This is a genomic window from Simplicispira piscis (assembly GCF_054783455.1).
The window spans coordinates 1-56,410 of sequence record NZ_BAAGQN010000022.1 but is presented as its reverse complement, the minus strand read 5'-3'; the positions used below and the strand labels follow the sequence as shown (position 1 = coordinate 56,410).

Below are 56,410 nucleotides of genomic sequence, written 5' to 3'. Positions count from 1 at the left end.
GCTGGCGCAAAAAGGTTTCATCATCCGCAACCGTGCGGACCTGAACACCTTGCTGGCCCGGGGCGTGCAACTGTATGTCGATACCGACGAGTCGGGGGAAAGCCACCGCGCCTACCTGGCGGGGCTGCAAAGAATGCTGATCGCCGACACCAACCTTGGCGAGATTGCCACCATGAAGATGAGCGCCGCCGAATCTGCGGCGCGCGAGCGGACGGACACCGGCCCGGCCGACTGGCCCGAACTCCAGGAGCGTGCCACGCAGCTGCTGCGCGCCCCCCAGGCGGGCGATTTCGGCACACGCTTTCAAGCGCTGCACGAGGAGCTGGCGCGCCACACCACCCAGTCGCCTGACGCCACCGTGCTGGCACTGGTCTATCTCTCGGCCCAGGAAACCCGCCTGTACAGCGCGACACACGCCATGCTGGTGTCCTGCGTGTGCATGGTGACGGCGCGCGAAGTGCTGCGCTGGCCCGAGGCCCACACCCTGACGCTGGGCCGCGCCGCCCTGAGCATGAACGTGGCCATGACCGAGCTGCAAGACCAGCTGACACAGCAGGCCCAGCCCCTGACCACCGCGCAGATCGCCGCAGTGGAAAGCCACGCCGCCCGGTCCGAGACGCTCTTGCGCCAGTTGGGCGTGGCCGACCCGCTATGGCTCGAAGCGGTGCGCAACCACCACCACCGCCTGCCCGGCCCCATGGCCGACAAGACCGAGGCGCAGCAGATGGCCCGCCTGATCCAGCGTGCCGATATTTTTGGGGCGCGCCTGGCGCCCCGCGTGGGCCGCTTGCCCATGCCCGTCACGGCCGCCATGCAGGCCAGCTATTACGACGAGCAGCAACAGGTCGACGAAGCAGGCGCCGCGCTGGTCAAAGCCCTGGGCATCTATCCCCCGGGGGCCTTCGTGCGCCTGGCCACACAAGAGATCGCCATCGTGCTCAAACGCGGGCCATCGGCCACGACACCGCGCGTGGCGGTGGTGATGAACCGCTCGGGAATGCCCACCGGAGAAATGATCCCGCGCAACACCGCGCAGCCGTCATGCAAGATCACCGGGCCGGTGGCGCACAAGGATGTGCGCGTACAGCTTCAAGTGGCCCGGCTGGTCGCCATGGTCTGACGGCGCCAACCGGCAACCTGCGCATGCACCGCTCCTAACGCAGGCAGCGCCAGCACCCCCGGCAGTCCCCGCATCTGTAGAAAAGGCGCCTGCCCCCCCGCCCACAAGGCCACCCGCGGCGGCAGCAACCCGCGCAATTCCCGCAGGCCTGCCTGCGCCACCGGCGCCGGCATGGACGCAGAAAAACTCAGCGCCACGATATCGGTCTGTGCGGCCTGCGCCGCCCGGGCAATCTCGGCCACCGGAGTCTGGGGGCCCAGCGAGAGGCATTGGCAACCCTCCAGCGCCAGCAGCGCCTCGGCCATGAGCAGGCCCAGACCATGCGCTTCCTGCACAAACGTGGTGAGGAGCACACGGGGTGACGCGCCACCCGCCGGAGGCGGCACCCCGGCGATGGCCTGGCGCAGCACACCGGTCAGGCACTCGGTGTACAGGTGTTCCTCGAACACCTGGAACCGCCCCTGCATCCAGGCCTCGCCCACCGCTGTGGTCAGGGGAGCCACCAGGCCCACAACAAAAGCTTCGAGCCCCATGCGCAGCAGGGCCTGGCCCAGTTGCCCACGCAGGCCTTGCACATCGTGCTGGCCCACCAGCACCAGATACGGCTCCAAGGCAGTGCCGCCACCCGCCACCTGCGCCACGCCCGCAGGCACCGGGGACGGCGCCACGGGCAGCAGCGCCTGCAGGGCATCGGGGGCCAACGCCACGATGCGCCCAGGCCGGTGGCCCGCATCCATCAGACGGCAGATGGTGCGCAAACGCTCGACCTGCTCGGCCGGGTAGCTGCGATCGCCCGCCGCGTCGCGCGCAGGTTGCGGGAAGCCATAGCGGCGCTCCCACACCCGCAGAGTGTCCTTGGACAAACCGGTATCGCGCTCGACCGCTGCTATGGAATAGCACTGCGCCGCGTCGCCCTGGCCCTCATTCATGCATTGCCCATTGGTTTACGTTTCTCCACCATGCCTGCCCAACACCCTGCGAGGTCACTCACGAGGCTCCAGCACACATAGACAAAATGTGCTTAAATTCTATCTTGTCCTAGACAAACAAGGAATTGTCTAATGAAATATTTCTACTCCACCGCTCTGACGACCCTCCTGGCCTGCGCGCTGCTGATGCCTGTGACGCCCGCCATGGCGCAGCAAACCCCCAGCAATGATGCCTGCCCGGTCCTGTTGCAGCACAGCTTTCTGCGGCTGCAGGACGAAAAACCGCAGTCGCTGTGCCAGTACCGCGGCAAGGTGCTGCTGGTGGTGAATACCGCCAGCTACTGCGGCTTTACGGGCCAGTACAAGGAGCTCGAAGCCCTGCATGCGCGCTACCAAAGCAAGGGCCTGGTGGTGCTGGGCTTCCCCTCCAATGATTTTTCGCAAGAGAGCGGCAGCAACCAAGAGATTGCCGCATTTTGCGAGAACACCTTTGGCGTGCGCTTTCCCATGTTTTCCAAAAGCAGCGTGAAGGGGCCGCAAGCCAACGCCTTGTACCAGCAACTGGCCCAGCAGACGGGGCAGGCGCCGCGCTGGAACTTCCACAAATACCTGATCGGCCGTGACGGCACGGTGGTGGACAACTACTCCAGCCTGACCAGCCCCGACAGCCGCAGCGTGGTCCGCGCCATTGAACAGCAGCTCGCGCGGCCTGCCCCAGGGGGCCAGCCATGAAACCTCACGATCTTCACAATCAATTGCACACCGGGGGCTGGAACTTTCTGAAACGCGCCCCACTCTATGAAGCACCAGGGTGTCAGACATGCCCTTTTGTTTCTGTGTTGCGAAGCCTTTTGGCCGTTTGTGTGCCGACTGAAACCCCGAGGCGCTTCTCCTCCCTCCCTCTCTTCTTCGTTTCGGGACGCTTCGCAACTTTTTTCTTCCCAACCCCTGCCCTCGGGGGGCGCCCATGAGGGTCGCCATCGTCGGCTCCGGCATCGCCGGTCTCGCGGCAGCGCATGCCCTGCGCGGCCAGGCGCACACCACGCTCTTTGAAGCAGGCCACTATTTTGGCGGCCACACGCACACGGTGGACGTGACCCTGCCCACAGCGCACGGGCCTGCCACCCACGGCGTGGACACGGGATTCCTCGTATTCAACGAGCGCACCTACCCCCATCTCATCCGCCTGCTCGCGGAACTGGGCGTGGAAACCTCGCGCTCCGACATGTCGTTCTCGGTGCAGGTGCCAGGTGCGCGGCGCCGCGGCCCGCTGGAGTGGAGCGGCACCAGCCTGTCCACCGTTTTTGCCCAGCGCAGCAACCTGGCCAGCCCCCGCTTTTGGGGCATGCTGACCGATCTGCTGCGCTTTAACGCCCTGGCCACCCGGCTGGCCCAGGAGCACAACGACGCCGCACTGATGCAGCCCCTGGGCGAGTTCCTGGAAACGCACCGTTTTGGCGCCGCCTTCCGCGACTGGTACCTGCTGCCCATGCTGGGCTGCATCTGGAGCTGCCCTACGGACCAGATGCTCCAGTTCCCGGTGGCCACCATGGTGCGTTTTTGCCATAACCACGGCCTGCTGCAAGTGAACGACCGGCCCCAGTGGTGGACGGTCACGGGCGGCGCCCGCCACTATGTGGACAAGATCGTCGCGGGGATCGACGACGCCCGGCTGAACACCCCCGTGCGCCGCATCGAACGCGACGCCGCCGGTGTGCGCGTGGTGACCGATGGCCGCACCGAGCATTTCGATCGCCTGGTGCTCGCTACCCATTCCGACCAGGCCCTGGCGCTGCTGGCCACCCCCACACTGCAGGAAAAGACCGTGCTGGGCGCCATCCGCTACCAGCCCAACCGCGCCGTGCTGCACACCGACACCTCGGTGCTGCCCACACGCCGTGCCGCCTGGGCCGCCTGGAACTACGAGCGTGCGCCGCAGGATGGCCAGGGTTCGGCCCAGGTGTGCCTGCACTACCTGCTCAACCAGCTGCAGCCGCTGCCGTTCAGCCAGCCGGTGGTGGTGTCGCTGAACCCGGTGCGCGCCATCGACCCAGCCCAGGTGCTGGGCAGCTACGACTATGCCCACCCGGTGTTCGACCTGGCCGCCATCCGGGCCCAGCCCCTGGTGGGCCTGCTCCAGGGGCGCCAGCACACCTGGTTTTGCGGCGCCTGGACAGGCTACGGCTTCCACGAAGACGGTCTCAAGTCAGGCCTGGCTGCGGCCCAGCAGCTGCGTGCCACGCTGCCCGGACCGCTGGCGGAGGCCGCATGAAGGCCGACCGCCCGTTGATCGGTTTTGGCGAGGTGCGCCACACCCGGCTGCGCCCCCGGCACCATGCCTTTGTCTACCCCACCTGCTTTCTCATGCTGCCCATGCGCAGCCTGCCCGAAGCAGCCCAGGCACTGGCCATCAACCGGCGCGGTGCCCTGAGCTTTTACGACACCGACCACGGCGATGGCCGCACGCCCGCGCAAGGCGGCGCCCTGGCCTGGCTCGATGGCCTGCTGCAGGCCGAGGGCATTGACGACGCGACGGGCCAGGTCTGGCTGCACTGCTACCCGCGCATGTGGGGCCACACCTTCAAGCCCGTGAGTTTCTGGTACTGCCACCGCACCGACGGCAGCCTGCGCACCATCGTCGTCGAGGTCAACAACACCTTTGGCGAGCGGCACTGCTACCTGCTGGACGCCCCGCGCTATGGCGTGGAGATGCAGGCGAACAAGGTCTTCCATGTATCGCCGTTTTGCGCGGTGCGCGGGAACTACCGTTTTCGCTTCCTGCGCACGCACAGCGCCGGCCAGGAGCGCACCGTGGTGCGCATCGACCACGGCGACGAAGACGGCCTGCTGCTGCAAACCAGCGTCAGCGGCGTGCTCGAACCCATCACGCCGCTCACCCTGCGCCGCGCCTTGTGGGGCTACCCCGCCATGACCCTGGCCATCGTCGCCCGCATCCACTGGCATGCGCTGCGGCTGTGGTTCAAGCGCGTGGGTTTTCACCGCAAGCCCGCGCCCCCCGCCGCCCCTGTGTCCCGCTGAATCTCTCCCGCTACCGAGGCCCCGCCATGAACAGCACCACCGCCGACCTCCGCAACCTGCCTGCGGGCATCCCCGCCGCCGCGCGCACCGTGCTGCAACTGCTGCAGCGCCTGCAGCAGGGCGCGCTGACCCTGCAGCTGCCCGACGGCACATTGCGCCACTTTGGCCCCGGCGGCAGCCCGGCGGCGGCCATCACGCTGCGCAACTGGAACGTCTGCAGCGCCGCGCTGCGCTCGGGCGACATCGGCTTTGCCGAGAGCTATATCGCAGGCGACTGGACCACGCCGCACCTGACCGACCTGCTCACGCTCTTCATCGCCAACCGCCACCAGGTCGACAGCATGGTCTACGGCAGCTGGGCCGGTCGCCTGCTGTACCGCGTGCGCCACCTGCTGCACCGCAACACCCGTGCGGGCAGCCAGAAAAACATCCATGCGCACTACGACCTGGGCAATGCGTTCTACCGGCTCTGGCTGGACGACACGATGAACTACTCGTCCGCCTGGTTCCAGGGCGATCCCACGGGCGACCTGCGCACCGCCCAGCACGCCAAAGTACGCCGCGCGCTGGAGCAGGCCGGCGTGCAGGCGGGCGACCGGGTACTGGAGATCGGCTGCGGCTGGGGCGCACTGGCCGAGATGGCAACGGCTGAAATGGGCGCATCGATCACGGGCGTCACGCTCTCGACCGAGCAACTGGCGTTTGCCCGTGCGCGCATGGAACGCCTGGGCACCAGCGCGCAGGCCGACCTGCGCCTGCAGGACTACCGCGACATCAACGATGGGCCCTACGACGCCGTGTGCTCCATCGAGATGGTCGAAGCCGTGGGCCGCGCCTACTGGCCCACCTACTTCCAGTCGGTGCACCGGCTGCTCAAGCCGGGCGGGCGGGCCTGTATCCAGAGCATCGTCATCGACGACCGCCTGTTCGAGCGCTACATCGGCTCGACCGACTTCATCCAGCAGTACATCTTTCCCGGCGGCTGCCTGCCCTGCCCGCGCGAGTTCCGCCGCGAGGCGCAAGCCGCAGGCCTGCGTGTGCAAGAAGAATTTACCTTTGGCACGGACTACGCCGAAACCCTGCGCCGCTGGCGCGAGCGCTTTCTGGCGCAGCGCGCACAAATCCTGCAGCAGGGCTTTGACGAACGCTTCATGCACATCTGGGAGTTCTACCTGGCGTACTGCGAGGCGGCGTTCACCATGGGTGACATTGATGTCGTGCAATACACCCTGGTCAAACCATGACTATCAAAAAAATAGCTGCTTACGCCCTATTGACGGGCGCTACAGCCATTTTTTTCATAAATTCTGCAACCGCCCAATCTGCGGATGCCGCCAGCCCGCTGCCCGGCACCCGGCTCGCGGGCCAGGGCCTGCTGCGCTTTTGGGGCCTGGAGATCTACCGTGCCCGGTTGTGGCTGCACCCTGCATTTCAGCCTGCGCAGTACGCGGCTCACCCGCTGGCCCTGGAACTGACCTACCTGCGCAGCTTCAGCGCGCAAGACATCGCCCAGCGTTCCCTCCAGGAAATGCGCCGCGTGGGCCCCTTCCCCCCTGCCCAGGGCGAGCGCTGGCAGCAGGCGCTGCAGGCTGCGCTGCCCGACGTGCAGGCTGGTGACCGGCTCACTGGCCTGTACCAGCCCGACCAGGGCGTGGTGTTCCAGAAAAACGGGCAGGCGGTCGGTGCCGTGCCCGATGCCGCCTTTGCCCGCCTGTTCTTCGGCATCTGGCTCTCGCCCCAGACCTCCGAGCCCGCACTGCGCCAAGCCCTGCTGGCGCTGCCCGCCACCGCCCCATGAGCACGCCCACCCCTCGCCTGACCACCCGCCAGGGCCTGGCCTACGGCCTGCTGGGGCTGCCGCTGGCCTTTGCCGCGCTACCGCTGTATGTGCTGCTGCCCAACCACTATGCGCGGGAATACGGCATGCCGCTGGCCACCGTGGGCGCCGTGCTGCTGGCCGCACGGCTGCTGGACGCCGCCACCGACCCCCTGCTCGGCCGCTGGAGCGACCACCTGTTTCAGCGATCGGCCCGCGCTGTGCTGGCCGCTGGGGCGGTGTCGGCGGTGGTGCTGTGGCTGGGGTTGGCGGGGCTTTTTTTCCCGTCCGTGCAGGGCGTGCCTGCGCTGACCGCCTGGGCGCTGTGCCTGCTGGTGCTCACCAGCCTGGCGTACAGCCAGATGGGCATCGCACACCAGGCCTGGGGCGCGCGGCTGGGCGGCGACGAAGTGCAGCGCAGCCGCATCGTGGCCTGGCGCGAAGGCGCTGCGCTGGTGGGGGTGGTGCTGGCCTCGTTGGTGCCCGCTCTGCTGGGCCTGCCGGTGATGCTCGGCGTGTTTGCCGCGGCCCTGCTGCTGGGCTGGTGGGCCTGGACCCGCGCACCTCGGCCGTCCAGCGCCGCACTGCAGGCCCCCGTGCCCCGCGCCGCGCTGTGGCATCCCTGGCGGCAAGCGCCGTTTCGCCGCCTGATGGCGGTCTTCCTAATCAATGGCATTGCCAGCGCCATCCCCGCCACACTGGTGCTGTTCTTCGTGCAGGACCGCTTGCAGGCACCGCCCGCGCAGGAGCCCTGGTTCCTGGGCAGCTACTTTGTCTGTGCCGCCCTGTCCATTCCGCTGTGGTTGCGCGCCGTGGCACGCTGGGGGCTGGCGCGCACCTGGCTGGCGGGCATGCTGCTGGCGGTGGCGGTGTTTCTGTGGGCCGCCGCCCTGGGTGCGGGCGATGGCCTGCCTTTTCTGGCGGTGTGCGCGCTCTCCGGCGTGGCGCTGGGCACCGACCTGGCCCTGCCCGGCGCCCTGCTGGCTGGCGTGGTGGCCCGGCAGGGCGACCGCGACCGCCACGAAGGCGTGTACTTTGGTTGGTGGAACCTGGCCTCCAAGCTCAACCTGGCCCTGGCGGCGGGCCTTGCGCTCCCGCTGCTGGACGCGCTGGGCTACACGCCCGGCACCCGCGACCCCACCGCGCTGCACACCCTGGGCCTGGCCTACGCCCTGCTGCCCTGCACGCTCAAGCTGCTGGCAGCGGCAGGCCTGTACTTGCTCATCCTGCGCCCATCCACCCCGGCGGCCCCGCCTGCCGCCCCGCAGATCCGGAGAACCCCATGACCCTGCAACGCCGCTCCCTCCTGTCCGCCGCCGTGCTGGCGCCCGCCCTGCTGTCGGGCTGTGCCAGCCAAAACCTGGCCGGGTACGCAGCCGAAAAGCCCGTGCTCGACCTGGCCCGCTATTTCAACGGCACCATAGACGCCCACGGCATCTTTCAGGACCGCAGCGGGCAGATCGTCAAACGCTTCACCGTGCTCATGCAATGCCACTGGGAGGGCCACCAGGGCGTGCTGGACGAGGCCTTTACTTATTCGGACGGCAGCACACAGCGCCGCGTGTGGCGCCTGACGCGCCATGCCGATGGCCGCTACACCGGCACCGCCGACGATGTGGTGGGCCAGGCCACCGGGCAGACGCAAGGCAACGCCTTTCGCTGGGGCTACACCCTGGCGCTGCCCGTCGATGGCCGGGTGTTCCATGTGGAGCTGGACGACTGGATGTACCTCATCGACGAGCGCGTCATGCTCAACCGCGCCCGCATGAGCAAATGGGGCGTCTACCTGGGCGAGATCACACTCTCGTTTACCCGGCGCGGCCCATGAGCCTGAACCCCCGTATCACCGACTGGCAGGGCCGCAGGGTCTGGCTGATCGGCGCATCCAGCGGCATTGGCCGGGCCACGGCAGCGGCCCTGCACGCACGCGGCGCGCAGGTCATCGTCTCGGCGCGCAGTCCCGGCACGCTGGCCGCATTTGTGGTGGCGCACCCCGGCAGCCAGGCGTTGCCGCTCGATGTGACCGCGTTGGCCCAGGTGCAGGCCGCTGCCGCGCAGGTGCTAGCGCAGGGCCCACTGGACCTGGTGTGCTATTGCGCCGGCACCTACCAGGACATGCGCGCCACCGATTTTGACCTGGACACCATGCTGCAACACACCGCCGTGAACTACACCGGTGCGCTGCACTTGCTCGATGCCGTGCTGCCCGCCCTGCTGGCATCGGCCACATCCGGGCGCCCCGGCCATATCAGCCTGGTCAGCAGCGTGGCGGGCTTTCGCGGCCTGCCCAAGGGGCTGGCGTATGGGCCCACCAAGGCGGCGCTCACGCACCTGGCGGAAACGCTGTACCTGGACCTGCACGACCTGGGCCTGGGCGTGAGCGTGGTGCACCCCGGCTTTGTGGACACGCCCCTCACGGCAAGCAACCATTTCCGCATGCCGGCCCTGATCACGCCCGCCACCGCCGCCGCCGCGCTGCTGCGCGGCTGGGAGCGCGGTGCATTCAATATCCACTTCCCCCGGCGCTTCACCGGGGGCATGCAGTTGCTGCGCCTGCTGCCCTACCGGTGGTACTTTGCGGCCGTGCGCCGCTTTACTGGACTGTGATGACCCTTGCCTGCCTGCCCCCGGAAGAAGCCATCACGCGGCTGGTGGAATGCTTTGAAAACCTGCAGCCCGCCACCGTGGCCGAACTGGGCCGCCTGTATGCCCCCGACGCGCGCTTCAAGGACCCGTTCAACGAAGTGCAGGGCGTGCCCGCCATCGAAGCCATCTTCCAGCACATGTTTGGGGCGCTGGAGCAGCCGCGCTTTGTGGTCACAGGCCGGGTGGTGCAGGGCGCACAGTGTTTTCTGACCTGGGATTTTTGCTTTGCGATGCGCAATATCCACCAGGGCGTGGAACAAAAGGTGCGCGGCGCCACGCACCTGGTGCTGGACGACCAGGGCCTGGTCACCCTGCACCGCGACTACTGGGACGCGGCGGAAGAGCTGTACGAGAAACTGCCCGTGCTGGGCGCGCTGATGCGCTGGCTCAAGCGGCGCGCGCGCAGCTAATTCTGTTTCCAAATCATTCGTGTCTAGGCGCGAAGCCGCAGACAGTGCTGTAGCACGGCAAGGCGAAGCAACAACGACACGGATGATTTAGAAATGGAATAACGCAGGCCGAACGAGCGGCGTTTAACCCGGCTGGGACTCGGAAAAACTCGGACGCAACGCCAGCTTGTCCATCAGCCGGGCCAGGTTCGGGTGCTCGGCCCGCCAGTCAATCTCGGGGAAGCGGAACGACAGCCAGCCCAGCGCGCAGCCCACGGCGATGTCGGACAGGCTCAGATGGATGCCGCTGCAAAACGGCTTGTCGCCCAGGCCCTGGGCCATGGCCTTCAGGCTGGCGTCCACCTTGCCCATCTGGCGCTCGATCCAGGCGGGGCTGCGCTGGCTTTCCGAGCGCCCTTCAAACGTATTTTCCAGGCGCACCAGAATGGCCGCGTCCAGCATACCGTCGGCCAGCGCCTCCCAGGTCTTGACCTCGGCGCGCTCACGGCCTGTGGAGGGAATGAGCCTGCCCACGGGCGAGAGGGTGTCAAGGTATTCCACGATCACACGCGAGTCGAACACCGCCTCGGCGCCCTCCATCACCAGGCAGGGCACCTTGCCCAGCGGGTTGGAGGCGGCAATGGTGGTGTCTGCGGCCCAGACGTTTTCCTGCAGAAACTGGTAGTCGAGTTTCTTTTCCGCCATGACAACGCGCACCTTGCGCACGTAGGGGCTGGTGGTGGATCCGATCAGTTTCATGCTTATGCTTCCGTGGCTCAGGCGCCGTGGGTGCGCCGGGCTGCTGATTCTATCGACACCCGCCCACGCCTGCCTGACAGGTGTGAGACCTACAATACCGCGCCATGAGCCTGTCCACCATTACCGCCCTTTCGCCGCTCGACGGCCGTTACGCCCCCAAACTGGCCCTGCTGCGCCCCATCATGAGCGAGCATGGCTACATGCACCGCCGTGTGCAGGTGGAGGTGACCTGGTTCATCGCGCTCTCGGACGCCGGTTTTGCTGAATTCAAGCCCCTGTCCCCCGGCGCCCGCGCCTACCTGCAGGGCCTGGCGAAGAACTTCTCGGAGGCCGACACCCAGGCCATCAAGGACATCGAGAAAACCACCAACCACGACGTGAAGGCCGTGGAGTACTGGATCAAAGCGAAGTTCGAGGCACGCCCCGAACTGGAGAAAGCCGCCGAGTTCGTGCACTTCGCCTGCACCAGCGAAGACATCAACAACACCAGCCACGCGCTGCAGCTGCGCGCCGGCCGCGACCAGGTGGTGCTGCCCAGCCTGGACCGCATCGTGCTCAAGCTGCGCGAAATGGCCCATCTGCATGCCGACGTGCCCATGCTCAGCCGCACGCACGGCCAGACGGCCAGCCCCACCACCGTGGGCAAGGAAATGGCCAACGTGCTCATGCGCCTGCACGGCGCTGTGGAGCGCATTGCCGCCGTGAAGATCATGGCCAAGATGAACGGCGCCGTGGGCAACTACAACGCCCACCTGTCGGCCTGGCCCGACTTTGACTGGGAAGCCTTCTCGCGCCGCGTGATCGAGACGCACGAGCCCGAAGGCCTGGGCCTGACCTTCCAGCCCTACAGCATCCAGATCGAGCCGCACGACTACATGGCCGAGCTGTTCGACGCCGTGGCGCGTGCCAACACCATCCTGATCGACCTCTCGCGCGACATCTGGGGCTATGTCAGCCTGGGCTATTTCAAGCAGCGCCTCAAAGCCGGCGAAATCGGTTCGAGCACCATGCCGCACAAGGTCAACCCGATCGACTTCGAGAACGCCGAGGGCAACCTGGGCCTGGCCAACGCGCTGTTGCGCCACCTGTCGGAAAAGCTCCCGGTGAGCCGCTGGCAGCGCGACCTGACGGACAGCACGGTGCTGCGCAACATCGGCGTGGCCCTGGGCTATGCCACGCTGGCCTACACCTCGCTGCTGGCCGGGCTGAACAAGCTGGAACTCAACGAGGAAGCCCTGGCCGCCGACCTGGACGCCTCGTGGGAAGTGCTGGCCGAGCCGATCCAGACCGTCATGCGCCGCTACGGCGTGCAGGGCGCCTACGAGAAGCTCAAGGAAGTCACGCGCGGCAAGACCGTCACCGCCGAGGCGCTGCACGGCCTGATCCGCTCGCTCGACATCCCCGAGCCCGAAAAGGCCCGCCTGCTGGCCATGACGCCCGCCAGCTACGTGGGCAAGGCCGCCGAACTGGCGCGCAGAGTGTGAGCCCCCCTGAGGCGCGCTGTGCGCCTTCCCCCCAGGGGGACGACGCCAGTGGCCCGGCAAAGCCGGTTCCACGGCGTCTGCTGGCTTGGGGTGCGCCCGTTGCATGCGTTGCAGACAACCCACGGTTCCGAGCCCAAAAAAACCTAAGCTTTTTCGGCCTCTGGCGCTTATCTATAAAGCGCTGGCAGCTATATATTCAATAGCATAAAACCATGGCCATCAAATCCACCATCTTCAAGGCGAATCTGCAGATCGCCGATATCGACCACGGCTACTACGCCGACCACGCACTCACGCTGGCCCGCCACCCCAGCGAGACCGACGAGCGCATGATGGTGCGGCTGGCCGCGCTTGCCATCCAGGCGCACCAGCTCAATGACCTGTGCAATGGCGATGGCCAACTGGCTTTTGGCGCGGGCCTGTCCGACCCGGACGACCCGGACGCCTCGCTGACCGACTTCACCGGGCGCAAGCGCGTGTGGATCGAGGTGGGCCAGCCCGAGGACAAGCCGCTCACCAAAGCCTGCAGCAAGGCCGATTCGGTCATCGTGTATTGCTTCAACCACGCGGCCGAGATCTGGTGGAAGGGCATTGAAACCAAGCTCTCGCGCCTGGAGAAGTTGCAGGTGTGGCGCATTCCCACCGAAGCCTCGCAGGAGCTGGCCCGACTGGCCGAGCGCAGCATGCAGCTGCAGGCCACGGTGCAGGAAGGCGCCATCACGCTCAGCAGCACGCAGGGCAGCGTGCATGTGGAGCCGGTGCGCTGGAAGTAATTCCGTTTCTAAATCACCCGTGTCGTTGTTGCTTCGCCTTGCCGTGCCACAGCACTGATCGTAGGCTTCGCGCCTAGACACGAATGATTTGGAAAAGGAATAACAACAGGGAAGGGCGGCGCCTTTCACCGCGGCATGGGCGCGCCGCAGCGCCAGCACTGCTCAAAGCCGCCTTCCACGACTTCACCACAGCCGCAGTCCCAGCGGCGCTGCGGCAGGTTGCGCAGGTCGTCCAGCAGCGTCTGGGCGCGCTCCAGGTGTTCGTCGTAGCGCAGCCAGATCTCGGGCAGGCATTCATCGGGCGGCAAGTGCCCGGCGGCGGCGCCCAGATACTGGCGCTGCACCGTGGCAGGCATGCCGTCCTCGCACAGCAGGTCGGCCCACAAGGTGGCCAGGGCCATGTTCGGTGCCTGGATTAGACGGCGCATTGCTTGCTCTTTATTTGATAGCTATTACCGCTTATCCATAAAGCGTCAGAGCCTTTTTTCATTCAAATTCTCCTGGGCACGCTCAGCATAGCGGTTGAAGCGCCAGGCCGTGCCCTCGTGCTGAATGCGCTGCCAGGTGGCGCGTTTTTGCACCGGGCCCATCGCTGGCCAATGCTGCACTTCTTCAAAGCTGCGCCCGCAGCCCTTGCACCAATCATCGCCTTGGCTGGTGGAGCAAATGGCGATGCAGGGGGTATCGGGCGTGGTGGCATACCAGTCCAGCCACGCAGCCAGGGCGGCGGCGCTCATCTGTGCTTCGTCGATGGCGGTGCTGTGGCGGTACGCCAGGTCGGCATACACCTCGGCCAGGGCCTGCACGGCCGGGGCCAGCACTACGCCATCGGGGCTGGGCGATTGCGCTCGCCAGTGGTTGATCGCGGCTTCGATGTCGGTGATGTGGATGGCGGCCATGGTGGAAGAATCATAGTGGCGCCGCCCACATGCGCGCCGCGCCAGGGGCTATGGCCCTGCGCTGCGTGCTGATCAGGCTTGTGCTCTAATTCCGGCCGAAGGGGAGTAGCTTGAACCCGCACAGCATGGCAGAGCGGGAATCGGCAGGTCGTCAACACGGTGCAACGCACCCGGCCTGTCGGGGTCGTGCCCAAAGAAGCACGGCCGGGCAAGACCTTCACCCGCCGCCGCATTGCGCTGCGCGCTGGGTTCTGCCTACCTCTGCCTCTCGAAAGAATCCATGGAACAGTTCATGACCCCCGAATTCTGGGTCGCCGTCGGTCAGATCATCATGATCGACATCCTGCTCGGTGGCGACAATGCCGTCGTCATCGCGCTGGCCTGTCGCAAGCTGCCGGCGCACCAGCGCACCAAGGGCATCCTGTGGGGCACCGCAGGCGCCATCATCCTGCGCGTGGTGCTGATCTACTTTGCCCTCACGCTGCTGGCCATTCCCTTCCTCAAACTCGTCGGCGCCGCGCTGCTGGTGTGGATTGGCGTGAAACTGCTGGCGCCGGACCCCGACGACGACCACAGCAACATCAACGCCAGCGACAAGCTGCTGGCCGCCATCAAGACCATCATCATTGCCGACCTGGTGATGAGCATCGACAACGTGATTGCGATTGCAGGTGCCGCCCAGGGCGCAGCCGACCACCACGAAATGCCTCTGGTCATTTTTGGCCTGGTGATCAGCATTCCGATCATCGTCTGGGGCAGCCAGCTGGTCATCAAGCTGATGGACCGCTTCCCCGCCATCATCACCGTCGGTGGCATGCTGCTGGGCTGGATTGCCGGCACCATGCTCGTCTCCGACCCGGCCGTGGCCAACGCCGACACCCTGCCCTGGATGCTCAAGATCGACCAGGCCAACGACTGGATCAAGTACAGCGCCGGCATTGCAGGTGCACTGCTGGTGCTGGCCCTTGGCAAATGGATTGCCGCGCGCCATGCGGCAGAGGCCAAACCCGAGCCTGCGGCCCACTGACCGCCGGTTCCATCCATGCACGGGGGCTTCGGCCCCCGTTTTTGCGTGCGCCCGGGGGCTTGCGCTATGCTGGCAGCATGAAACTCCTTGCCAAATGGCTGCTCAGCGCCAGCGCGCTGCTGTTGGTGGCTTATCTCTACAGCGGTGTGCAGGTGCAGAGCTTTACCTCGGCCCTGATTGCCGCTTTCGTCATCGGCCTGTTCAACGCGGTACTGCGGCCGGTACTGGTGCTGCTGACACTGCCGGTCACCATCGTCACCGTCGGGCTGTTCCTGTTCGTCATCAACGCGCTGATGTTCTGGGCCGCCGCCGGAGTGCTCGATGGTTTCCACGTCAGCGGCTTTGGTGCGGCGCTGCTGGGCTCGCTGCTGTACTCGGTGCTGGGCATCGTGATCGAATCAGCGCTCGGCGGTCTGTTCGCGAAGAAGTGACTCGACGGCACGCAGCCGCGTGTCGATGATCGACACCTCGACATGGTCGGCTGCGGTGCGGCTTTGGCGCGCCAGGTCCTGCCCAGCCCGCAGGCGATCGACTGCCGCCGCATAGTCGTAGCGGGCGGCATGGGCTTCGGCCTCGGCGCGCACCGCGCGCAGTACCTGCCCCTGCGCCTGCAACACACCGGCCAGCAACTGCCATGCGCCCGCATCCCGCGGGTGCAGTGCCACCCAAGTCTGTAGCTGCCCCGCCAGTTCGGACGCGCCCTGCGCTGCCATCGGGCTGCGCAGCAGGGCCTGCGTGCGCAGCATCAACTCGGGTCGGCCAGGCCCCATCGGCACCAGGGCCAGTGCGCGGACCGCATCGCCTGCGGCCAGTTCCACCTCGGCAGCCAGCAGGCGCGCCTGGCGCGTGGCCGGGGCATTGCCCTGCACGGACTGCTGCAAGCGCGGCATCAGAGCCCGCGCGGCTGCAGGCTCACGCAACTGGCTGGCAGCGAGCACGGCGGCATACAGCACGGCGGCTTGGCGCGCCGCAGGCAACGCAGAGAAACCCACACCCTGCGGTTCGGCCTGCCACTGGCGCAGCACGTCCACACCGGGATTCGAGAGCACGCGGGCACGGGCTGCCAGCATGCCATGCTCCAGTGTGGGGGCGGGCGACGCGGCACCGCCCGCGGGCAGGCGCGACTGCATGTCGGCCACGCGCTGCGTGGTCAGCGGGTGGCTGCGCAGGTAGGGCCAGGAGCCGTTGTCATTGATGCGGTTGGCCTGCTGGAGCTTCTCGAACATGCCGACAAAGCCCTGCGGCGCAAAGCCTGCGGGGGCCATCAGGCCAAAGCCTACGCGGTCGGCCTCGCGCTCCATGTCCCGCGAAAAATTGAGCTGGTTCTGCACCACCAGCGCCTGCCCACCTATCGACAGCGCCTGCGCCGCGTTGGGGCTTTTGCTGGCGGCCAGGGCCCCTAGAATCATGGCGCCGATCATCAGCGGCGTCTGGCGGTTTTGCTGCGCGATCAGGCGCGCAATGTGGCGCTGGGTGACGTGGCTCAGTTCATGCGCCAGCACAGAAGCCAGTTCATCGCGGCTGCCCACCACACCCAAAAGCCCCAGGTACACGCCCAGATAGCCCCCGGGCAGCGCAAAAGCATTGACCGTGCGGTCGCGCCCCAAAAGCACCTCCCAGGCAAAACGCTCGTCCAGTTCAGGCGACAGCTCACCCCGCTCACGCGCCGCCGCCAGCAGCGCCTGCCAGAGCGTCTGCACATATTCCATGAGCACCGGGTCGTCGATGTAGTCCGGGTCGCGGTACAGCTGGCGGATGATGCCATCGCCCAACCGCCGCTCGGCACTGGTCGTGATGTCACCACCGTCACCCAACGTGGGCAGGCTGGACTGGGCCGTAGCCGGTGCCACGGCCAGCGACCCGGTTGCTACCAATAATGAAGCTATCAGCGCACGACCAGTAAGCGTTAGAGGCCTATTTTTCATATATCTTCGCCAAGGAATAGGGCGCTTTATTCAAAGCCTGCCGGAGTCTGCCATGAACGTATGATGCCCTGACACGCCAAAGTTTCCGCACCCTTCTTGCTGTAAGCACCATGACCGTACTCACCCACTTCGACGCCCAGGGCCAGGCCCACATGGTGGACGTCGCCGCCAAGGCCGCCACACACCGCATCGCCGTGGCGGGCGGGCGCATTGAAATGCTACCCGCCACCCTGGCCTTGATCGAGGCCGGCACCGCCAAAAAGGGCGACGTGCTGGGCATCGCCCGCATTGCGGGCATCCAGGCGGCCAAGAAAACCAGCGACCTCATTCCGCTGTGCCACCCGCTGGCACTCACCCGCGTCGCCCTGGACTTTGATACCGCCAGCGCCCACCAGATGGGTGCCACAGGCATCTACTGCACCGCCACCGTAGAAACCGTGGGGCCAACGGGCGTGGAGATGGAGGCCCTCACCGCCGTGCAGATGGCCCTGCTCACCATCTACGACATGTGCAAGGCCGTGGACCGGGGCATGTCCATCCACGGTGTGCAGGTGCTGGAAAAGCACGGGGGCAAATCGGGGAGCTTTGTGGCGCCGTGACGCCCGGTAGAGCCCGGCGCGGCCCGTTCGACAAGCCTGCCACAACTCCACCACCGCAAACTTCATGGAGGACTGCTGCCCCCTAAATGGGAAGGGCCCAAAGCCCGGTTCAGTTTTGTCCAGCGAGCGTAGTCCTTGGGGTAGGCTGCGCGGAAACGCTGCAGGTGGTAGGCCACCTCGTTATCGCGCCCCAGCAGGGCAGCGCTTTCGATCAGCGGCTCGATCACGCGCGGCTCGGGTGAATAGTGCAGCAGCGAAGTGGCCAAAGCGTGCACCCTTTCCGCTGTTTCGCGGTTCACCGGCATGGTCGTCAGCCGCGCAAAATCTACCGCATCCGAAAACAGCCAAGTGCCCGACACCTTGTCCAGCGTGCCCTGGCGCAAGGAGGGAATGCGCTGTTCCACGGGCTTGAACACTTGGCTCACCCGGTAGTAACTCCATCCCATCCACGCCATACTAGCTACGAAAAAAATAGCTTCAAGCACTTGCAAATACGGCCTTAGAGGCCATTTTCGCCATAAATTGAGCAGGCGCTGCAGTGGCCCGCCATGCACCGGGCGACGCCACAACACCAGCACGGCCAACACCGTCACCAGCTGGAACGGCCCGTACCACAGCGGAAACTCCAGCATGCTGTGCAGCCCCACCAGCGCCAGAATGCCCCAGGCCAGTTGCCGCGCCGGGTCCGTCTCACGCCAGGGGCGCGCGCGCCATATCCAGGCCAGCACGGCAGAGCACGCCAGCACCGCCGCAGGCACGCCCAGCTCCACCGCCAGATGCAGTGGCAGGTTGTGCGCGTTGTCGAGCAACACACAAAAGCGCTCACCCGGGAACAAGGTACTGTAGTGCGCAAAGTCCAGCTCACCCCAGCCCCAGCCCAGCCAGGGCTTCTGGGCGATCAAATAGAGCACGTTGGACCACAAAACCCGGCGGCTGGTGCAGCCCGGCGCATCGCCAAAGCGTGCGAACAAGCCTTCGGCCCGGAATCCGGTCCATTGCAGCAGCAGTTCGGGCAGCAACCAGGCCGCCACGCCATAAATAACCAAACCCACCAGCGCCAGCCCCACCGCCAGGCGCCCCAGTGACACCCGCCACAGCACCAAAAGCGCCCCCACCACGCACCACTGCGCCAGCCCCGTGCGCGACGCCGTGGCCGCACTGCCCACTGCCAGCAGGGCCAGCGCCCAGGCCGTCAGAATCCCGACCAGCCACAGAGGCCAGGGCCGACCGCCCCCATGCAAGTCTGCCCCGGCCTGCGCCGAGCTCCCTCCCGCCGATGACGCACGCAAATGCGCCTCGGTCTGCGCCACCACCCACAGCAAAGCCCACAGCCCCATGCTGAGCAGCGTGGCCTGCTGGTTGCGCTGCCGCAAATTGCCCATGGCCTGGCCGGGCTTGGAGGTATGCACCCAGGGATCAAGCCCAGGGGCCGCGCCAAAATATTGCAGCAGGCCGATGGCACTGGCCAGCACGGCGGCCAGCAACAGGCCCGCGCCAAGCCAGGTGGCCATCTCGGAGCGATCCATCCAGCCGCCCCGCACAGTGTTAACGCGGCCTGCTGAGCGTGCATTCCACACCACCGCCACCACCCAACCGCACAGCCCGGCAGCCATCAAGGGCCAGAAGTTGGTAGAGGGTGGCTGGGTATAGGAAAACAGAAACGGGAAGGCAACCGCCAGCGCCATCAGCGGGGCAGTGAGGCAAGCAAGGTACACGAGAGGACGGCGCAAGGTGGGCGGATGATACCCACGATACCCTTGTTTTCAATGATGCGATTGCATCATGATGATTTGGAATCATGACATCACTCCCACGAGAATGCAGGAGGCATGTCATGCGCACCACCATTGATCTTGAATACGATATCCTGATTGCCGCCAAGGAAATCGCCCGCGCCGAAAACACGAGTCTGGGCAAAGTAATCTCGCGCTTGTTGCGCCAGGCGCTGACCGGAGGTGCAGCACCCCAAACCATCAACAACCTGCCCGCCACGGCCACAGGGTTCGTGCCCTTCGGGTCGCGCGGGGTCGTTGTCAGCAACGAACTGATCAATCGCTTGCGCGATGCCGACGGCATTTAGACCATGCGTGCCCTGCTCGACGTCAATGTCCTGATCGCCCTGCTGGATGCGGCGCACATGCACCACGCCCGCGCCACGCAGTGGCTGCAGCAGGAGATTGCTCACGGCTGGGCCTCCTGCCCACTCACGCAGAACGGCTGCTTGCGCATCATGGCCCAGCCCGCCTACCCCCAGGCCCTGCCGTTGGCGGCAATCGTCAGCCGCCTGGCACAGGCTACCGCACACCCTGCGCACGCCTTTCTTGCCGACGACTACAGCCTGCTCGACGCCAATCAACTGCACTGGCCCCACCTGCTGGGTCATCGGCAAATTACCGTCAGCTATCTGCTGGGCCTGGCCGTGCGCCACCAGTGCCGCTTCGTCAGCTTTGATGCCCGGTTGAACCTGCGCGCCGTGCCCGGCGCGCACGCGGAGCATTTGGTCACCCTCTGACTCCGAGCAATTCCACCGAACACAAGGTTGTCGGTGTATAAATTTCTGGTCGAAAACCCTTGAAATTGAAATTTTCTTCTGCCAAGTAGAAAAAAATGACCGGAACACTCGTTGGATACGAATTTCTGAGGGAGCGCCTTGCCACCGGCGCCTTCCCTCTTGCTCGGCCTGCGGCCATCTTCCCCGCGACCAAAGTGACCGCAATGGCGGACTATTTGCAAGTGCCTGGCCATGTAGCGCCGGTAACCAACAATCCACTGGAGCATCTGCTGTTCGCTCTTAAGCACGAGGGCCTGGAGACGCAGGCAGCGGTGCTCGCGCGGCAGAAGATCCGCTATTGGGACGCAACGCCCTGCGCGGTGAGAGCGAATTTCTGGCCCGGTTCGACCGCGTCTACAGGGCGGTGAACGACGCGATCGACATGAATGGAAACGACCTTGCGCTGTTGGTGCGCTTCGCTGTTCAGAATGGCGGACAGCTCTCGCACAACCGCGTCAAACAATTCATCGCGAAAGGCCATCCTCAGCAACTACTGAACTTGGCCCAGCAGACCATCTCAGCAGCCTACGAACGCGAATAGTCAGCTTACGGTACCAGGCGCGATGGGGACTTTTGTGTCATGGGAAGTTTTTGGCTGCACCGGGTCAAATGTGCCACCAACAGCCCTGACCCCCATTTTAGCGTCAGCTATCTGCTGGGCCTGGCCGTGCGCCACCAATGCCGCTTTGTCAGCTTTGATGCCCGGCGCGAGAGCGGCGCATTTGGCACTCTGCCGCCGCAATGGGCGAACTGGGAAGCCGAAGACGCGGTCAGAGTTCGGGATTCAACCAATTGGAGTCTGACCCTTATTTTTCATCTCTCAGCGGCATTCCAGTGGAGCGTACTTAGCAGGCAGGGTGCCAAGTGTTCGATTGACAAGACCCCGAGCGATGGCAGTGTTCGCCGACTCGCTCGCGCAAGCCCAATCAACAGCGCCCTTAGCGTCAGCGGTCGGAAGAGCTCCTTGCACATTTGGTGAAAAAATAATCGTTTTGCCGTTTATACCGACGGGAATGCCATTGCCCGGGTTCGCTGCAATAATGACAGCGATAGACCAAGGGGCAACCCCGCCAGGAATTTGGATATCGCTGACGTACTTGCTGGTTTTTTCAGCGAGTGGGCTCCCGTTATAAGTTGCTGCTGCAGCATCCAAGCCCGCTAAACCATTCGAAGCAAACCCTTCGGAGAGCAACTCCTTACCGGGCAACGCGGCAATGATGGCTTCGGACACTTTGGCTCGAATCGTGTAATCCTGATACGCAGGTAACGCTATTGCCGCAAGAATGCCAATGATTGCGACGACGATCATCAACTCAATGAGCGTGAATCCTTTTTGCGAAATCTGCGACATTTTTATTCCTATGGATGGTCGCTTAAAGACACGCAAAAAATGTTCCAACTTAAAAAACGTGCTCGCCACCCATGACGCAAGGATCAACTTTTTGAAAAATATTGCCTTTCGTCTGGGAGTCGATCTGTGGAAGCTGCAGTTCTTGCCAAAGACAATAGGCACATTTTTTGCTATCTTATTTAGTTTTCGCCAACCTCGGAGCATTGATTGATGACGCCTCCCCCACGCAGCCCACGAAACGGTCTGTTAGCCATTTTTGTCCTTTCGGGCTTCGCCGGTCTCATATATCAATCAATTTGGTCACATTACCTCGGATTGTTCCTGGGACATGCGGCCTATGCGCAGGCGTTGGTGCTTGCAATTTTCATGGGGGGTATGGCAGCGGGAGCCGCATGGATTGCACATGCCGGACAAAGGTGGCGCAACCTTATTCGGGTCTATGCCGTGATCGAAGCCATCATTGGCGTGTTTGGTCTTTTGTTTCACTCCATCTACGGGAGCGTCGCCAGCTTCAGCTACGACACACTGATCCCAGCCCTAGGCTCACCGCTAGCTATAGACATCGCACGATGGACAATTGCCGCCCTGCTGATACTGCCTCAAACTGTATTGCTCGGAATGACTTTCCCCCTAATGAGCGGAGGCTTGATTCGCCGATTTTCAGGACAGGATGGCAGCCTGCTCGGGGGGCTGTACTTTACCAACAGCATCGGAGCGGCGTTTGGGGCATTAATCGCTGTCTTCGTACTTCTGCCAAGTGTGGGATTGCCCGGTGCCATGGTGGCAGCAGGCATCCTGAACTTCGTAGTTGCCGGACTTGCTTGGTGGCTAGCGCGCGAGCCTGAGCCGACGATTTCAGTGTCAGCTCCAAAGGAAGCTCAGATGAAGCAGCGATTGCTTCACAATCCGCTGCTGCGTGCCGTGCTTTTGGGTACCGCGCTCTCCGGCGCAGCATCATTTGTGTACGAGATCGTCTGGATTCGAATGCTGAGCATGGCCGTGGGCAGCACCATGCATGCGTTCGAATTGATGCTGGCATCATTCATCGCCGGTATTGCCCTGGGTGGTTTATGGGTGCGCAAACATGCTGACCGCACCGACTCTCCGCTACGAATGGTTGGCTGGATGCAAATTGGCATGGGCGTCGCAGCGCTCGCTTCTTTGGCTGTCTATGCGAATGCGTTTTCATGGGTGGGGTGGCTGATTCAGTCACTGACTAAGACCGACGGCGCATATACGCTGTTTCATGCAGGGACGGCAACTCTCGCTGTCTTGATTATGTTACCAGCCGCTTTTTTTGCAGGCACTACATTGCCTTTGTTTACCGTGGCCCTGCTGCAAGGAGGTTTGGGCGAGCGCGCCATAGGCCGTGTCTATGCTTGGAATACCCTGGGCTCGATCATCGGTGTTTTTGCTGCCATCCACTTGCTAATTCCATTAATGGGCTTGAAACTGACATTGTGTGTTGCAGCATTGCTGGACTTGGGCATTGGCCTGGCACTGCTGCGATGGCAAGCTGACAGTAATAAGCAAATGCTGCGCTTTTCGATTGCAGCAGGCTTGGCAGCCGTGGCGCTGATCGTGGCCGTGCGCATTCCATACGACCCGCTTACACTTGCGTCGGGAGTTTTTCGTCATGGTCGCAGCCAAATAGCCGAAGGTACAAAAATGCTGTCTTACCGCGACGGCAAGACGGCCAGCGTGTCGGTTTTTCAAGCTCCTACAGGGGTTGCTACTATTGCAACCAATGGCAAACCTGATGCCGCAATGAATATGCTGGCGGATGGCAAACCTACGGATGACGAGCCCACCATGGTAATGTTGGGCGCCCTGCCACTGGCCTTGATAGACAAGCCGGATAACGTGGCAGTTATTGGTTTCGGCTCTGGACTAACAACGCATACCCTGCTTGGCGATCCGCGCATCAAGTCCGTATCCACGATCGAAATTGAACAAGCCATGGTGGATGGTGCACGGGCTTTTGGCCCCCGTGTTGCTCGCGCTTACACCGACCCCCGTTCGCATGTGGTGATTGACGATGCGAAAGCGCATTTTGCTGGCCAACATAAAAAATTTGACCTGATCATCTCCGAGCCGTCTAACCCTTGGATCAGTGGTGTAGGAGCCCTTTTCTCAAAAGAGTTCTACCAGTTCGTGCCGCGCCACTTGAATGAAAATGGCCTTTTCGTGCAGTGGGTACAACTCTATGAAATTAATGATGAACTTCTGGGCTCTATTCTTCAAGCACTAACACCCGCATTCTCTGATTATTCAGCTTGGATCAGCAATAACACTGATTTAATAATTGTTGCGAGTCCACAAGGAAAATTACCAAAACTGGACATGGAACGACTCGTAGAAGCAAAAATCCTAAAATCTGAAATGGCGCGACTGGGTATAACATCCGTCGATAACATGAACTTCAGACAGGTCGCCGATGCTCGATTACTTCGTGCAGCCGCTACTGCTTATTCAAGTTTGCCACCAAACTCAGACTATCTTCCAGTATTAGGTTTACATGCGCCCAAGACTCGATTCCTGTCGTCTGCGGCCTCAGCATTTTTCGCACTACCATTCATCAATGGAAATTTGCTGGAGGCGATGGGCACCCGCCATCCGTTTTCTTCATCCTTGAAATTGCCTACTTTCAGCAACTTCGTCGCTGATCACGCGACCGACCGTGCTCGATCGATTGCACAGGAACTGCGAGGCCCCCTCAGTTCCGGTGCTTACCCAGATGTCGTTCTTTTAAAAGCAATGAGTGGGTCTGACTGTCGTGCGTTTCAACAAGACCAGAACGCGCGTGCGCGATGGTCGAGCCAAGTACGCATGCTGTTTGATATAACGCAGCCGTTCCTGAGCCTGGATTTGATGGAAGGCGTGTGGGCCGCACCCACTTGGCAACGTTGCAAAACCATCAGGCCTGATTTTGATCGTGTGCTTGCCTTGCTGGCCAGCCACGCGCGCCGCGACTACACCACGATGGCACGTTTAGGGCGCGATTGGCTCGACATCAAACCACAGAAAGACGATGAATTTTTAAGTAACGACTTCGATATTGTGGCAGTGTCAGGCTTGTTGCTGGCACTGGTCCATGAGCAGCGATGGGACGATATCGATGCCGCACTGATCAAATATGCATCCGTCTTTCCGGCCGATGGAGAGTACCGATACCAACGCGATCTGATTGCGGCGTTGGCCCAAAATCAAAAGAATCCATCAAGCGGCAGATAACCCACAACTGAAGCAGTAGTTGGATCGATCAGTGCGATCCACTCTGCGCTTCGGCGCCCCACCAAGGGCAGCCAGAGACCGCCAGAATGCAGCCCGGCAGCGCGTGCCGCGGCGTCAATACGATCAACCTCCATGGGGTAGCGAGTACGGAGTACCTCCAACGGCCTGGCGCGTCCAAGAATGTCGGGCTTACTGAGGGCATATTCTTGCCAACGTGATGGCCTCTGTGCAGCATCTACACCCTGAAAAGCGGCCTCAACGCTGGCCATCTTTTCATCCAGCCCGCGCGCACTGCGCAAGCCCAGCATTTTTGGTGCATGAAGACTCCACGGAGTAAACCATGCGGGTACTGGCGCGCCCTTCATTTCTTCTTCCGGGACATCCAAGTAGCTGATGACGCGAAATCGATCAACTTCGTACACGACTGCCAAAGGTCGTGAAAGGGCCAGTGCATGCACACCATAAGCCAGGGCTCCCCATTGCAGGCACACAATCATGGCAAGGTCAACAGCCAAAGCCCGTCGCGTTTTTCCAGGCCGGATCAAAATCAAGGTGAGCAAAGGCCCACACACCATATCCACCCCCAGCATCACCCAGAAGAGTCGCATTCCTCCTCCCAGCAAGTGGTATGGAGACGGAAACCAAAATACAGTAACCAAAAGTGCAATCCCTGACGCAACCGCCAGAGAAAGCAGCAGGTGTGAAACTGGCAACCATTTCAACCACCGCTGCGGTGAGACAGGGAAGACCTGCGCACTATGAGCATCTGTCATGAAATAACCCAAGAACTAATATATCGGCGCCGACCCTCAGCACCATGAAAAACGCCCGCATTGCGGGCGTTTTCTAAAAATCTCCCCTCTTTACCGAAGCAAAGAGAAAAGTCGACTTAACGGCATTCAGAAGGTGCGTACTTGGCTTTCAACGTACCAACCGTCACGTTCTTCAAAACGCGCTTGTCGGCAGTGATCTTGGTTTCTGATGCACACGCCCAGTCCACAGCGCCCTTGGATGCAGCGACCGGCACAACACCACCAACGTTTGGAGAGAACGTCAGCGTCTGACCATCTAGGCCCGTAGGAATACCGTTAAGGCCATCTGCCTTAACTTGCACAGAGATGGTCCAAGGTGTACCGGCAGTCGTCGTAATGTCTTTGACATACTTGGAAGTCTTTTCTGCTGTAGGAACGGCCGCATAGGCGGTCGCTGCTGCATCAAGCCCAACAATGCCGTCGGTCTGGAATGCTTCGCTGAACAGGCTCTTCACAGAGGAACCTGCAATCACCGCTTCGGAGATTTTGGCGCGAATAGTGTAGTCCTGGTACGCAGGAAGGGCCACAGCAGCCAAAATACCAATAATCGCCACAACGATCATCAATTCGATCAGGGTAAAACCCTTTTGCAGATTACGCTTCATATATTTCTCCTCGGAGTCAAGTGCAAATGAAAACCTGCAGACGATTCTTCAGGTTCGAAACTGAATCAGCAGATTCCATGCCAATAGACGGGTCGTTACAACTAAACCTTGCCAGTACAGCAAACGGCCTTCGACAGGCCTGTTTCGTAACAACTATCTTCTGCGACTCCAGTGAATGACATTTTTGTCTCTCACATCTGTCACCAACCGCATCTTTTCTTACACATCCAGCACATCCCCCGCTTGCAGCCACCGAATGTCATGCGGCGCAGCAAACCCATGCGGGGTGCGCGCATCAAAGCGGCGAATCTCCTCCATGATGAGTTCAGTCTCTGAGGGTTTGGTATGGGTGATGTAGATGGGGAACGACCGGGCCGGGTCGAGTTGGGCCAGTTCCAGCGCCAGGGTTTGGGGGGCAAGGTGCTGGGCGCGCTCTGCCAGGGCGCTCTCGCGGTTGCTGAAGGCGGTTTCGATGACCAGCATGGCCACGGGCAGCTGGTTGATGCGCTGCCAGAAGGCGGGGTTGCGGCCCGTGTCGCCGCTAAACACCCACCAGTCGTGGGGCCCTTGCACCGCGTAGCCTACGGCGGGGACGGCATGGCAGGCGGGCAGCACCTCTAGCCGGGTGCCTGCCACTTCCAGCGTTTGCCCTGCGGCCAGTGCCTGGTATTGCAGAAAAGGAGCGGCATCACTGGGGATACGGCTGAAGTCCGGCCAGATCACATTGTTGAACACATGGGCCTGCAGTGCGGCGATGGTCTCCTGCAAGGCGTGCACCTGCACGGGGCTGCTGCGGCGGGACGATATGGCGTCCAGCATCAGCGGCAGTGCGGCGATATGGTCCAGGTGCGAGTGCGTGAGAAAAACATGGTCGATGGCCTGCATTTCGTCCAGGGTGAGGTCGCCCACGCCTGTCCCTGCATCGATGAGGATGCGTCCATCGATCAGAAACGAGGTGGTGCGGCAGTCCCGGGCAATCGCCCCGGAGCAGCCCAGCACGCGGACTTTCATGGTTGCTGCGGCCTTTATTCGGTTTCCAAATCATTCATGTCTAGGTGCGAAGCCTACGATCAGTGCTGTAGCACGGCAAGGCGAAGCAACAACGACACGGATGGTTTAGAAATGGAATTACTTGGTGTCGAAATGGGTCGATCCGTCCCACGCGGGGTTGTAGGGTAACACCCGCAGGGCCTGCAGGCGCTGGCTGTAAAACTCCAGCAAAGCTCTTTGTGCGTGGGCCGCCACCAGTCCCGGCCAAAGGCTGTCGCACCGGGGCCAGTCTTGTGCACGAAAGACGGCCAGCCACTCGTGCCAGCGGTCCAGGGCATTTTGCGGGTCGGCGTCCAGCGTGCCCGCTTCAGCCACCGGGCGGTAGATGGCCACGGCCTGCTCCTTGCCTTTGACGCGCACGCGGTCTAGCTCCTGCCATGCAAAACCTTGTGCCTGCGCACGGGTGCTTTCGCTGGCGACGATTTCCACGCCATACACTTTGCACAGGCCTTCCAGTCGAGAGCCCAGGTTGACGGCGTCCCCGATCACGGTGTAGCTGCGGCGGATGTCCGAGCCCATGTCGCCCACGCACATAGGCCCGGTGTTGAGCCCGATGCCGATGCCGATTTCGGGCAGGCCGCGCGCACGGTGCTCAACATTGAGGGCATGCACGGCCTGCGCCATGCCCAATGCTGCGCGCACGGCCAATGTGGCGTGCTCTGGCGTTGCCACGGGAGCCCCCCAGAAAGCCATCACACAATCACCCATGTATTTGTCGATGGTGCCGCGCTGCTGGCGGATGACCTGGGTCAAGCGTGAAAATATTTCATTGAGCAAGGCTTGCAGCTGCACTGGCTCCATGCGCTCGGACATGGCGGTAAAACCGCGCATGTCGCAAAACATGACCGTGAGTTCGCGGTTGGCGGCCTGCATGCTGTAGCGCGCGGGCTCCAGCACCATCTCGTTCACCAGCTCTGGCGGAACATAGGTGCCAAATAGATGCGCCAGCCCGCGCTTGGCGCGGCCTTCCACAAAATACCCGTAGCTCATGTTCAGCGCAAATGCCAGCAGCACCAGAGCCAGCACGGCCGCCAGGGGCATGGTCAGGCTGTGCACCTGGTACAGCCAAAGATTGAGCCCCGTCAGCCCCGCAAACAACCCCAGGCTCACCCCGACCGTCGCACCCGCACCCAACAGGGGCAGGGCCACGGCAAGCAGCATCCCGGCACAGGCGATCTGCAGCACATCAAACCCGATGGCGTAATCGGGCTGCACCGGGTTTCGCCCATCGAGGAAACCCGCAATCATGTTGGCGTGGGTTTCCACCCCCGGGTAGGCGCCGCCCACGGGCGTGGCGCGCAGATCCTGCAAGCCCGGGGCGGTGGTACCCACCAGAACGATCTGCCCCTGCAGGCTGGCGGCGGGGAGGCGGCCTTCCAGAATATCGGCCGCAGCGACATAGCGGAACGATCCACCACGGGGGCCACCCGGCCCCCGGTAGGGCACCAGGGCGGCAAGCTGCCGATCCGTTGGCAGCAGCAGGGATCGTCCGTCCTGGTGCAGTTCAATACCCTGCACAAAGGGCACGGCGGCATCTTCATAGCCCGGCGCATAACCTGGACGGATGGTGGGCATGCCCAGCAACACGCGGAACACCGCCAGCGCCAGGGATTCGTAATATTGCCCCTGGTATTGGGCCAGCAGGGGAAGAGCCCGGACCACGCCGTCATCGTCGGTCATGGCGTTAAAAAAACCGGCTGTTGGTGCCGCTTGCGCCAGTGGCGCGATGTTGCTGCCATATCCTGTCCACGCCGTGGACTGCAGGCGCTTGCCTTGGAGCTGCGCGGCGGTCAGCGCGGGCGCTGGCAGTGCGCCATGCGATCGGCCATCCCGGTCACTGGTGAAGTAATAGCCCAGAACAACGTTCTGACCCTGCAGGGTGGCAGCAAACCGGGCGTCAAAATCCAGCGCAGGGGCCAATTGCGCCAGTGCCACGACAAAGTCCTGCTGCTTGCGCAGCGGCCCCGCAGCCAGACGCTGCAGGCTGGCCAGGCCCGAACTACCGTCCGGCTCGGCGAACACGACATCAAAGCCAACTACGGCGGCCTGCTGACGGCCCAGAAGTTCTTGGGAAAAGCGCGCCAGCTTGTCCCGCCCCCAGGGCCATTGCCCTACCCGGGCCAGGCTGGTTTCGTCGATATCCACGATGACGATGCGATCGTCCATGGTGCGCGGCATGGTGGCGCGCAGCCGGGCATCGTAGATCAGGTGATCCAGGCGCTCGAACATTGGCACTCGCAATGCCCCGGTGGCGTGCAGCAAGGCCAGCACCAACGGCAAAGCCACCACGGCCATGCGCAGCCAGCGCCTGCGCACAACGGCGACGAGCCTGCCTACCAAACCTGGGCTGCGCATGGCGGTGCCTGGCGCTACGGCCCTGCGCCGTCAGTCTTGCATGAACTGCATTTCCGTACCGGCCAACTCCAGCCGGTCGCCAGCGTGCAAAGGCACAGGGGTATTGCCGATGCGCGCACCGTTGAGCATGGGATTGTCTGGCCCCTCCACATGGGCCAGCACGAAGCCCTGGTGGCGCCGCGTAATGGATGCCACCGCCACACCCGGCTTGCCAATGGTGGTGACGACTTTGGTCAACGCCACCTCACGCCCGGCTGCAGCGCCCGAGAGCACACGGATGACGGCCGTCACAGGCGCGGCTGCAGCCGCAGGGGCCGGTGCGGGACGGGGTGGAATCGGGGGCGGCACCATGCCTGGTTTGAAAAGCATGGTTTTTTCGAAGCCGTTGCTTTCGTCTTCATGGAGGAAGCGGATTTTGTACTTGCCCACTTCCACGGTGTCACCGTTGCGCAGGGCCTGGCGCTTGACCGCCTTGCCATTCACGTAGGTGCCATTGGTGCTGCCCAGGTCCTCCGCCTCGACCCCTTGCTCGTTCATGTGGAAGGCAACATGCTCACCGCTGACCGCGAGGTTGTCGATCACGATGTCGTTGTAGGGGCGGCGCCCGAGCATGGTGCGCTCCTTGCTGAGCTCCACCTCTTTGATAACAACACCGTCGATCGAAACGATCATTTTGGGCATGACCAACTCCTGCTTTTGTTTTGCATTTGAAATAAATGGATGGGCACTAGGCGGTACGCATGAGCCGTGACATGAAGCCCCGCTTGCTTTCGGGGGCCCCCGCCTGCACCAGCACCACGCTGATGTTGTCGCGGCCACCATTGGCATTGGCCGCGTCGATGAGGCGACGTGCCTTGTCCTCCAGCGGCAGGGCAGCGGCCGCCAGCGTGGTGAGCTCCTCGTGAGACACCATTTCGCTCAGGCCATCGGAACACATCAGATACAGGTCCTGCGGCTCCACCTTGAATTCGTTGACTTCGATGAGCACATCGTCTTCGACCCCCAGCGCCCGCGTCACCAGATTGCGGCTGGACGACAGCGCAGCCTGCTGTGCCGTGATCAGCCCAGCGTCGACTTGCTCCTGCAGCCAGGAATGGTCCCGCGTGATCTGCTCCAGCAGGCCTGCACGCAGGCGGTAGCAACGCGAATCGCCGATATGCCCCAACACCAGGCGACTGCCCTGGAAAACACCCACCACCAGTGTGGTGCCCATGCCCGCATACTGCGGATTGGCCTCGGCCGCACCCAGAATGGCCTGGTTGGCATTGCCCACGCAGATCTCTATGGCACGGCGCAGGTCAAACGCCTTGAGATGCGCGCCCGCCTCGCCCAACCAGCGCGCCAGTTCGGTACGGATGAAGGTCGTCGCCATGCCGCTGGCTACTTCGCCCGCGTTGTAGCCCCCCATGCCATCGGCCAGCAAGGCCAGTTGGGCCTGTGGATCGATCGCAACAGCGTCTTCATTGTTGGCGCGCACCCGGCCAGGGTCTGTCCGTGCGAAAAACTCGTACCCCATCTTGGCCGACGTCATTGCGCACCTGGCTCGGAAGCAGAAACAGGGGCCCGCGCAGCAGGAATATCCAATACAGTTTCTTGAAAAGCCGCCATGTTGTGCTCTTGTTGATTGCTGCGCGCATCATAGACGAGCGGCTGCTGCGCCGGTGCAGTGTTGGCGGCTTGCAAAAGCGCGTTTTCCACATTGCGCAGATCAACGGCAAATTGACGCCCCGTCTGGTAACGCTCCCGGGGGTCTTTGCGCAAGGCCAATGCCACGACGTTGGCCAGATCGGCCGGCAAATCCGAGCGCAGCGTGCGCACATCGGGCGCTGGCTGGTGGGCAATGTTGTGCATCAGCGCACTCATCGAATCGCCCCGCAGCGGCAGACTGCCTGTCAGCAACTGAAACAGGGTCACCCCCAAGGCATACAAGTCGCAGCGGCCATCAACCTTGTTTCCCGCCAATTGCTCAGGCGCCATGAAACTGGGGGTTCCGAGCACAAGGCCCGTGCGGGTTTTGCTGCTGTCGGTGATGCGGGCAATGCCGAAGTCTGAAACCTTGACCGCGTTGGCAGCCGCATCAAACATGATGTTGGCGGGCTTGATGTCACGGTGCACTACGTTTTGCTGGTGCGCATAGTCCAGCGCCTCGGCCACGCGCGCCACGATGGAAACCACTTGCGGCACAGGCAAAAGTTGCCCCGGCTTCGTGGCGCCGACCAGATCCTGGCCTTTGAGCAGTTCCATGGCGATCCAGGCCAGGCCCTGCTCGTCTCCCGCATCGTAGATGGTGACAATATTCTGGTGCTGCAGCCGCCCGGCAGACTCGGCTTCACGGAAAAAGCGTGCACGCGCATCCACCAGCGCAGTGCCGTCGAACTCCTGGTCCAGCGCAAGGGTTTTGATGGCCACCACACGGCCAATTTTGGGGTCGCGCCCTTGGTAGACCACGCCCATGGCACCGCGCCCCAGTTCTTTCTCGACCTGGTAGCGACCCAGCAATGAGAGCAGGGCGCCTGCGGGCGCTTCCATGGCATTGGCGGTTTCGGCATTGGCCGCTATCTCGGCCAAGTGGCGGGCGCGTTTGCGGCCCTTGCGGGCTTGCACATGGTTGCGGTCCTGCCGCAGGATGTGCTCGTACACCGCACGCGCCTTGACGTATTGGTGCTTTTGCTCGAAGTCCTGTGCAAGGTTCACCAGATTGGCCTGCAGCTCAGGACCCGGCGGTACGCGCCGCAGGCGTTCAAACGCCATGTCCAGTTGCCCCTGGCCCTGCAAGGCCAGGCCCATCATGCGGTTCGGCTCCTGGCCATCCTGGTGCGCATCCCCTGACGCAGCCCGCACTGGCAAACGGCTACGCGCCATGTGCGCCGCCAGCCCAACCAGCAACGCCAAGGCAGGCAACACCAGATGCAGCCATTGCCCCCGCTGCTGCAACCATACCCATTCCAGCGCCAGCAAGGCTGCCGCCAGGGCCAGCGAAACCGCAACACCCTGCAGCAAGCCCCAGCGCGGCAAACCCAGCGCCACCCAAAGCAATGCCGCAACCACACTCGTCCACAAGAGCGCGGCGCCCCAGGTGGGCTCGGTGTAAACATGCCCCTGCCGAATGCTGGACACCTGGTGCGCCAGCAACTCCACGGGCGTGAGCTGGGCTCCACCCGGGACGGTTAGCAAGGGTTGGATGCGAGGCGCTGTAGGACCGACCAGAACAATCTTGCCCTGCCACTGGGCCGGTGGCAGCGGCGCATTCAACACGGTGTGCACCGACAGCACAGGAAACGGCGGCTTGTCTTGCGTGCCAGGATAGATGTGCGGGCGCATGAGGGCTGCACCGCTGAGGGACACCCCCAAGCCACCCATGCGCAAGGCATGGCCTTCCTGCACTTCGATCTGCGCCGCCCCGAGATGCAGACTGTGCATGGCGGTCAGCAAAGCCAGCGAAGGCACTGCCGCACCATCAAGGCCCCACAACAAGGGCGCCTCGCGGACCACGTGATCCGCACTCTGGGCTGCTATGGCCATGAACCCGATACCCGCCGCTGCCTGCCCGAACAACGCTAGCGGTTGGGCGCCTGCACGGGCTGGCGGTGCCATTCGGCGCCCTGGATCAGGCAGGGCACTGCGGTGCACGTAGGGCGGCAAGGTTCCACCCGCCGCTTGCGCGTCGGGCGCCGCCACCAGGTCGGTCGGCAGCAAGACATTGCCTGCACGACCCATACTGGCCGCCAGACGTGCATCGGCGTCCAACGCGGCTTCGGCTTCCGCCACCGTGCGGCTCAACTGCTCTTTCAAAGCGGTCGCCTCTGGCGGTGCAGATTGCAGCGTGCTGCGAATTTTGTGCAAATACGGCAGTGCAAGATCGGGTTGCGCAGTATCCAACGGCATTGCCAGCACGATGGTTTTCGCACCCGCGGCTGCCAAGCGATCGATCAATTGCGCGTACACCGCACGCGACCACGGCCACGCACCAATACGCTCCAGGCTGGGCTCGTCGATGGCAACCACCACGATCTCATCAAGCGGCACCTGTGCCGCGCGGGATGTGGCGGCATCGTAGAGGCGGCGATCCAGGCTTTGCACTGCGTCGGTACCGAAATACAGGGCCACCATGGCCAGTGCCAGCACCAGGGCTAACACCCCATGCCACCCTGCTCCGTCCTGACCCTTCGTGAAACGCCCCACTTGTGCCTGTGCCTCTGTTGATAGATGAATCCATTGCAAGCAAGAATTGCGCCGGGCCCCTGGTTGGCCGCTGGAACCCATTTGCATCGCTGCGCGGGTTATTGCGCTCCCATCAAGACACAAAATGCCATTTTTGTCACTCAAGACAAAAAACGCCAGTGGCCGAAGCCACTGGCGTTTTTAACGGGTGAGGCGCATTGCGCCCAGGCTCACTTGAGTTGTGCCTTGAGCAGCTTGCCCAGTTCAGACGGGTTGCGCGTGATGATGAAGCCCGACTCTTCCATGATGGCGAGCTTGGCATCGGCGGTGTCGGCGCCGCCGGAGATCAGCGCGCCGGCATGGCCCATGCGCTTGCCGGGAGGTGCGGTCACGCCGGCGATGAAACCAACGATAGGCTTCTTCATGTTGGCCTTGCACCAGAGGGCGGCCTCGGCTTCGTCGGGGCCGCCGATTTCGCCAATCATGATGACAGCGTCGGTATCAGGATCGTCATTGAAAGCGCGCATCACGTCGATGTGCTTGAGGCCATTGATCGGGTCGCCGCCAATGCCCACGGCAGTGGACTGGCCCAGACCCACTTCGGTCAACATGGCCACGGCTTCGTACGTCAGCGTGCCCGAGCGGGACACCACGCCGATGCGGCCCTTGCGGTGGATGTGGCCGGGCATGATGCCGATCTTGATTTCGTCGGGCGTGATGATGCCGGGGCAGTTGGGGCCCAGCAGCAGCGTCTTCTTGCCACCGGCGGCTTCCTTGGCCTTCATCTTGTTGCGCACTTCGAGCATGTCGCGCACTGGAATGCCTTCGGTGATGCAAATCGCCATATCCAGATCGGCTTCGACAGCCTCCCAGATGGCGGCGGCGGCGCCTGCTGGCGGCACATAGATCACCGACACGGTGGCGCCGGTCTGCTTCGCGGCTTCCTTGACGGAGGCGTAGATCGGGATGTTGAAGATTGACTCACCGGCCTTCTTGGGGTTCACGCCCGCCACGAAGCAGTTCTTGCCGTTCGCGTATTCCTGGCACTTTTCGGTATGGAACTGGCCCGTCTTGCCCGTGATGCCCTGGGTGATGACCTTGGTGTCTTTGTTGATGTAAATCGACATGTGCGTGTCCTAGCGTTCTGGTCGGGTCATTACTTGACGGCAGCGACGATCTTCGTCGCGGCTTCGGCCATGGTGTCGGCCGCGATGATGGGCAGGCCGGACTCGGCCAGCAGCTTCTTGCCCAGCTCTTCGTTGGTGCCCTTCATGCGCACGACCAGTGGCACGGACAGGTTCACGGCCTTGCAGGCAGTGATCACGCCGGTGGCGATGGTGTCGCACTTCATGATGCCGCCGAAGATGTTGACCAGGATGCCCTTGACGTTCTTGTTGCCGAGCATGATCTTGAAGGCCTCGGTCACCTTCTCGGCCGTGGCGCCACCGCCGACATCCAGGAAGTTGGCTGGCTCGCCGCCGAAGAGCTTGATGGTGTCCATGGTCGCCATGGCGAGACCTGCGCCGTTCACCAGGCAGCCGATGTTGCCGTCCAGACTGATGTAGGCCAGGTCGAACTTGGAGGCTTCGACTTCGGCGGGGTCTTCTTCGTCCAGATCGCGGAAGGCCACGATTTCTGGGTGGCGGAACAGCGCGTTGGGGTCAAAGTTGAACTTCGCGTCCAGCGCCATCAGGTTGCCCTTGGAGTCGCAGTTCAGTGGGTTGATTTCCACCAGCGATGCGTCGGTCTCCATGTAGCACTTGTAGATCTTGGCGAAGATGTCTACCGCCTGGTCGATGGAAGCGCCGGTCAACCCGATGGCTGCCGCCACCTTCTTGCTCTGCTCGGCGGTGATGCCGGTCAGCGGGTCGATCATCTCGGTGATGATCTTCTCGGGCGTGGAGTGGGCCACTTCCTCGATGTCCATGCCGCCCTCAGACGAAGCGATCAGGGCCACCTTCTGCGTGGCACGGTCGGTGACCAGGGACACATACAGCTCGTTCTTGATGTCGGCGCCGTCTTCGATGTACAGGCGGCGGACCTTCTGGCCTTCAGGGCCGGTCTGGTGCGTCTTGAGCTGCATGCCCAAAATTTCGCCCGCGATGCGCTTGACGTCGTCAATGGTCTTGGCAACCTTGACGCCACCGCCCTTGCCACGGCCACCGGCGTGGATCTGGGCCTTGACGACCCACACGGGGCCGCCCAGTTTCTGGGCTGCTTCGACGGCTTCTTGCACCGTGAATGCGGGAATGCCGCGCGGAACGGGCACACCAAAATTGCGCAAGATTTCCTTGCCTTGGTATTCGTGAATCTTCATGAGGGCTCTCTCAGGAAAGTGATTTCACCCGACTACCATGGCATCAGATGTCTGGCGGCGGGCTTGGGACATGGCAGCCGATAAATGTATCATGCTGCGACGCACCATGCCTTTTTAAAAACTTACAAGGTATGCGCGCCTTCTCCAGGAGCCTGCCGGACTTGGGAATCGTCGGCTGCGAATCGCTTTCGACGCCCCAAGCCCGACAGACTCCTAGCGCCTTTTGCACCACGCCTTTCCTGCAGGAGCACCCCATGTCCAAAGTCTTCATCGACGGCGAAGCCGGCACCACAGGCCTGCAAATCCGTGAGCGCCTGCAAGGCATGGCGCAGGTCACGCTTTTGAGTATTGCCCCCGAACTGCGCAAGGACCCCGCCGCCAAGCGCGCCCTGGTCAGCGAGGCCGACCTGGTGGTGCTGTGCCTGCACGACGACGCCGCACGCGATACCGTGGCCCTGGTGGACGACATCGAGAAAACCACGGGCCGCACCATCAAGGTGATCGACGCCAGCACCGCGCACCGCACGGCACCCGGCTGGGTGTTTGGGTTTCCTGAACTGTGCGCGGGCCAGCTCGACGCTGTGCGCACAGCCTCCCGTGTCAGCAACCCCGGTTGCTACGCCACGGGCGCCATTGCGCTGCTGCGCCCGCTGGTCGATGCAGGCCTGGTGCCCCCCGATTTTCCGGTGGCACTGCCTTCCATCTCGGGCTACTCGGGCGGAGGCCGCCCCATGATCGAAGCCTACGAGGCCGGCAATGCGCCGCCCTACGAAGCCTACGCGCTGGGCCTGGCACACAAGCACATCCCGGAAATCCTGCACTACACGGGCATGACGCGGCGCCCGATATTCATCCCGGCCGTGGGCAATTTTGCCCAGGGCATGCTGGTGCAATTACCGCTGCACCTGGACATGCTGCCCGGCACGCCCCAGGCGGCCGACCTGCACGACGCACTGGCCGCCCACTACGCCCGTACCAATGCACCCGAGCAATGGGTGAAGGTGCTTGCGCCCACCGAAGACCTCAAACTGGCCGCCGATACGCTGGCCAACACCAACCAGCTCGAACTGCGCGTGTTCGCCAACGAGGCCTACCGCCAAGCTGTACTGGTGGCGCGGCTGGACAACCTGGGCAAGGGTGCCAGCGGCGCAGCAGTGCAAAACCTCAAATTGATGCTGGGGATCTGATTCCCAATCGAAGCCCGCGAGTGCACTTCAATATTGATAGCTGCTTGCGCTTAACAGGCAAGCGTTAGAGGCCTAAAACACTCTATTTTTTAAGCGTGGCTTTAGGCGTCTTCGTCCGGTGCGCCCTGCACCGCCCGGCGCACCACGGCGGCCGAGAACCCGCGTCCCAGCAAAAACCGCATTTGCCGCGCGCGGCCTGCGGCATCGGGGGCTGACTGGCCAAACTTGCGCTGCCAGACGGCCTGCGCACGCGCGAATTCGGTGCCCTGCAACTGCTCCAGCGCCTGCGCCACGGTGTCTGCATCCAGCCCCTTGGATTGCAGCTCCTGCCGGATGCGTTGGTCGCCCAGGCGCCCCGCGCGCCGATGCACCAGCGATGCAGCCACCCGCTCCGCGCTGATGAAACCCTTGGCCTGCAGGTCGTCGAGCACGCGCTCGATCTCACCGGGCTCCTGCGCGTGCGGTGCCAACTTGCGCAGCAGTTCCGCCCGGGAATGCTCGCGCGCCGCCAAATAGCGCAGCGCGCGGCCTTTCAGGGAGATCGGCGGTGCAGCCATGCAACCTAGAAACGGCCGTTGGATGCGCCCGCCGGTGCCGTGATCTGGGAGCCAGGCAAGACGAGACGACGCGGCGGGCTCCTGCCCGCAAGGAGGAACAACGCCGCATGGCGCCCTGAGCGCGGTGCTGGCGAGTGCATAGCGCTTTCACCCATCAGGTGAACACCATCGAAGCCATCAACGGTCGATTTCATGCGGCTTAGCAAGAGAGACAAAGCGGTCAACTGCCGTTTCTAGGTTCAAGGCAACTCAGTCGGCCTTGGCTTCGGCCTTGCGGGCACGGCCTGCGGGGGCAGGCACCACACCGTCGGTGGCGTCAGAGGCTTCTGCGGCCGCAGAGGGCGCAGCGACCGGCAAGGCGGCAGGCAGCAGTGCGATGCCCAGGCTCTCGCGCACCTTGTTCTCGATCTCATGGGCCAACGCCCGGTTTTCGCGCAGGAACTCGCGTGCATTGTCGCGGCCCTGGCCGATTTTTTCACCGTTGTAGGCATACCAGGCGCCGGATTTTTCCACGATGCGCGCCGTCACCCCCATGTCGATGATTTCACCCTCGCGCGAAATGCCTTCACCAAACAGGATGTCGAACTCGGCGGTTTTGAATGGTGGCGAGACCTTGTTCTTCACCACCTTGACGCGGGTTTCGTTGCCAATGGCTTCCTCGCCCTTCTTGATGGTGCCGGTGCGGCGGATGTCCAGGCGCACCGAAGCGTAGAACTTGAGCGCGTTGCCGCCAGTGGTGGTTTCAGGGCTACCGAACATGACGCCGATCTTCATGCGGATCTGGTTGATGAAGATGACCATGCAGTTGGTCTTCTTGATGGTCGAGGTGAGCTTGCGCAGCGCCTGGCTCATCAGGCGCGCCTGCAGGCCGGGCAGGCTGTCGCCCATATCGCCCTCGATTTCGGCCTTGGGCGTGAGCGCCGCCACCGAGTCAATGACGATCAGATCGACCGCACCCGAACGCACCAGGCTGTCCACGATTTCAAGCGCCTGCTCGCCGGTGTCGGGCTGCGAAATGAGCAGGTCTTGCAGGTTGACGCCCAGCTTTTGTGCGTACTGGATGTCGAGCGCATGCTCGGCATCGACGAACGCGCACTGGCCGCCCTGTTTTTGCATTTCGGCGATGACTTGCAACGTCAGCGTGGTCTTGCCCGAGGACTCAGGCCCATAAATTTCGACGACGCGGCCGCGCGGCAGACCGCCCACACCCAACGCCACATCGAGGCCCAGCGAGCCGGTGGACACCACCTGGATGTCCTCGATCACCTCGCCTTCGCCCAGGCGCATGATGGTGCCTTTGCCAAACTGCTTCTCGATCTGGGCCAGCGCGGCGGCCAGGGCTTTGGCTTTTTCGCCATCGGGGGGCATGCTGCGGCTGATGGGTGCGTTCATGGAAATCTCCTTGGAGGTCAACAGGTTAGAAGAGACCGCTCACCGTTTCAACAACAAATGAACTGGATGCTTGAACAGTAGTCTACCAAGCCATCGGTAGAAATCATCAGATTATTTGGTCAGTTTGCCTTACCATATAACAATGCCTCTGCAAGCCACCTCCCCCGCCCACGACCACTGGCGCCAGACACACCTGGGCCGCTTGATGGGGGACGCGCTGCGCCGCTTCGATGCGCGGGTGCTGCAGCTGATGGCGCGCAATGTGGAGGTACCACTGGCCCTGTCCAACCTGGCCGCGCGCGACCAGGTGAGCGCGGCCCACGTGCACATCACGCGGCACCTGTCGCTGCACGGCGACCGGCTGGTCGACCTGGCCGAGCGCGCAGGCATGTCCAAGCAGTCCATGGGCGCACTGGTGGACCAGTGCGAAGCCTGGGGACTGGTGCGCCGCGCAGCCGACCCGCACGATGCACGTGCACGCCGTGTGCACTTCACTGCCACAGGGCTGGCATGGCTGGAGGCTTTTCGCAGCGCACTGGCCCAGGCCGAAGCGGAGCTGCGCGCCGAGGTGGGCACTGAAGTGGCTGCGGTGGTGTCCATTGGGCTGGAAACCTACGCCAGCGGCAGCAATCCTCTTTGAACCGCACACAGCACTCGGCAGGCTCCTAAAATCAGACGCATTACAAGGAGACAAGCATGCGCATCCTCATTGCCGAAGACGACCAGGTGCTGGCCGATGGCCTTTTGCGCACACTGCGCAGTTCGGGCGCCGTGGTGGACCATGTGGCCAGCGGCAGCGAGGCCGATGCGGCTCTCCTGACCAACAACGAATTCGACCTGCTCATCCTGGACCTGGGCCTGCCGCGCATGCACGGGCTGGAAGTGCTCAAGCGCTTGCGCAGCCGAGGCTCGGCCTTGCCGGTGCTGATTCTCACGGCGTCTGACAGCGTGGAAGAGCGCGTTCAGGGGCTGGACCTGGGCGCCGACGACTACATGGCAAAGCCTTTCTCACTGCAGGAACTGGAAGCGCGGGTGCGCGCATTGGCGCGGCGGGGCATGGGTGGTGCCACTTCGACCATCAAGCACGGCCCGCTGGTGTACGACCAATCGGGCCGCGTGGCCACCATTGACGGCAAGATGGTGGAGCTGTCAGCCCGCGAGCTGGGCTTGCTCGAAGTGCTGCTGCAGCGCGCCGGGCGCCTGGTCAGCAAGGACCAGTTGGTCGAGCGCTTGTGCGAATGGGGCGAAGAAGTGAGCAACAACGCCATCGAGGTGTACATCCACCGCCTGCGCAAGAAGATCGAGAAGGGCCCAATCCGCATCGCCACGGTGCGTGGCCTGGGTTACTGCCTGGAAAAAATTCCCGGCTAGGGCAGGGAACTCCCCCCTGTGTCGCTGCGCTCCTTCCCCCCTCTCTCGCCTCGCTGCGCGCTGCGGGAGGGGAGACGCCGCCAGCGCGGCGGGGCGGCCCTTGCGCGGCGGCCGCTGGCCTGGGCCGTGCCAGTTTCTTGCGGCACCGATGGAGCGGCATCGTTTGCTCCTAATTTAATAGCTTTTAGCGCTTTCCCACATTGCGTTAAAGCCACTTTTTATTCAAAAACAGGACCACGATCTTGAAGATCTTCCAGCGCGAGCAGCGCTCCCTGTTCGGCGAAATCCTGGACTGGATGCTCACCCCGCTGCTGCTGCTGTGGCCGGTGAGCCTGGCGCTGACCTGGCTGGTAGCGCAGGGCATTGCCAACAAGCCTTTCGACCGCGCGCTGGAATACAACGCCCATGCGTTGGCACAGCTGGTGTCGGTGCACAAGGGCAAGCCCCAGTTCAACCTGCCCCAGCCCGCGAGCGAAATCCTGCGCGCCGACGACTCTGACACGGTGTACTACCAGGTCACCGGGCCGCACAACGAACTGCTTTCGGGCGAACGCGAACTGCCGCTGCCGACCGAGGACGAAGCCCCCACCATCGGAGAGGTGCGCCTGCGCGACGCCGAGCTGCGCGGACTGGAAATCCGCATGGCCTATATCTGGGTGCGCCTGCCACTCGAAGGCGCCCCGCTGGCCCTGGTGCAGGTGGCCGAAACACGCGAAAAGCGCAGTGTGCTGGCCACCGAAATTATCAAGGGCGTGATGGTGCCCCAATTCGTCATCCTGCCGCTGGCCGTGCTGCTGGTCTGGCTGGCGCTGGCGCGCGGCATCAAGCCGCTGCACCAGCTGGAAGAACGCATCCGGGCGCGCAGCCCCGACGACCTTTCCCCGCTGGACCATAAAACCGTGCCGCTAGAGGTCGCACCGCTGGTCTCGTCCGTGAACGACCTGCTGACGCGCCTGAACGATTCGCTGGCCACGCAAAAGCGCTTTCTGGCCGACGCCGCGCACCAGCTCAAGACCCCGCTGGCGGGCTTGCGCATGCAGGCCGACCTGGCGCAGCGCGAAGGCACCAGCACAGAGGAACTCAAACGGTCGCTGCTGCAGATCGGGCGCTCGAGCATCCGCGCCACGCACACCGTCAACCAGTTGCTGGCGTTGGCGCGGGCCGAAAGCAGCGGCGCGCAGATCGCCTTCACACCCTGCGACCTGGCGCGCCTGACCATGGACGTGGTGCGCGACTCGGTGCCGCGTGCGCTGGACAAGGGCACCGACCTGGGCTACGACGGCGCCCAGCCCGGCGCGCCGGGCGTGTGGGTGCAGGGCAACCCCACGCTGCTCAAGGAGCTGGTGCGCAACCTGGTGGACAACGCCATCAACTACACCCCGTCGAGCAGCGAAAAACCCGGCATCATCACCGCGCGCGTGCTGGCCGACACCTTTGGCCGCGTGCTGCTGCTGCAGGTCGAAGACTCGGGGCCTGGCGTGCCCGAATCCGAGCGCGAACTGGTCTTTCAGCCCTTTTACCGTGCACTGGGCACCGATGCCGATGGCTCGGGCCTGGGCCTGCCCATCGTGCTGGAGATCGCACGCCAGCACAGCGCCGAAATCATGCTGGAAGAGGCCCACCCCGGCCAGCAGCCCCCGGGCCTTCGGTTCACGCTGCGGTTTCCGGCACTCGATATGCCCCCAAACCAGGGCTAACAGCCCCAAAACGACCGCCCGCTCAGGAGCAGGGCCGCAGCGCCTTGCCGGCCATGGGCGTGCGCAGCGCTTCGACACGGGCGCGCAGGGCGCTGTCGGCGGCGGGCAGGCGCAGCGTGTAGCCGGGGGCATCGTTGCGCTCCTGCACCACGCGGGCGGTGCGCACGCCCTTGGCGGTCAGGTTGCTCAGGCCGCGCTGCGCTGCCTCTTCGGTCGAAAAGCGCCCGAGCGACAGGCCGGGCTCCAGCGCTGCGCTGCCCGGGCGGTCGTAGGGAATGTTCATTTCGCGCAGCTCGGCGCGCTTTTTGGCCAGCGCATCGGCATCCGCAAAGCGGCCCATGTAGACCATCCAGCGGCCAGCGATGGTGGTGCGTTCCAGCGTCCACGAGCCCTGGGGCAGGCTGGCGGCGGCGCGGCGCAAGGCGGCGGCCTGCTCTTCGTCGAACACCCCCGCCTGCAGGCATTCGCCTGCAGGGGCTGCGGCCACAGGCGCTTCGACGGGGGCTGGCGCCGGTGCGGATGTAGGCTCCTGCGCCGCAGCAGCGGGAGCAACCGCCGGAGCCGATGTCTTGCTGCCCACCACGCGCAGCGCCTCGGGGCGAATCTGCTCTGCGAGGCGCTGCGGCTCAGACTGCGATACCGGGGCCAGCCCCCATTCCAGTAGCAGGCCCTGCGACCAGGCGTAGTACGCCGCGTTGGCCAGCAGCAGGACGAGCACAAAAAAACGCAGCATGGGTGGTGTGTGAAATGGTCAGGGCATGCTGGCGGCCACGGGCCGCACGCTGATGTCGGAACTGGTCACGGGCAGCATGCCGCCCGCAGTATGCACGAGCAAGGCACCATCGTCGCCCACGCCGTGCGCGGTGCCGCTGGTGCCGTCACTCAGCTGCACGCTGCGCCCCTGCAACACATCGCGCAGCGCAAAGCGCGGCTGCATGGGCGCAAAACCATAGGTGGCGAACAACTGCAGCATGCCCACCAGGGGTGGCGCAATGCGCAGCAAGGCGGTGGGGGCATCGAGCCGGGCATCCATCTCCTGCAGGCAGCCTGGCGGCAGCGACATGCCTTGGCCATGCTGCGGGCGCACGTTCAGGCCCACGCCCACCACCACGTAGCGGCCGGGCGCGGTGTGCGCCGGGGCGGCGGCCTGCGGGACCACAAAGCTGGCCGTCTCCACCAAAATACCGCCCAGCTTGCGGTCGCCCTGCGCACCGCCCAGCCACAGGTCGTTGGGCCATTTCAGGCCAATGCGCGGCAGGGCACTGCCGGGCAGCGGCAGCGCGGGCTGCAGGCTTTCGGCCACGCTCACGCCCACGGCGAGCGAAAGGCCCGACCAATCGACCGGCGCCAGCGGCAGGCCCAGCGAAAAAGTGAGTGAATCACCCCGCACGCTCTGCCAGTCGCGGCCCAGGCGCCCGCGCCCGGCGGTTTGCTGCTCGGCCACCAGCAGCACGGGGTCGGTATGGCCCGCGCGCGCGCGGCGCATCAGTTCTGTGTTGGTCGAATCCAGTGCCGGGAGCACCTCGGCGGTAAATCCAGGCAGTTGGGGCACCACCGCCTCCCAGATCGCCTCCAGCGGCCAGCGCAGCGGGGCGGTCATGCCTTGGCCCTCCGCGGGGTGCGGGGCGGCGTTGCCTTGGCACGCGGCTCGGGGGCAACCCAGCCGCGCTTGGGCGCCAGCAGGGTGCCCCGGCAGGACGCCGCGCCACACCAGCAAGGGTATTCGGCCTTGAGCTTGGGGGTATAGCGCTCGTCGATGATGAGACCGTAGTCGTAGTTGATCTCTTCCCCTGCTGCAATGTTGCGCAGCGCGGTGATGAAAATGCGGCCATCCACCTCGTCGGCAAAGCAGTTGGGGTCGCAGCTGTGGTTGATCCAGCGCGAAGAATTGCCGCCGAAGTTGGCATCGATCACACGGTCTTCATCCACATGGAAATAGAAGGTGTGGTTAGGCTGCAACGGGTCGTGCGGATGGCGGTCCTGCGCCTCCTGCCAGCTGACGATTTCGCCGGTGTACTCGATCAGCACCTCGCCCTCGGCGATGGGTTGCACCGCGAACACGCCCTTGCCGTGTACGCCGGAGCGGCGAATCTGGATGCGGCGGCCAACGGCGGCGGCGGTTGCAGTGCGGGGCATGGCAAAACTCTGTTAACTTGATAGTGCACACATGCGCGTGCGCGTGTACGCGTGTGTGAAGCAAGGATTGTAGAAGCGCCCGGGGCCCGGCCCCGTGGCAGCCTGTATGGCGAGACCCAACATGACCAAAACACTGGTAATTGCAGAAAAACCTTCGGTCGCACAAGACATCGTGCGCGCCCTCACCCCGGTGGCGGGCAAATTCGACAAGCACGACGAACATTTCGAAAACGACCGCTATGTCGTCACCAGCGCCGTCGGCCACCTGGTGGAGATCCAGGCGCCCGAGGAATTCGACGTGAAACGCGGCAAGTGGAGCTTTGCCCACCTGCCGGTGATTCCGCCGCATTTCGATCTCAAACCTGTCGATAAAACCAAGACGCGCTTGAACGCCGTCGTCAAACAGGCCAAGCGCAAGGATGTGACGGAGATCATCAACGCCTGCGACGCGGGCCGCGAGGGTGAGCTGATCTTTCGCCTGATCGAGCAGTACGCCGGTGGCAACAAGGCGGGCAAACCCGTGCCACTGGGCAAACCCATCAAGCGCCTGTGGCTGCAAAGCATGACGCCGCAGGCCATCCGTGACGGGTTCGACCAGTTGCGCAGCGAACAGCAAATGCAGGGCCTGCACGACGCCGCCCGCAGCCGATCTGAAGCCGACTGGCTGGTCGGCATCAACGGCACGCGCGCCATGACGGCGTTCAACTCGCAAGGCGGCGGCTTCTTCCTGACCACCGTGGGCCGGGTGCAGACGCCCACGTTGTCGCTGGTGGTCGAGCGCGAGGAAAAAATCCGCAAGTTCATCAGCCGCGACTACTGGGAAATCCACGCCGAGTTCACCGCCCAGGCCGGCCGCTACCCCGGCAAGTGGTTCAACCCGCAGTGGAAGAAGAACCCCGACGACGCAGAGATGCGCGCCGACCGCGTATGGTCTGCACGCGAAGCCGAGGACATCGCCAACGCCGCACGCAACCAGCCGGCCACCGTCACCGAAGAAAGCAAGCCCACCACCCAGGCCAGCGGACTGCTGTTCGACCTGACCAGCCTGCAGCGCGAGGCCAACGGCAAGTTCGGCTTCTCGGCCAAGACGACGCTGGCGCTGGCCCAGTCGCTGTACGAGCGCCACAAGGCGCTGACCTACCCGCGTACCGACGCGCGCGCCCTGCCCGAGGACTATGTGCCGGTGGCCCGCGAGACCTTTGAAATGCTGGCCCACAGCGGCATGGCGCACCTGGCGCCGCATGCGCGCACGGCGCTCGATGGCAACTACATCCGGCCGACCAAGCGCATCTTTGACAACAGCAAGGTCAGCGATCACTTCGCCATCATCCCCACACTGCAAGCCCCCAGCGGCCTGTCCGAAGCCGAACAAAAACTCTACGACCTGGTGGTGCGCCGCTTCATGGCGGTGTTTTTCCCCAGCGCCGAATACCAGGTCACGACACGCATCAGCCGCATCGATGCAGCGGGCGCACAGCACCACTTCAAGACCGAGGGCAAGGTGCTGGTCAAGCCCGGCTGGCTGGCCATTTACGGCAAAGAAGCCGCGGGCGAGGTGGAAGGCGGCAAAGACGGTGACAAGGGCCAGAACCTGGTGGCCGTGCAGCCGGGCGAAAGGCCCCTGGCCGCGCCGGTGGACGCCAAGGGCCTCAAGACCAAGCCCCCCGCCCGCTACTCCGAAGCCACGCTGCTGGGCGCCATGGAAAGCGCGGGCAAGCAGATCGACGATGAAGAGCTGCGCAGCGCCATGCAAGAGAAAGGCCTGGGCACGCCCGCCACGCGCGCGGCCACCATCGAAGGCCTGCTGACCGAAAAATACATGCTGCGCGAAGGCCGTGAAATCATCCCCACGGCCAAGGCGTTCCAGCTCATGACGCTGCTGCGCGGGCTGGGGGTGGAAGAACTCTCGCGTGCCGACCTGACCGGCGAATGGGAGTTCAAGCTCTCGCAAATGGAAAAAGGCCTGCTCAGTCGCGAGGCCTTCATGTCCGGCATTGCCAGCATGACCGAGCGCATGGTGAAAAAGGCCAAGGAATACGACCGCGACACCATCCCCGGCGACTACGCCACGCTCGAATCACCCTGCCCCAACTGCGGCGGTGTCGTCAAAGAAAACTACCGCCGCTTTGCCTGCGTGGGCAAGGCAGGCAGCGAAGGCTGCGGCTTCAGCTTTGGCAAATCGCCCGCAGGCCGCACGTTTGAAACCGCCGAGGCCAACGCATTGCTGCGCGACAAGAAGATCGGCCCGCTGGAGGGCTTTCGCTCCAAGGCGGGCTGGCCGTTCACGTCCGAGATCGTCATCAAATACGACGACGAGGCACACAACTACAAGCTCGAATTCGATTTTGGCGACGACAAAAAAGGCGAGGAATCGGGCGAGCTGGTGGCGTTTGAAGACGCTGCCCTCGGCCCTTGCCCCCTCTGCGGCTCCGACGTGCACGAACACGGCAGCAACTATGTGTGCAGCAAGGCCGTGCCCACCGCCGCGCAGCCCACACCGAGTTGCACTTTCAAGAGCGGCAAGATCATCCTGCAGCAGCCCGTGGAACGCGAGCAGATGCACAAGCTGCTGGCCACCGGCAAGACCGACCTGCTCGACAAGTTTGTCAGCATGCGCACCCGCCGCGCCTTCAAGGCCCACCTGGCGTGGGACAAAGAGGCGGGCAAGGTCAATTTTGAATTTGCCCCCAGCAAGTTCCCGCCACGCCCGGGTGCTGCCGCTAAAACGATAGCTGCCAAGGCAGGCAAGACAAGCGCCGCAGCCAAAAAGACTGCAAAACCTGCTGCTGCCAAAAAAGCCCCCGCCAGCAAAACAGCGGCCGCCAAGGCACCGCGCAAACCCGCCGCTGGCAAAACGCCCAGTGCCGCCCTGGCCGCTGTGATTGGTACCGACCCCGTAGCCCGCCCCGAAGCCGTCAAGAAGATGTGGGAATACATCAAGGCCCACAACCTGCAAGACCCCAAGGACAAGCGCACCATCGTTGCCGACGACAGGCTGCGCGCCGTGTTTGGCAAAGACAGCGCGGGCATGTTCGAGCTGGCGGGCATTCTGGGCAATCACCTGGGCTAACCGGTAGCCTATGCGCAGCCGCAGAGAGCGCACCATCCTTACCGCCCTGGCAGCAGCCCTGGTGGCCGCTGCGGCTGCCGCTTGGTGGACGGCCGACCAGTGGTGGCCGCAGGCCGGGCCCTGGACTGAACAGGCCTGGAAGAAAATCACCCGCCCCGGAGCCGATACCCTGCCGCCCACAATGAAACGCCCCACACAGGCCCACCCGGCCCAGCCCGGTGCCTCAGAGCCCGCACGCCCGCAGTCGCGCAAATGCCTGAAAGACGGCCGCACCACCTACACCGACCTGCCCTGCCCCAAGGGCAGCCAGGAGTTGCCGGTGGATGGCGCAGTCACCACGCTGCCGCATTGACTTGCGGGTACCCAGGGCATACACCAGGCCCCCGATACCCGCGTGACACGGACCGTCACCCGCATGGGCTAAGCTGGGTCATCGCGCATTCGCACTCTTCGCACCGTACCCACCCACTGGCCATGCAACAGCAGCACCCCCCTACGCCTTCCACTAACCCCACCCGCTCTCTGCCCTTGGCCGGTGCCAGCAACTTCCGTGACCTGGGCGGCTACCAGGGCCTGGGGGGCCAAACGCTGCGCTGGCGGCGCCTGTTCCGCTCAGACCACCTGGCGGACCTGACCCCGGACGACCAGGCCAGGCTGCAGGCGCTGGGCATTACGCGCGCGATTGACTTCCGGGGCGCCAGCGAACGCGCTGCCCAGGCCTATGCGCTGCCCGGCGTGGCCTACCACCCGCTCACCATTGAACCCACCGTCATCCACCGTGCACTGGCCCTGCAACAGCAAGGCCACGCCCTGACCGCGCAAGACGCCGTGGGCCTGATGCAGGAGACCTACCGGGGCTTTGTGCACGACAACGCACCGCGCTTTGCTGAAATGTTTCGCCTGCTGCTCGACAACGACAGCCCCATCGTCTTCCACTGCACGGCGGGCAAAGACCGCACCGGTTTTGCGGCTGCGCTCATCCTGCTGGCGCTGGGCGTGCCGCGCGCCACCGTCATGGAGGACTACCTGCTCACCAACGGCCTCTACCGCCGCCCCGAAGGCCTGGGCAGCCTGGCCCCCTCAGAGGTACTGGCCGTGCTGTGGCGCGTGCAGGAAGATTTTCTCAATGCTGCGCTACACCGCGTGGATGCTGACTTTGGCGGCATCGATACCTACCTGGTGGATGTGCTGGGGCTGGACGATGCGGCCCGCAAGGAACTGGCGCAGCGCTATCTGCAAGCGTTGTAAGCACTGGTTGCGCACCCCCGGCGGTGCGCGACAGCCGCTACGAAAAGTTGTATACCTGCACCTCCATACCGCAGGAGATACCCCATGCAAGTGCAGCCCTACCTGTTCTTTGACGGCCGCTGCGAAGAGGCGCTGGACTTTTACTGCAAGGCCCTGGGCGGCCAGGTCACCGCCCTGATGCGCTACCAGGACAACCCCGAGCCACCACCGCCCGGCAACACCATGGCGGGGGACAAAATCATGCACGCCAACCTGCAGATCGGCGCGGCGCAGATCATGGCCTCAGACGGGCAGCGCTCGGGCGAAGGCCTGTTCAAAGGCTTCGCGCTCTCGATCACCGCCGCCACCGACACTGAAGCCCAGCGCCTGTTCGACGCCCTGGCCGACGGCGGCCAAATCCAGATGCCCTTCGGCCCCACGTTTTTTGCCACCGCGTTTGGCATGGTGGCCGACCGCTTTGGCGTGGGCTGGATGGTGATCGTGCCCCGCTAGCCCCCTCTATCGAGGCAGTTTACCTCAGCATAATTGCTATTATTTTAATAGCTATTGGCGCTTTACACATAAGCGTTACAGCCCATTTTTACTCGAATTTTCTCTCAGCGCTGGCGCGCCCGTTGTTAGCAGGTGCGTCGCGCGCTGCGCTCACCCCGCACTGGGTTGCACCCGGCCCACCACGCCACGCTGGTGGCGTATGCGCCAATACAGCCAGCCCATGATCGACAGATTCAGCAGATTCCACCCCATGCCGTTGATGAATGCCGCCTGGTAGCTGCCCGTCACGTCAAAAATCCAGCCCGACATCCAGCCCCCCAGCGCCATGCCGATCAGCGTGGCCATGATCACCGCGCCCACCCGGGCGCCCGCCTCCTGCAGCGCGAAATACTCGCGGATGATGATGGCGTACGCCGGCACGATGCCGCCCTGGAACAGCCCGAACATGGCCGAGATGACGTACAGCGGCACCAGCCCGTCAAACGGCAGAAACAGCATCAGCCCCACGCCCTGCAACGCCGAGCCCAGCAGCAGCGTGCGCACGCCGCCAATGCGGTCGCAGATCACGCCCGACACCAGGCGGCTGACAATGCCGCACGCCAGCATCAGCGACAACATTTCGGCCCCGCGCGCCGCACCAAAACCCAGGTCGGTGCAATAGGCCACGATGTGCACCTTTATAGTACAAAACGCCGATCGGTATTCCTAACAACCCTGCAACCCTACAACTTCGGTCATCTATGGGAAAGTACAACTTCAAACTAGTAAAACCAAGGTCTGTGGAATTGACACGGGCAGGGTATGGCCGGGTTGCGCACCTTCCGTTCATCCTCGACGCACGTCCTGGCATCCACCGCGATGGCTCCGAGTACTTGGTCGATCTCGGTTTGGGAATGTGGAATCGAGCCCACCCGGGTACACAAGGAAGCCGCCCCGCAGCTACGAGCATTCGGTCTTACGGGTGGTGGCTTTGCAACTTCTTGGAGTGGTGTGAAGAAAAAACAATCGACCCCGCCAGAGCCGACTATGTTGCACACGTCCTTGACGGATTTCAGTCTGATTTAGTCTCCGGGAAGTGGGGCAAGGATGGCAGGCCATTGAGCGACAAGACGGTCAACAGCTATGTCGACACTGCTACGGACTATCTCCAGTGGATGACTTGGAAGGGCAAGCGTTCGCATTTCGCAGTCCCGTATGTCACGCGCACCGCCTACCCAGGCAGGTCTCATAGCGCAGGAAATTCTCGGCCACGGACCTACGATGTACGACAAGGACGTCGTAGAGAGTCGCCCGGGGAACTGCAGATGCCGACTGATCACCAAGTAGACATCTGGCTCGAGTCTGTCTATACGTTACGAGGCCAAACTCTAGGGCTCATGTGTGAAACGGTCCTGATGTCGGCGGCTCGGCGGCAAGAGGTTGCGTGTTGGCGTAACGATACCCTGCCGCTGGACCCTCAAAAATGGGTCATCGTCAACCCGACAGCAGATCTTAAGCACCAGCTAGTGTCTGTACGCCTACGTTACGGTACTAAGGGGAAAGACAGTGGGATAGACGAGGTTCACAGCGACAAGATTGGACCCGAGCGGCAGATCAAGATCCCCCTTCACTTCGCTGAAAAGTTGCACGCGTACCGCACAAAAATACGGCCCCGACTCCTTAAAAAGTGGGTTGGCGGGGCGCGCGGCCCGGAGGCTCAGCGAGAGAGATTGAACAGGTCTGTACACCTGTTTCTGAATCCCGAGGGCATTCGTCAATCTGCCTCAAGCTTCTACTCCGCCTGGAAGTCTGGAGCGCTCCCGTATCCGGCATGGTCTCCTCACCTCGGGAGGCATTGGTGGGCCTGCTCCACGCTTGTCAAGGAAATTCGGGATGGTAGGGAGCACCGAGAGCCCAATTACACAGGACCGGGAACATTGACTGCGATTTTGATGAAGGGCGTTATAGAGCTGAAAATTGTTCCGCAGCTTGGGCACATCAGTAGCACCACCACGAGCCTGTACGTTCGTTGGGTCTGCAACCAGCTCGATGAAGCTCTACCCGAACGGTATCAATCAACGATGGTTGATTGGTCTGAGGATCATTAATGACGCTCAGAAAGATCTCGAAAGACCATCTTCCACGGCAAGGCGCGGATCCGGAACCAATCTATTCACCAGACCTTCTGCGACGCACTGACAGCCCTCTAAGATTCTGGACACAACACGCTAGAAAGGCGTGCCTCGTTGACCTGTCAGACCTCGAATTAGGGCAGGACAAGCCGAAAAAACCAGGACTTGAGGACCGCTGGCTTGGTGGCTATAGCGGCCGGCCTACTTTGATCCATGAACTGCTGCCAGCAATTAAAGAGAAACTGATGTTTGCCACAGAAAAAACGTGTCGGGGTCGAGTGGCGGACTTAAAAATGTGGTGGCGTCTTTTCGACGAGATGGAAGCGCTGTCTCCACAATCTGGAATCGCCGTCACGCCTGTTCGCAGTGTCAAGGATTTGACGCACCTCCACCAGCAACTCGCAGTGCAACGCTTTTCACCTGGCATATTTTCATCCTTCAGGTCTGTTGCAGACATGACCCGACGGGCTCAAGGGATGCGGCCCCTTCCATGGATCGGACCTGAGTTCCTGCAGTCATCTCGAGAAATACCTACTCAAGCACAGTCGCGCGACCTGTTTACTCAAATAAAGCGCTTTTGGTTCGGAGCAATTGATCGCTGGGCCATGGTGGATGACATGCTTGCTAAGAAGCGGGCACCTGTCAACGAGGAGCAGGTTGATTGGCTTCGCAACGCAGAGTACTTGCTTCCTTTTCTTGAAATGGATGCTTTTCCGACTGCCAGTGCCATCAGGAAATTTTGGAGTAGAGAAACAGGAAAAGCAGAGAAGACACTTTCGCGCCATGGGCTATCGACAGACACGATGTTTGCCACACTTTTTCCCACAGCCTTTGAGATCCGTATGGGTTTCCACTTAGCGCTAATTGGTGGCGGGTGGAACGTGCAAACGCTACTGGACTTACGTGTCAAAGCATCTGCTCCCACCTCCGAAAGTATGCCTTTTTTGCGAGATCACCCGCAGGATTCCAATCGCTACATCATGACTGGCTTTAAAGAGCGAGGCTCGTCGGACCACTTTTTGCACGGTGATTGGAAGGCAGATCGGTCCCCAGGGAAAATAGTTCGCACAATAGTTGAACGAACTTGGCCATTACGGCAGGAACTTGTTCGTCTCCTCCGTATTGCAAAAATAAAACTTAATCAGTTACTGGTGGCGAACGCCGATCTCGTATCGCTTACAGAAGCCCGGCTGACGGTCATGGAACTGCAGCGGAAATCTGAAAGCGTTTGGCTCTATCGCACCAGAAACGGTATTCACGCACTAGACGATAAAAACTACGATAAATATGAACGAAACACGCCAGTTCTGCGAATTGTCGTTACGAGCGTCAATGAGAACCGCGCTGCACGCGAGAACCTGATCCCAGCAGTAAACGCCAGCGACTTCAGAAGCATTTTTGCCGAATATGCGTATCGAATTTCGGGCGGATCAGTATTGGCCGTTCAGAAGGCGCTAGGACATCGCTCGCCCTCCATGACGGCGAAATACTTGGAAAGCAACATCATTAAAGAGCAACACGCACGCATCTTCGTCACGTATACAAACGAAATGTGGGCGATGGTTGTTTCTTCCGGACGGCTTGATCACACTGCTCTGCGGCAAGTTGTGGAAACCGGGGGTATTACCTCGGACCAAAAAATGAGACTGGCCGAGTACCGCAAGCTCAAGAAGAGCAGGCTGGGAATAGGTTGCAAAGATCCGCGCCAACCTCCGAGCCGGCTTGACCCTCAATTTGTCGTTAACGGGCAGTCACTTTGCACCGTACATCGCTGCACCCTATGCACTGAAAATGCAGTGATAGCGCCGGAGGCGTTAAGAGGGCTTGCAATGCGGCTCGCCGAATTGCAGCACCTTCAAAGCCGAATACCCGCAGAGCATTTCCATCGCGGTGGAGAAGTTTCTTTGCACACCGAACTTAGGAATACCGAGGCGGCGCTGTTCGGTTTTGAAGGTGATTTGGTTAAGGCGACGTTCGACGCTTGGACACTCAGCATTGAAAAGGGCCTGCACCGGGTGCCTGAATTCAATGGCGTGGGTTCTACAACAAAGCCTGAAAATGGCTAGGGGACACGTCATTCAACGGGAGGTCAGAGCCGCGTTTGAAGCCTCACCGGACGTGGTTCTGGCCAAATATGCCGCCGAGGATGTACAACGGATGGGGCAGTTGGAGCTTCAGCACGTGAAGTACTTGCTCGGGCATGGCGACGACTGGACGACATGGATGACTCCACGAGAGTGGTTCCCAGTCGGATCCCGATCGCATTGGAATGTTCGAATCGAAGAAAGAGTTTTGGCCAATTTACGGGTTCATCTTAAGCAGCCTGTATCGCGAGGAAGTGACGTAGAGCCGGTAATACAAGGCTTAGTTGATAGCGCGGTTTTAAATTGCAATCGCTACCTCGTCTTGTGTCGTATCGCCCCTGTTAGCTTACGTAACGGTCGTGATAGCTTAGACCCGTCGGTGCTCGCTATGATGGCCCACCAGAGCGTTGCGTTCATTGCGGCGATCGCGGTCGCCAATGCAATGGTTGCTTTAGATGAAGTAGATACAGGGTTTGGAGAGGGAAAAAATCCAAGCCTACCCCTCGTTCGCTTCGCCTCGGTGTCCAGAGAGAATGTAGATGCTCTACCGCTCTCTAACTCGGTGAAGTTGAACATTAAAAACGAACTCAAGCGGATGCATGCGGCATCTGATAGAGGTTTGTGGACCGATGCTCCGCTGTGGGGTGTGGACCCAAAAATACTCACCCGTGTGTCAGGTGACTTCGATACCCCTACGTCGGCGGCGCATTGCGAACCGCATTTACCACTGCCTGATGCCTATGTTGAGGAAATTGGGACGAAGTCCCACTGGATCATTGAGAATCTGGGCCCAAACATCCTGCGTGTTTTGTCGAATTTTCAGAACCTTTGGCAGGAGGCCCATGAATCGAAAGATGATATTCGTACAGTTAGCGACCGATGCGCTGCAATCCTAAAAAACGAAGTGTGGATCGATGCGACTGGTCAAGTCATTGAAAAGTTGCCGTTTCCCCTGAAGCTAAGCCAGAGGGGGAGCCATAGCAAGAAGACTTCAAACGACGAGACCGCAATTAGTCGCGGCGAAATAGACGCCGACGTTTCGGGCCCTGAACATAGCACTCGAACGGAAGCATGGCCTCCACGCCGCGCGGCTCAATTATTCGGCTTGGCTAAGGTCTTACAAGGAGCACATCTGTTCGTTGCCGGCTTGTCGACTGGGAGCCGCAACGGTGAAATTCTGACAATAGAGCGAGGCGCTATCCGCAACGCGCCCGATGGCACTGCATTCGTGAATGGACGCACATATAAACTTGTGCGCCGCCACAACGGCGAATGGCGCGACTGGCCCATACCGGATCTTGCAGTGCGTGCATTCGTACAGCAAGCGAAGCTAATAGCTCTTATGGAACGGTTGTCTCCGATCAATCCCGCCAAACCGATGTGGAGCCCTGCTGAGACAACCTACCGAAGTAATCTGTGGTTTGGATCCGGAAACCGCGGCAGGCCAGCGACATCAACGATTTTGGCTGAGTTGTTAAGACATTACTCGCGGTCGTTGGGACTAGAACAGCAACCTGGTGGACAGGCAATTCGACTACATCGGTTGAGAAAAACTCTGGCCAGACTTGTGGCCCTCGCCATCGTCCAAGCCCCTAAGCTGCTTCAGGATGTTTTTGGGCATAAGAATATTGAGATGACCCTCTACTACATCCTGACAGATAAGGCACTTTCCGCAGAGATTGACGAGATCGTCCGCGAACTGCGCATCATCCGCTGTTCGGACGACTTGACGAAATTTGTCACTGAAGGCGAGACCCAGTCATCCCTAGGAGATTTGATCTCGTTTGAGGGCCCCAATCCACCCACCGCCCACCGACTCCATAGCGATGGTTTTGGAGGACCTGCGGCTGCCAGTATTCGTCGTGCTGTAGCGGAACAAAGGCAAACGGCTCACCGACGCTCTGAAGATTGGGGAGCGGAGAGCATTCGCGACTTGGCAGAAATTCTGACACTAGGCGGAACAACCTGGAACCTGGTCCGCCCCGGCGTTATGTGCACGAAGTCCTTGAACCAGTTTGGTCCTTGCAATAGAAAGCGGGGACATCCCGATCCATCGAGCTGCCAAACCTCGTGTGATCACCGCCTCGAGCAGGCCTGGCTGCGTGAGGAGGTAGATGATTGCATTTCGCAGGCCTTAGAGCATTGGGAATTCGAGATCGCAAGTCAGCAAGAATTAGTCGCTGAGTTCTGGGCTGGACAAGTTCGCATGCATCTCGGTCGCTTTCCAGACCTGGAGAAGAAGTGGCGACTAGATCCACGGGTTGAACTGTTGGTCGGCTCTGCAGGGCAGTGAGAACATGAATAGTAAAGCGCCTTCAAAGTTCTCGGACGCCGCTAGGCAGCAAATCCGTGCCAGTGCAGTTGCGCGTGGAGAGCAACGTTATGACGAGGTTGTGAAGAAAGTCACTAACGCCATAAGAACAATCGAACAAGAAATCCAAGCGCACAACGGTCTCTATCCTGCAAATGGTGGCGCTTTGACCCTCAGTGAACTCGTGCGTCGCTCAGGCGTCGGGCCGAAAACGCTTTTTGGTGCCAACTATAAACACAGCTTCAAGAAGAACATTGTTGATCCCTGGTTGTTGAGTGCAAAAGGTGGAGATGCGGGATCTCGGCCCGATGCAAAGAGAAGTGCAGCTGATCGTGTCTCCCAGTGGCGCGAGCTTTATAACGATCTGCTCACAACCTATCGCCTCGGTGAACTAGACTGGCATGACGCACGCCGTTTGCTCGCAGAAGCCGAGGAGAAGGTCCAGCAACTGATCAAAGACAATAAGGAGCTACGCCGAGAACTGAATAAGCTCAGCAAGGGAAATGTCGCGGTGCTGCCGAGTAGATGAAACCGTCAAAAACCATACGTTATCGTCGGTCCATCTCCCTAAAAAGACCAACAAATATCCCCCAGCGCTGCAAATTTCGGAGTGAAAACGGGAATGACTCAGGAGCCTTGAGTGCAGGGAGCACTCAACCCACTTCGCAGCGCCACTTGTGAACGACGTTAGCTTGATACCGTGCGACAGGGCAAGTCGGCATCAAGCCCCCATCGCTTGGCGCACTCAAGGCCGAGTGTTTCCCACTTGCGGCACCCATCACTGTCGATCTGCTCGAAGCGGGCGGGCAGATTACGTCAATTACTACAACCACGAGCGCATCAAGGGGTCCCCTCGTTTTCAGTGCAATAACTGGCGGTACGCAAACCCAGCACTGGCGCGGGGGTGGTGTTG

Annotated in this window: 51 protein-coding genes and 1 pseudogene (1 of these 52 cut by a window edge); 30 read left to right on the top strand and 22 right to left on the bottom strand. The window is 62.4% G+C overall.

Translation table 11 applies throughout. The features are described from left to right. Window positions 1-1,120, top strand: the 3' portion of a protein-coding gene (locus ACYVOC_RS15850) for an HD-GYP domain-containing protein (protein ID WP_116005246.1). 83 nt of this gene lie to the left of the window's left edge; only the last 1,120 of its 1,203 coding nucleotides appear in the window; the start codon falls outside the window, past its left edge; the stop codon is at window positions 1,118-1,120. Here the strand turns inward: ACYVOC_RS15850 and ACYVOC_RS15845 are convergent. Beyond that, a complete protein-coding gene (locus ACYVOC_RS15845; protein ID WP_461162426.1) occupies window positions 1,090-2,049 on the bottom strand; it encodes a MerR family transcriptional regulator in 960 nt (319 codons plus the stop codon). The genes ACYVOC_RS15850 and ACYVOC_RS15845 overlap by 31 nt on opposite strands. Before the next feature lie 132 nt (window positions 2,050-2,181). Between ACYVOC_RS15845 and ACYVOC_RS15840 the strand changes: the two genes are divergently transcribed. The 9 genes from ACYVOC_RS15840 to ACYVOC_RS15800 all read left to right on the top strand — a co-directional run bounded on the left by ACYVOC_RS15840 (window position 2,182) and on the right by ACYVOC_RS15800 (window position 9,960). After that, a complete protein-coding gene (locus ACYVOC_RS15840) occupies window positions 2,182-2,781 on the top strand; it encodes a glutathione peroxidase (protein ID WP_461162425.1) in 600 nt (199 codons plus the stop codon). A 235-nt stretch (window positions 2,782-3,016) separates the two neighbouring features. Continuing rightward, entirely contained in the window at window positions 3,017-4,321 is a 1,305-nt protein-coding gene (locus ACYVOC_RS15835; protein WP_461162424.1) for an NAD(P)/FAD-dependent oxidoreductase, read from the top strand. After that, window positions 4,318-5,088, top strand: a complete 771-nt coding sequence (locus tag ACYVOC_RS15830; RefSeq protein ID WP_461162423.1) for a DUF1365 domain-containing protein — start codon at window positions 4,318-4,320, stop codon at window positions 5,086-5,088. The genes ACYVOC_RS15835 and ACYVOC_RS15830 overlap by 4 nt, the downstream gene beginning before the upstream one ends. Before the next feature lie 26 nt (window positions 5,089-5,114). After that, window positions 5,115-6,332 (top strand): class I SAM-dependent methyltransferase, encoded by a 1,218-nt coding sequence (locus tag ACYVOC_RS15825; protein ID WP_461162422.1) that lies wholly within the window; start codon window positions 5,115-5,117, stop codon window positions 6,330-6,332. Further along, window positions 6,329-6,886 (top strand): chalcone isomerase family protein, encoded by a 558-nt coding sequence (locus ACYVOC_RS15820; protein WP_461162421.1) that lies wholly within the window; start codon window positions 6,329-6,331, stop codon window positions 6,884-6,886. The genes ACYVOC_RS15825 and ACYVOC_RS15820 overlap by 4 nt, the downstream gene beginning before the upstream one ends. Then, complete coding sequence (locus ACYVOC_RS15815) at window positions 6,883-8,190, top strand: MFS transporter (protein WP_116005253.1); 1,308 nt, start codon at window positions 6,883-6,885, stop codon at window positions 8,188-8,190. Before ACYVOC_RS15820 ends, ACYVOC_RS15815 begins: the two co-directional genes overlap by 4 nt. Then, the gene (locus ACYVOC_RS15810; RefSeq protein ID WP_116005254.1) at window positions 8,187-8,732 is read left to right on the top strand and encodes a DUF3833 domain-containing protein; all 546 of its coding nucleotides are present in this window, start codon (window positions 8,187-8,189) and stop codon (window positions 8,730-8,732) included. Before ACYVOC_RS15815 ends, ACYVOC_RS15810 begins: the two co-directional genes overlap by 4 nt. After that, the gene (locus ACYVOC_RS15805) at window positions 8,729-9,511 is read left to right on the top strand and encodes an SDR family NAD(P)-dependent oxidoreductase (RefSeq protein ID WP_461162420.1); all 783 of its coding nucleotides are present in this window, start codon (window positions 8,729-8,731) and stop codon (window positions 9,509-9,511) included. The genes ACYVOC_RS15810 and ACYVOC_RS15805 overlap by 4 nt, the downstream gene beginning before the upstream one ends. Beyond that, window positions 9,511-9,960 carry a nuclear transport factor 2 family protein gene (locus ACYVOC_RS15800; RefSeq protein ID WP_461162419.1) on the top strand — a complete coding sequence of 150 codons (450 nt, stop codon included), beginning with the start codon at window positions 9,511-9,513 and terminating at the stop codon, window positions 9,958-9,960. The genes ACYVOC_RS15805 and ACYVOC_RS15800 overlap by 1 nt, the downstream gene beginning before the upstream one ends. Window positions 9,961-10,083: 123 nt before the next feature. Here the strand turns inward: ACYVOC_RS15800 and ACYVOC_RS15795 are convergent, their stop codons facing one another. Next, window positions 10,084-10,698, bottom strand: a complete 615-nt coding sequence (locus ACYVOC_RS15795; RefSeq protein WP_116005257.1) for a glutathione S-transferase family protein — start codon at window positions 10,696-10,698, stop codon at window positions 10,084-10,086. A gap of 104 nt (window positions 10,699-10,802) precedes the next feature. Here ACYVOC_RS15795 and purB point away from each other — a divergent pair, with 104 nt between their 5' ends. Beyond that, on the top strand, window positions 10,803-12,182 hold the full coding sequence (gene purB / locus ACYVOC_RS15790; protein ID WP_461162418.1) for an adenylosuccinate lyase: 1,380 nt from the start codon (window positions 10,803-10,805) through the stop codon (window positions 12,180-12,182). A gap of 212 nt (window positions 12,183-12,394) precedes the next feature. Beyond that, window positions 12,395-12,955, top strand: coding sequence for a YaeQ family protein (locus ACYVOC_RS15785; RefSeq protein WP_461162417.1), 561 nt, complete (start codon window positions 12,395-12,397; stop codon window positions 12,953-12,955). 125 nt (window positions 12,956-13,080) lie between these two features. Here the strand turns inward: ACYVOC_RS15785 and ACYVOC_RS15780 are convergent, their stop codons facing one another. Both ACYVOC_RS15780 and ACYVOC_RS15775 read right to left on the bottom strand, forming a co-directional pair. Beyond that, window positions 13,081-13,383 carry a putative signal transducing protein gene (locus tag ACYVOC_RS15780; RefSeq protein ID WP_116005260.1) on the bottom strand — a complete coding sequence of 101 codons (303 nt, stop codon included), beginning with the start codon at window positions 13,381-13,383 and terminating at the stop codon, window positions 13,081-13,083. A 45-nt stretch (window positions 13,384-13,428) separates the two neighbouring features. Beyond that, window positions 13,429-13,854 (bottom strand): DUF3717 domain-containing protein, encoded by a 426-nt coding sequence (locus ACYVOC_RS15775; RefSeq protein ID WP_116005261.1) that lies wholly within the window; start codon window positions 13,852-13,854, stop codon window positions 13,429-13,431. Window positions 13,855-14,134: 280 nt separating this feature from the next. Here ACYVOC_RS15775 and ACYVOC_RS15770 point away from each other — a divergent pair, with 280 nt between their 5' ends. Together ACYVOC_RS15770 and ACYVOC_RS15765 are read left to right on the top strand one after the other, a co-directional pair. Next, on the top strand, window positions 14,135-14,881 hold the full coding sequence (locus tag ACYVOC_RS15770) for a TerC family protein (RefSeq protein WP_116006183.1): 747 nt from the start codon (window positions 14,135-14,137) through the stop codon (window positions 14,879-14,881). Between the two features lie 77 nt (window positions 14,882-14,958). Next, window positions 14,959-15,312 (top strand): phage holin family protein, encoded by a 354-nt coding sequence (locus tag ACYVOC_RS15765; RefSeq protein WP_116006184.1) that lies wholly within the window; start codon window positions 14,959-14,961, stop codon window positions 15,310-15,312. Here the strand turns inward: ACYVOC_RS15765 and ACYVOC_RS15760 are convergent. Beyond that, window positions 15,280-16,806, bottom strand: coding sequence for a M48 family metalloprotease (locus tag ACYVOC_RS15760; RefSeq protein ID WP_461162416.1), 1,527 nt, complete (start codon window positions 16,804-16,806; stop codon window positions 15,280-15,282). The two genes, ACYVOC_RS15765 and ACYVOC_RS15760, sit on opposite strands and share 33 nt — an antisense overlap. Before the next feature lie 110 nt (window positions 16,807-16,916). On the opposite strand from ACYVOC_RS15760, the gene moaC reads away from it, so the two are divergent. Continuing rightward, a complete protein-coding gene (gene moaC, locus ACYVOC_RS15755) occupies window positions 16,917-17,405 on the top strand; it encodes a cyclic pyranopterin monophosphate synthase MoaC (protein ID WP_461162415.1) in 489 nt (162 codons plus the stop codon). A 62-nt stretch (window positions 17,406-17,467) separates the two neighbouring features. Here moaC and ACYVOC_RS15750 read toward each other — a convergent pair whose 3' ends face one another. After that, the gene (locus ACYVOC_RS15750) at window positions 17,468-19,135 is read right to left on the bottom strand and encodes a Wzy polymerase domain-containing protein (protein WP_461162414.1); all 1,668 of its coding nucleotides are present in this window, start codon (window positions 19,133-19,135) and stop codon (window positions 17,468-17,470) included. 104 nt (window positions 19,136-19,239) lie between these two features. Between ACYVOC_RS15750 and ACYVOC_RS15745 the strand changes: the two genes are divergently transcribed. The 3 genes from ACYVOC_RS15745 (at window position 19,240) to ACYVOC_RS15735 (ending at window position 20,497) form a co-directional block, all read left to right on the top strand. After that, window positions 19,240-19,485, top strand: a complete 246-nt coding sequence (locus ACYVOC_RS15745) for a hypothetical protein (protein WP_116005265.1) — start codon at window positions 19,240-19,242, stop codon at window positions 19,483-19,485. A 3-nt stretch (window positions 19,486-19,488) separates the two neighbouring features. Next, window positions 19,489-19,917: a TA system VapC family ribonuclease toxin gene (locus ACYVOC_RS15740; protein ID WP_461162413.1), complete on the top strand. Its 429-nt coding sequence runs from the start codon at window positions 19,489-19,491 to the stop codon at window positions 19,915-19,917. Between the two features lie 337 nt (window positions 19,918-20,254). Then, window positions 20,255-20,497, top strand: a complete 243-nt coding sequence (locus ACYVOC_RS15735) for a hypothetical protein (protein WP_461162412.1) — start codon at window positions 20,255-20,257, stop codon at window positions 20,495-20,497. 279 nt (window positions 20,498-20,776) lie between these two features. On the opposite strand, the gene ACYVOC_RS15730 is transcribed toward ACYVOC_RS15735, so the two are convergent. Then, window positions 20,777-21,307 carry a pilin gene (locus ACYVOC_RS15730; protein WP_461162411.1) on the bottom strand — a complete coding sequence of 177 codons (531 nt, stop codon included), beginning with the start codon at window positions 21,305-21,307 and terminating at the stop codon, window positions 20,777-20,779. Between the two features lie 210 nt (window positions 21,308-21,517). Here ACYVOC_RS15730 and ACYVOC_RS15725 point away from each other — a divergent pair, with 210 nt between their 5' ends. Continuing rightward, window positions 21,518-24,541, top strand: coding sequence for a fused MFS/spermidine synthase (locus ACYVOC_RS15725; RefSeq protein WP_461162441.1), 3,024 nt, complete (start codon window positions 21,518-21,520; stop codon window positions 24,539-24,541). Here the strand turns inward: ACYVOC_RS15725 and ACYVOC_RS15720 are convergent. The 9 genes from ACYVOC_RS15720 to sucC all read right to left on the bottom strand — a co-directional run bounded on the left by ACYVOC_RS15720 (window position 24,514) and on the right by sucC (window position 35,841). Next, a complete protein-coding gene (locus ACYVOC_RS15720; RefSeq protein ID WP_461162410.1) occupies window positions 24,514-25,314 on the bottom strand; it encodes a TfpX/TfpZ family type IV pilin accessory protein in 801 nt (266 codons plus the stop codon). The genes ACYVOC_RS15725 and ACYVOC_RS15720 overlap by 28 nt on opposite strands. Before the next feature lie 116 nt (window positions 25,315-25,430). Further along, window positions 25,431-25,958 (bottom strand): pilin, encoded by a 528-nt coding sequence (locus tag ACYVOC_RS15715; protein ID WP_461162409.1) that lies wholly within the window; start codon window positions 25,956-25,958, stop codon window positions 25,431-25,433. A 219-nt stretch (window positions 25,959-26,177) separates the two neighbouring features. After that, window positions 26,178-26,969 (bottom strand): MBL fold metallo-hydrolase, encoded by a 792-nt coding sequence (locus tag ACYVOC_RS15710; protein ID WP_461162408.1) that lies wholly within the window; start codon window positions 26,967-26,969, stop codon window positions 26,178-26,180. Window positions 26,970-27,086: 117 nt separating this feature from the next. After that, window positions 27,087-29,363, bottom strand: a complete 2,277-nt coding sequence (locus tag ACYVOC_RS15705) for a CHASE2 domain-containing protein (RefSeq protein WP_461162407.1) — start codon at window positions 29,361-29,363, stop codon at window positions 27,087-27,089. Window positions 29,364-29,393: 30 nt separating this feature from the next. Further along, window positions 29,394-30,044, bottom strand: a complete 651-nt coding sequence (locus tag ACYVOC_RS15700; RefSeq protein ID WP_116005271.1) for an FHA domain-containing protein — start codon at window positions 30,042-30,044, stop codon at window positions 29,394-29,396. A gap of 46 nt (window positions 30,045-30,090) precedes the next feature. Then, a complete protein-coding gene (locus ACYVOC_RS15695) occupies window positions 30,091-30,879 on the bottom strand; it encodes a Stp1/IreP family PP2C-type Ser/Thr phosphatase (protein ID WP_461162440.1) in 789 nt (262 codons plus the stop codon). 11 nt (window positions 30,880-30,890) lie between these two features. Further along, window positions 30,891-33,500: a CHASE2 domain-containing serine/threonine-protein kinase gene (locus tag ACYVOC_RS15690; RefSeq protein WP_461162406.1), complete on the bottom strand. Its 2,610-nt coding sequence runs from the start codon at window positions 33,498-33,500 to the stop codon at window positions 30,891-30,893. Window positions 33,501-33,754: 254 nt separating this feature from the next. Continuing rightward, a complete protein-coding gene (gene sucD, locus ACYVOC_RS15685) occupies window positions 33,755-34,651 on the bottom strand; it encodes a succinate--CoA ligase subunit alpha (RefSeq protein WP_116005272.1) in 897 nt (298 codons plus the stop codon). 29 nt (window positions 34,652-34,680) lie between these two features. Then, window positions 34,681-35,841 (bottom strand): ADP-forming succinate--CoA ligase subunit beta, encoded by a 1,161-nt coding sequence (gene sucC / locus ACYVOC_RS15680; RefSeq protein WP_461162405.1) that lies wholly within the window; start codon window positions 35,839-35,841, stop codon window positions 34,681-34,683. A gap of 254 nt (window positions 35,842-36,095) precedes the next feature. Between sucC and argC the strand changes: the two genes are divergently transcribed. Continuing rightward, window positions 36,096-37,028, top strand: coding sequence for an N-acetyl-gamma-glutamyl-phosphate reductase (gene argC / locus ACYVOC_RS15675; protein ID WP_461162404.1), 933 nt, complete (start codon window positions 36,096-36,098; stop codon window positions 37,026-37,028). A gap of 101 nt (window positions 37,029-37,129) precedes the next feature. Here the strand turns inward: argC and recX are convergent, their stop codons facing one another. Together recX and recA are read right to left on the bottom strand one after the other, a co-directional pair. Continuing rightward, window positions 37,130-37,585, bottom strand: a complete 456-nt coding sequence (gene recX, locus ACYVOC_RS15670) for a recombination regulator RecX (protein ID WP_461162403.1) — start codon at window positions 37,583-37,585, stop codon at window positions 37,130-37,132. 249 nt (window positions 37,586-37,834) lie between these two features. Then, on the bottom strand, window positions 37,835-38,977 hold the full coding sequence (recA, locus tag ACYVOC_RS15665) for a recombinase RecA (RefSeq protein WP_116005275.1): 1,143 nt from the start codon (window positions 38,975-38,977) through the stop codon (window positions 37,835-37,837). A gap of 142 nt (window positions 38,978-39,119) precedes the next feature. On the opposite strand from recA, the gene ACYVOC_RS15660 reads away from it, so the two are divergent. From ACYVOC_RS15660 to ACYVOC_RS15650, 3 genes are all read left to right on the top strand, one after another. Beyond that, window positions 39,120-39,617, top strand: coding sequence for a MarR family winged helix-turn-helix transcriptional regulator (locus ACYVOC_RS15660; RefSeq protein WP_461162402.1), 498 nt, complete (start codon window positions 39,120-39,122; stop codon window positions 39,615-39,617). Window positions 39,618-39,673: 56 nt separating this feature from the next. Next, window positions 39,674-40,348 carry a response regulator gene (locus tag ACYVOC_RS15655; protein ID WP_116005277.1) on the top strand — a complete coding sequence of 225 codons (675 nt, stop codon included), beginning with the start codon at window positions 39,674-39,676 and terminating at the stop codon, window positions 40,346-40,348. A gap of 242 nt (window positions 40,349-40,590) precedes the next feature. Next, window positions 40,591-42,045 carry a sensor histidine kinase N-terminal domain-containing protein gene (locus tag ACYVOC_RS15650; protein WP_461162401.1) on the top strand — a complete coding sequence of 485 codons (1,455 nt, stop codon included), beginning with the start codon at window positions 40,591-40,593 and terminating at the stop codon, window positions 42,043-42,045. A gap of 22 nt (window positions 42,046-42,067) precedes the next feature. Here ACYVOC_RS15650 and ACYVOC_RS15645 read toward each other — a convergent pair whose 3' ends face one another. The 3 genes from ACYVOC_RS15645 to ACYVOC_RS15635 are packed head-to-tail and all read right to left on the bottom strand — an operon-like array spanning window position 42,068 to window position 44,181. After that, window positions 42,068-42,778 carry an SPOR domain-containing protein gene (locus ACYVOC_RS15645; protein WP_461162400.1) on the bottom strand — a complete coding sequence of 237 codons (711 nt, stop codon included), beginning with the start codon at window positions 42,776-42,778 and terminating at the stop codon, window positions 42,068-42,070. 18 nt (window positions 42,779-42,796) lie between these two features. Continuing rightward, entirely contained in the window at window positions 42,797-43,645 is an 849-nt protein-coding gene (locus ACYVOC_RS15640; RefSeq protein WP_461162399.1) for a biotin--[acetyl-CoA-carboxylase] ligase, read from the bottom strand. Then, window positions 43,642-44,181, bottom strand: a complete 540-nt coding sequence (locus ACYVOC_RS15635; protein WP_461162398.1) for an SET domain-containing protein — start codon at window positions 44,179-44,181, stop codon at window positions 43,642-43,644. The genes ACYVOC_RS15640 and ACYVOC_RS15635 overlap by 4 nt, the downstream gene beginning before the upstream one ends. Before the next feature lie 121 nt (window positions 44,182-44,302). Here ACYVOC_RS15635 and ACYVOC_RS15630 point away from each other — a divergent pair, with 121 nt between their 5' ends. From ACYVOC_RS15630 to ACYVOC_RS15615, 4 genes are all read left to right on the top strand, one after another. Further along, window positions 44,303-47,251 carry a DNA topoisomerase III gene (locus tag ACYVOC_RS15630; protein ID WP_461162397.1) on the top strand — a complete coding sequence of 983 codons (2,949 nt, stop codon included), beginning with the start codon at window positions 44,303-44,305 and terminating at the stop codon, window positions 47,249-47,251. Between the two features lie 10 nt (window positions 47,252-47,261). Next, window positions 47,262-47,603, top strand: a complete 342-nt coding sequence (locus tag ACYVOC_RS15625; RefSeq protein ID WP_461162396.1) for a DUF4124 domain-containing protein — start codon at window positions 47,262-47,264, stop codon at window positions 47,601-47,603. A gap of 122 nt (window positions 47,604-47,725) precedes the next feature. Beyond that, complete coding sequence (locus tag ACYVOC_RS15620) at window positions 47,726-48,499, top strand: tyrosine-protein phosphatase (RefSeq protein WP_461162395.1); 774 nt, start codon at window positions 47,726-47,728, stop codon at window positions 48,497-48,499. Window positions 48,500-48,583: 84 nt separating this feature from the next. Then, a complete protein-coding gene (locus tag ACYVOC_RS15615; RefSeq protein ID WP_461162394.1) occupies window positions 48,584-48,991 on the top strand; it encodes a VOC family protein in 408 nt (135 codons plus the stop codon). Window positions 48,992-49,141: 150 nt separating this feature from the next. Here the strand turns inward: ACYVOC_RS15615 and ACYVOC_RS15610 are convergent. Further along, window positions 49,142-49,669, bottom strand: a pseudogene (locus ACYVOC_RS15610) (MFS transporter); the annotation flags it as partial. Between the two features lie 1,408 nt (window positions 49,670-51,077). On the opposite strand from ACYVOC_RS15610, the gene ACYVOC_RS15605 reads away from it, so the two are divergent. From ACYVOC_RS15605 to ACYVOC_RS15595, 3 genes are read left to right on the top strand one after another with little or no spacing between them, the layout of a single operon-like run. Then, window positions 51,078-53,168, top strand: coding sequence for a site-specific integrase (locus ACYVOC_RS15605; protein WP_133243638.1), 2,091 nt, complete (start codon window positions 51,078-51,080; stop codon window positions 53,166-53,168). A gap of 52 nt (window positions 53,169-53,220) precedes the next feature. Continuing rightward, window positions 53,221-55,479, top strand: coding sequence for a site-specific integrase (locus tag ACYVOC_RS15600; RefSeq protein ID WP_461162393.1), 2,259 nt, complete (start codon window positions 53,221-53,223; stop codon window positions 55,477-55,479). Window positions 55,480-55,483: 4 nt separating this feature from the next. Next, entirely contained in the window at window positions 55,484-56,026 is a 543-nt protein-coding gene (locus ACYVOC_RS15595; protein ID WP_116005289.1) for a hypothetical protein, read from the top strand. Window positions 56,027-56,410: the final 384 nt, after the last annotated feature.

What these genes read in the sequence shown, in the direction of transcription:
- ACYVOC_RS15845 (WP_461162426.1), bottom strand. Translation starts at nt 2,049, where the DNA reads ATGAATGAGGGCCAGGGCGACGCGGCGCAGTGCTATTCCATAGCAGCG.
- ACYVOC_RS15840 (WP_461162425.1), top strand. Translation starts at nt 2,182, where the DNA reads ATGAAATATTTCTACTCCACCGCTCTGACGACCCTCCTGGCCTGCGCG.
- ACYVOC_RS15835 (WP_461162424.1), top strand. Translation starts at nt 3,017, where the DNA reads ATGAGGGTCGCCATCGTCGGCTCCGGCATCGCCGGTCTCGCGGCAGCG.
- ACYVOC_RS15830 (WP_461162423.1), top strand. Translation starts at nt 4,318, where the DNA reads ATGAAGGCCGACCGCCCGTTGATCGGTTTTGGCGAGGTGCGCCACACC.
- ACYVOC_RS15825 (WP_461162422.1), top strand. Translation starts at nt 5,115, where the DNA reads ATGAACAGCACCACCGCCGACCTCCGCAACCTGCCTGCGGGCATCCCC.
- ACYVOC_RS15820 (WP_461162421.1), top strand. Translation starts at nt 6,329, where the DNA reads ATGACTATCAAAAAAATAGCTGCTTACGCCCTATTGACGGGCGCTACA.
- ACYVOC_RS15815 (WP_116005253.1), top strand. Translation starts at nt 6,883, where the DNA reads ATGAGCACGCCCACCCCTCGCCTGACCACCCGCCAGGGCCTGGCCTAC.
- ACYVOC_RS15810 (WP_116005254.1), top strand. Translation starts at nt 8,187, where the DNA reads ATGACCCTGCAACGCCGCTCCCTCCTGTCCGCCGCCGTGCTGGCGCCC.
- ACYVOC_RS15805 (WP_461162420.1), top strand. Translation starts at nt 8,729, where the DNA reads ATGAGCCTGAACCCCCGTATCACCGACTGGCAGGGCCGCAGGGTCTGG.
- ACYVOC_RS15800 (WP_461162419.1), top strand. Translation starts at nt 9,511, where the DNA reads ATGACCCTTGCCTGCCTGCCCCCGGAAGAAGCCATCACGCGGCTGGTG.
- ACYVOC_RS15795 (WP_116005257.1), bottom strand. Translation starts at nt 10,698, where the DNA reads ATGAAACTGATCGGATCCACCACCAGCCCCTACGTGCGCAAGGTGCGC.
- purB (WP_461162418.1), top strand. Translation starts at nt 10,803, where the DNA reads ATGAGCCTGTCCACCATTACCGCCCTTTCGCCGCTCGACGGCCGTTAC.
- ACYVOC_RS15785 (WP_461162417.1), top strand. Translation starts at nt 12,395, where the DNA reads ATGGCCATCAAATCCACCATCTTCAAGGCGAATCTGCAGATCGCCGAT.
- ACYVOC_RS15780 (WP_116005260.1), bottom strand. Translation starts at nt 13,383, where the DNA reads ATGCGCCGTCTAATCCAGGCACCGAACATGGCCCTGGCCACCTTGTGG.
- ACYVOC_RS15775 (WP_116005261.1), bottom strand. Translation starts at nt 13,854, where the DNA reads ATGGCCGCCATCCACATCACCGACATCGAAGCCGCGATCAACCACTGG.
- ACYVOC_RS15770 (WP_116006183.1), top strand. Translation starts at nt 14,135, where the DNA reads ATGGAACAGTTCATGACCCCCGAATTCTGGGTCGCCGTCGGTCAGATC.
- ACYVOC_RS15765 (WP_116006184.1), top strand. Translation starts at nt 14,959, where the DNA reads ATGAAACTCCTTGCCAAATGGCTGCTCAGCGCCAGCGCGCTGCTGTTG.
- ACYVOC_RS15760 (WP_461162416.1), bottom strand. Translation starts at nt 16,806, where the DNA reads ATGAAAAATAGGCCTCTAACGCTTACTGGTCGTGCGCTGATAGCTTCA.
- moaC (WP_461162415.1), top strand. Translation starts at nt 16,917, where the DNA reads ATGACCGTACTCACCCACTTCGACGCCCAGGGCCAGGCCCACATGGTG.
- ACYVOC_RS15745 (WP_116005265.1), top strand. Translation starts at nt 19,240, where the DNA reads ATGCGCACCACCATTGATCTTGAATACGATATCCTGATTGCCGCCAAG.
- ACYVOC_RS15740 (WP_461162413.1), top strand. Translation starts at nt 19,489, where the DNA reads ATGCGTGCCCTGCTCGACGTCAATGTCCTGATCGCCCTGCTGGATGCG.
- ACYVOC_RS15730 (WP_461162411.1), bottom strand. Translation starts at nt 21,307, where the DNA reads ATGTCGCAGATTTCGCAAAAAGGATTCACGCTCATTGAGTTGATGATC.
- ACYVOC_RS15725 (WP_461162441.1), top strand. Translation starts at nt 21,518, where the DNA reads ATGACGCCTCCCCCACGCAGCCCACGAAACGGTCTGTTAGCCATTTTT.
- ACYVOC_RS15720 (WP_461162410.1), bottom strand. Translation starts at nt 25,314, where the DNA reads ATGACAGATGCTCATAGTGCGCAGGTCTTCCCTGTCTCACCGCAGCGG.
- ACYVOC_RS15715 (WP_461162409.1), bottom strand. Translation starts at nt 25,958, where the DNA reads ATGAAGCGTAATCTGCAAAAGGGTTTTACCCTGATCGAATTGATGATC.
- ACYVOC_RS15710 (WP_461162408.1), bottom strand. Translation starts at nt 26,969, where the DNA reads ATGAAAGTCCGCGTGCTGGGCTGCTCCGGGGCGATTGCCCGGGACTGC.
- ACYVOC_RS15705 (WP_461162407.1), bottom strand. Translation starts at nt 29,363, where the DNA reads ATGCGCAGCCCAGGTTTGGTAGGCAGGCTCGTCGCCGTTGTGCGCAGG.
- ACYVOC_RS15700 (WP_116005271.1), bottom strand. Translation starts at nt 30,044, where the DNA reads ATGCCCAAAATGATCGTTTCGATCGACGGTGTTGTTATCAAAGAGGTG.
- ACYVOC_RS15695 (WP_461162440.1), bottom strand. Translation starts at nt 30,879, where the DNA reads ATGGGGTACGAGTTTTTCGCACGGACAGACCCTGGCCGGGTGCGCGCC.
- sucD (WP_116005272.1), bottom strand. Translation starts at nt 34,651, where the DNA reads ATGTCGATTTACATCAACAAAGACACCAAGGTCATCACCCAGGGCATC.
- sucC (WP_461162405.1), bottom strand. Translation starts at nt 35,841, where the DNA reads ATGAAGATTCACGAATACCAAGGCAAGGAAATCTTGCGCAATTTTGGT.
- argC (WP_461162404.1), top strand. Translation starts at nt 36,096, where the DNA reads ATGTCCAAAGTCTTCATCGACGGCGAAGCCGGCACCACAGGCCTGCAA.
- recX (WP_461162403.1), bottom strand. Translation starts at nt 37,585, where the DNA reads ATGGCTGCACCGCCGATCTCCCTGAAAGGCCGCGCGCTGCGCTATTTG.
- recA (WP_116005275.1), bottom strand. Translation starts at nt 38,977, where the DNA reads ATGAACGCACCCATCAGCCGCAGCATGCCCCCCGATGGCGAAAAAGCC.
- ACYVOC_RS15660 (WP_461162402.1), top strand. Translation starts at nt 39,120, where the DNA reads ATGCCTCTGCAAGCCACCTCCCCCGCCCACGACCACTGGCGCCAGACA.
- ACYVOC_RS15655 (WP_116005277.1), top strand. Translation starts at nt 39,674, where the DNA reads ATGCGCATCCTCATTGCCGAAGACGACCAGGTGCTGGCCGATGGCCTT.
- ACYVOC_RS15645 (WP_461162400.1), bottom strand. Translation starts at nt 42,778, where the DNA reads ATGCTGCGTTTTTTTGTGCTCGTCCTGCTGCTGGCCAACGCGGCGTAC.
- ACYVOC_RS15640 (WP_461162399.1), bottom strand. Translation starts at nt 43,645, where the DNA reads ATGACCGCCCCGCTGCGCTGGCCGCTGGAGGCGATCTGGGAGGCGGTG.
- ACYVOC_RS15635 (WP_461162398.1), bottom strand. Translation starts at nt 44,181, where the DNA reads ATGCCCCGCACTGCAACCGCCGCCGCCGTTGGCCGCCGCATCCAGATT.
- ACYVOC_RS15630 (WP_461162397.1), top strand. Translation starts at nt 44,303, where the DNA reads ATGACCAAAACACTGGTAATTGCAGAAAAACCTTCGGTCGCACAAGAC.
- ACYVOC_RS15625 (WP_461162396.1), top strand. Translation starts at nt 47,262, where the DNA reads ATGCGCAGCCGCAGAGAGCGCACCATCCTTACCGCCCTGGCAGCAGCC.
- ACYVOC_RS15620 (WP_461162395.1), top strand. Translation starts at nt 47,726, where the DNA reads ATGCAACAGCAGCACCCCCCTACGCCTTCCACTAACCCCACCCGCTCT.
- ACYVOC_RS15615 (WP_461162394.1), top strand. Translation starts at nt 48,584, where the DNA reads ATGCAAGTGCAGCCCTACCTGTTCTTTGACGGCCGCTGCGAAGAGGCG.
- ACYVOC_RS15605 (WP_133243638.1), top strand. Translation starts at nt 51,078, where the DNA reads ATGACGCTCAGAAAGATCTCGAAAGACCATCTTCCACGGCAAGGCGCG.
- ACYVOC_RS15595 (WP_116005289.1), top strand. Translation starts at nt 55,484, where the DNA reads ATGAATAGTAAAGCGCCTTCAAAGTTCTCGGACGCCGCTAGGCAGCAA.